This window comes from Burkholderia sp. AU27893 (assembly GCF_002223205.1).
In the GTDB taxonomy this organism is placed as follows: domain Bacteria; phylum Pseudomonadota; class Gammaproteobacteria; order Burkholderiales; family Burkholderiaceae; genus Burkholderia.
The window spans coordinates 1-57,671 of the sequence record NZ_NKFD01000004.1 but is presented as its reverse complement, the minus strand read 5'-3'; the positions used below and the strand labels follow the sequence as shown (position 1 = coordinate 57,671).

The 57,671-nt window shown below is 67.7% G+C and carries 45 protein-coding genes, 1 rRNA gene and 1 riboswitch (1 of these 47 running past the window's edge); of the genes, 23 read left to right on the top strand and 23 right to left on the bottom strand.

Going from position 1 to position 57,671, the window contains the following annotated elements; translation table 11 throughout:
* From CFB47_RS20175 to CFB47_RS20160, 4 genes are all read left to right on the top strand, one after another.
* Positions 1-370 carry the 3' portion of a LysE family translocator gene (locus CFB47_RS20175; protein WP_089462060.1) on the top strand. The gene continues 263 nt to the left of window position 1, outside the view, so only the last 370 of its 633 coding nucleotides appear in the window; its start codon lies off the left edge, out of view; its stop codon occupies positions 368-370.
* Positions 371-382: 12 nt separating this feature from the next.
* The gene (locus CFB47_RS20170) at positions 383-916 is read left to right on the top strand and encodes a GNAT family N-acetyltransferase (RefSeq protein WP_089463487.1); all 534 of its coding nucleotides are present in this window, start codon (positions 383-385) and stop codon (positions 914-916) included.
* A gap of 111 nt (positions 917-1,027) precedes the next feature.
* Positions 1,028-1,762, top strand: coding sequence for a metallophosphoesterase (locus tag CFB47_RS20165; RefSeq protein ID WP_089458872.1), 735 nt, complete (start codon positions 1,028-1,030; stop codon positions 1,760-1,762).
* A 62-nt stretch (positions 1,763-1,824) separates the two neighbouring features.
* On the top strand, positions 1,825-2,436 hold the full coding sequence (locus CFB47_RS20160; RefSeq protein ID WP_089462059.1) for an alpha/beta fold hydrolase: 612 nt from the start codon (positions 1,825-1,827) through the stop codon (positions 2,434-2,436).
* Between the two features lie 60 nt (positions 2,437-2,496).
* Here CFB47_RS20160 and CFB47_RS20155 read toward each other — a convergent pair whose 3' ends face one another.
* Positions 2,497-3,819 carry an ATP-binding protein gene (locus tag CFB47_RS20155; RefSeq protein WP_089462058.1) on the bottom strand — a complete coding sequence of 441 codons (1,323 nt, stop codon included), beginning with the start codon at positions 3,817-3,819 and terminating at the stop codon, positions 2,497-2,499.
* Positions 3,816-4,556: a response regulator gene (locus CFB47_RS20150; protein WP_089458875.1), complete on the bottom strand. Its 741-nt coding sequence runs from the start codon at positions 4,554-4,556 to the stop codon at positions 3,816-3,818. Before CFB47_RS20150 ends, CFB47_RS20155 begins: the two co-directional genes overlap by 4 nt.
* Positions 4,557-4,783: 227 nt before the next feature.
* Between CFB47_RS20150 and CFB47_RS20140 the strand changes: the two genes are divergently transcribed.
* Positions 4,784-5,365, top strand: coding sequence for a thioredoxin family protein (locus CFB47_RS20140; protein WP_089458876.1), 582 nt, complete (start codon positions 4,784-4,786; stop codon positions 5,363-5,365).
* Positions 5,366-5,420: 55 nt separating this feature from the next.
* On the opposite strand, the gene CFB47_RS20135 is transcribed toward CFB47_RS20140, so the two are convergent.
* Complete coding sequence (locus tag CFB47_RS20135) at positions 5,421-6,059, bottom strand: FMN-binding negative transcriptional regulator (protein ID WP_089458877.1); 639 nt, start codon at positions 6,057-6,059, stop codon at positions 5,421-5,423.
* Positions 6,060-6,181: 122 nt separating this feature from the next.
* Between CFB47_RS20135 and CFB47_RS20130 the strand changes: the two genes are divergently transcribed.
* Together CFB47_RS20130 and CFB47_RS20125 are read left to right on the top strand one after the other, a co-directional pair.
* Complete coding sequence (locus CFB47_RS20130; RefSeq protein ID WP_089462057.1) at positions 6,182-7,708, top strand: PLP-dependent aminotransferase family protein; 1,527 nt, start codon at positions 6,182-6,184, stop codon at positions 7,706-7,708.
* 194 nt (positions 7,709-7,902) lie between these two features.
* Positions 7,903-10,131, top strand: coding sequence for a penicillin-binding protein 1A (locus CFB47_RS20125; RefSeq protein WP_089462056.1), 2,229 nt, complete (start codon positions 7,903-7,905; stop codon positions 10,129-10,131).
* Positions 10,132-10,177: 46 nt separating this feature from the next.
* On the opposite strand, the gene CFB47_RS20120 is transcribed toward CFB47_RS20125, so the two are convergent.
* The 4 genes from CFB47_RS20120 to CFB47_RS20105 all read right to left on the bottom strand — a co-directional run bounded on the left by CFB47_RS20120 (position 10,178) and on the right by CFB47_RS20105 (position 16,318).
* A complete protein-coding gene (locus tag CFB47_RS20120; protein ID WP_089462055.1) occupies positions 10,178-12,094 on the bottom strand; it encodes a WG repeat-containing protein in 1,917 nt (638 codons plus the stop codon).
* A 54-nt stretch (positions 12,095-12,148) separates the two neighbouring features.
* Positions 12,149-13,411, bottom strand: coding sequence for a hypothetical protein (locus CFB47_RS41770; protein ID WP_256946720.1), 1,263 nt, complete (start codon positions 13,409-13,411; stop codon positions 12,149-12,151).
* A 409-nt stretch (positions 13,412-13,820) separates the two neighbouring features.
* A complete protein-coding gene (add, locus tag CFB47_RS20110; RefSeq protein WP_089462054.1) occupies positions 13,821-14,921 on the bottom strand; it encodes an adenosine deaminase in 1,101 nt (366 codons plus the stop codon).
* A gap of 47 nt (positions 14,922-14,968) precedes the next feature.
* Positions 14,969-16,318 (bottom strand): NCS2 family permease, encoded by a 1,350-nt coding sequence (locus CFB47_RS20105; protein WP_089458882.1) that lies wholly within the window; start codon positions 16,316-16,318, stop codon positions 14,969-14,971.
* Between the two features lie 94 nt (positions 16,319-16,412).
* Between CFB47_RS20105 and CFB47_RS20100 the strand changes: the two genes are divergently transcribed.
* The gene (locus CFB47_RS20100; protein WP_089458883.1) at positions 16,413-17,324 is read left to right on the top strand and encodes a LysR family transcriptional regulator; all 912 of its coding nucleotides are present in this window, start codon (positions 16,413-16,415) and stop codon (positions 17,322-17,324) included.
* A 47-nt stretch (positions 17,325-17,371) separates the two neighbouring features.
* Here the strand turns inward: CFB47_RS20100 and CFB47_RS20095 are convergent, their stop codons facing one another.
* The 4 genes from CFB47_RS20095 to CFB47_RS20080 all read right to left on the bottom strand — a co-directional run bounded on the left by CFB47_RS20095 (position 17,372) and on the right by CFB47_RS20080 (position 22,827).
* Positions 17,372-18,424, bottom strand: coding sequence for a nucleoside hydrolase (locus CFB47_RS20095; RefSeq protein ID WP_089458884.1), 1,053 nt, complete (start codon positions 18,422-18,424; stop codon positions 17,372-17,374).
* Between the two features lie 10 nt (positions 18,425-18,434).
* The gene (locus CFB47_RS20090) at positions 18,435-19,547 is read right to left on the bottom strand and encodes a porin (RefSeq protein ID WP_089458885.1); all 1,113 of its coding nucleotides are present in this window, start codon (positions 19,545-19,547) and stop codon (positions 18,435-18,437) included.
* A gap of 160 nt (positions 19,548-19,707) precedes the next feature.
* Positions 19,708-21,009, bottom strand: a complete 1,302-nt coding sequence (locus CFB47_RS20085; RefSeq protein ID WP_089463486.1) for a hypothetical protein — start codon at positions 21,007-21,009, stop codon at positions 19,708-19,710.
* Between the two features lie 399 nt (positions 21,010-21,408).
* Entirely contained in the window at positions 21,409-22,827 is a 1,419-nt protein-coding gene (locus CFB47_RS20080) for an MFS transporter (RefSeq protein WP_089462053.1), read from the bottom strand.
* 452 nt (positions 22,828-23,279) lie between these two features.
* Here CFB47_RS20080 and CFB47_RS20070 point away from each other — a divergent pair, with 452 nt between their 5' ends.
* Entirely contained in the window at positions 23,280-25,727 is a 2,448-nt protein-coding gene (locus CFB47_RS20070; RefSeq protein ID WP_089462051.1) for a DUF3772 domain-containing protein, read from the top strand.
* Between the two features lie 105 nt (positions 25,728-25,832).
* Here CFB47_RS20070 and CFB47_RS20065 read toward each other — a convergent pair whose 3' ends face one another.
* Positions 25,833-27,344 (bottom strand): aldehyde dehydrogenase family protein, encoded by a 1,512-nt coding sequence (locus CFB47_RS20065; protein ID WP_089462050.1) that lies wholly within the window; start codon positions 27,342-27,344, stop codon positions 25,833-25,835.
* 619 nt (positions 27,345-27,963) lie between these two features.
* Between CFB47_RS20065 and CFB47_RS20060 the strand changes: the two genes are divergently transcribed.
* The 3 genes from CFB47_RS20060 to CFB47_RS20050 all read left to right on the top strand — a co-directional run bounded on the left by CFB47_RS20060 (position 27,964) and on the right by CFB47_RS20050 (position 31,759).
* The gene (locus CFB47_RS20060; RefSeq protein ID WP_089458890.1) at positions 27,964-29,544 is read left to right on the top strand and encodes an amino acid permease; all 1,581 of its coding nucleotides are present in this window, start codon (positions 27,964-27,966) and stop codon (positions 29,542-29,544) included.
* Positions 29,545-29,699: 155 nt separating this feature from the next.
* Complete coding sequence (locus tag CFB47_RS20055) at positions 29,700-30,968, top strand: FAD-binding oxidoreductase (protein ID WP_089462049.1); 1,269 nt, start codon at positions 29,700-29,702, stop codon at positions 30,966-30,968.
* Between the two features lie 116 nt (positions 30,969-31,084).
* Positions 31,085-31,759, top strand: coding sequence for a TetR family transcriptional regulator (locus CFB47_RS20050; protein ID WP_011353990.1), 675 nt, complete (start codon positions 31,085-31,087; stop codon positions 31,757-31,759).
* A gap of 72 nt (positions 31,760-31,831) precedes the next feature.
* Here CFB47_RS20050 and CFB47_RS20045 read toward each other — a convergent pair whose 3' ends face one another.
* On the bottom strand, positions 31,832-33,625 hold the full coding sequence (locus CFB47_RS20045) for a phospholipase D-like domain-containing protein (protein WP_089462048.1): 1,794 nt from the start codon (positions 33,623-33,625) through the stop codon (positions 31,832-31,834).
* A 104-nt stretch (positions 33,626-33,729) separates the two neighbouring features.
* Entirely contained in the window at positions 33,730-34,488 is a 759-nt protein-coding gene (locus CFB47_RS20040; RefSeq protein WP_069252505.1) for a DeoR/GlpR family DNA-binding transcription regulator, read from the bottom strand.
* Positions 34,489-34,696: 208 nt separating this feature from the next.
* Between CFB47_RS20040 and CFB47_RS20035 the strand changes: the two genes are divergently transcribed.
* From CFB47_RS20035 to nadE, 3 genes are all read left to right on the top strand, one after another.
* Positions 34,697-34,882: a hypothetical protein gene (locus tag CFB47_RS20035; RefSeq protein WP_006480515.1), complete on the top strand. Its 186-nt coding sequence runs from the start codon at positions 34,697-34,699 to the stop codon at positions 34,880-34,882.
* A gap of 202 nt (positions 34,883-35,084) precedes the next feature.
* Positions 35,085-35,954 carry a DMT family transporter gene (locus CFB47_RS20030; RefSeq protein ID WP_089441619.1) on the top strand — a complete coding sequence of 290 codons (870 nt, stop codon included), beginning with the start codon at positions 35,085-35,087 and terminating at the stop codon, positions 35,952-35,954.
* Between the two features lie 243 nt (positions 35,955-36,197).
* Positions 36,198-37,046: an ammonia-dependent NAD(+) synthetase gene (gene nadE / locus CFB47_RS20025; protein ID WP_089458893.1), complete on the top strand. Its 849-nt coding sequence runs from the start codon at positions 36,198-36,200 to the stop codon at positions 37,044-37,046.
* 67 nt (positions 37,047-37,113) lie between these two features.
* On the opposite strand, the gene CFB47_RS20020 is transcribed toward nadE, so the two are convergent.
* The 3 genes from CFB47_RS20020 to CFB47_RS20010 form a co-directional block, all read right to left on the bottom strand.
* Positions 37,114-38,790, bottom strand: coding sequence for a S10 family peptidase (locus tag CFB47_RS20020; RefSeq protein WP_089462047.1), 1,677 nt, complete (start codon positions 38,788-38,790; stop codon positions 37,114-37,116).
* Positions 38,791-38,865: 75 nt separating this feature from the next.
* Complete coding sequence (locus CFB47_RS20015) at positions 38,866-40,473, bottom strand: protease pro-enzyme activation domain-containing protein (RefSeq protein ID WP_089462046.1); 1,608 nt, start codon at positions 40,471-40,473, stop codon at positions 38,866-38,868.
* A 247-nt stretch (positions 40,474-40,720) separates the two neighbouring features.
* Positions 40,721-41,347, bottom strand: a complete 627-nt coding sequence (locus CFB47_RS20010) for a LysE family translocator (RefSeq protein WP_089441614.1) — start codon at positions 41,345-41,347, stop codon at positions 40,721-40,723.
* Positions 41,348-41,481: 134 nt separating this feature from the next.
* Here CFB47_RS20010 and CFB47_RS20005 point away from each other — a divergent pair, with 134 nt between their 5' ends.
* A complete protein-coding gene (locus CFB47_RS20005) occupies positions 41,482-41,946 on the top strand; it encodes an Lrp/AsnC family transcriptional regulator (protein ID WP_046549763.1) in 465 nt (154 codons plus the stop codon).
* Positions 41,947-42,081: 135 nt separating this feature from the next.
* Here the strand turns inward: CFB47_RS20005 and CFB47_RS20000 are convergent, their stop codons facing one another.
* On the bottom strand, positions 42,082-42,993 hold the full coding sequence (locus CFB47_RS20000) for a LysR family transcriptional regulator (RefSeq protein ID WP_043181461.1): 912 nt from the start codon (positions 42,991-42,993) through the stop codon (positions 42,082-42,084).
* Between the two features lie 140 nt (positions 42,994-43,133).
* Here CFB47_RS20000 and speB point away from each other — a divergent pair, with 140 nt between their 5' ends.
* The 3 genes from speB (at position 43,134) to CFB47_RS19985 (ending at position 47,145) form a co-directional block, all read left to right on the top strand.
* Entirely contained in the window at positions 43,134-44,090 is a 957-nt protein-coding gene (gene speB / locus CFB47_RS19995; RefSeq protein WP_089462045.1) for an agmatinase, read from the top strand.
* Between the two features lie 54 nt (positions 44,091-44,144).
* Positions 44,145-45,470, top strand: coding sequence for an MFS transporter (locus CFB47_RS19990; protein ID WP_089441613.1), 1,326 nt, complete (start codon positions 44,145-44,147; stop codon positions 45,468-45,470).
* 172 nt (positions 45,471-45,642) lie between these two features.
* On the top strand, positions 45,643-47,145 hold the full coding sequence (locus CFB47_RS19985) for a cytosine permease (RefSeq protein ID WP_089462044.1): 1,503 nt from the start codon (positions 45,643-45,645) through the stop codon (positions 47,143-47,145).
* 106 nt (positions 47,146-47,251) lie between these two features.
* Here the strand turns inward: CFB47_RS19985 and metE are convergent, their stop codons facing one another.
* Positions 47,252-49,546 carry a 5-methyltetrahydropteroyltriglutamate--homocysteine S-methyltransferase gene (gene metE / locus CFB47_RS19980; RefSeq protein ID WP_089462043.1) on the bottom strand — a complete coding sequence of 765 codons (2,295 nt, stop codon included), beginning with the start codon at positions 49,544-49,546 and terminating at the stop codon, positions 47,252-47,254.
* Between the two features lie 128 nt (positions 49,547-49,674).
* Between metE and CFB47_RS19975 the strand changes: the two genes are divergently transcribed.
* Positions 49,675-50,583, top strand: coding sequence for a LysR family transcriptional regulator (locus CFB47_RS19975; RefSeq protein WP_089433228.1), 909 nt, complete (start codon positions 49,675-49,677; stop codon positions 50,581-50,583).
* A 22-nt stretch (positions 50,584-50,605) separates the two neighbouring features.
* Here the strand turns inward: CFB47_RS19975 and CFB47_RS19970 are convergent, their stop codons facing one another.
* Both CFB47_RS19970 and CFB47_RS19965 read right to left on the bottom strand, forming a co-directional pair.
* The gene (locus CFB47_RS19970) at positions 50,606-51,328 is read right to left on the bottom strand and encodes a CbtA family protein (RefSeq protein WP_089458900.1); all 723 of its coding nucleotides are present in this window, start codon (positions 51,326-51,328) and stop codon (positions 50,606-50,608) included.
* A 13-nt stretch (positions 51,329-51,341) separates the two neighbouring features.
* Positions 51,342-51,551: a CbtB-domain containing protein gene (locus tag CFB47_RS19965; RefSeq protein WP_006488502.1), complete on the bottom strand. Its 210-nt coding sequence runs from the start codon at positions 51,549-51,551 to the stop codon at positions 51,342-51,344.
* Between the two features lie 32 nt (positions 51,552-51,583).
* A riboswitch (cobalamin riboswitch) is annotated at positions 51,584-51,726 on the bottom strand.
* A gap of 45 nt (positions 51,727-51,771) precedes the next feature.
* Between CFB47_RS19965 and CFB47_RS19960 the strand changes: the two genes are divergently transcribed.
* The 3 genes from CFB47_RS19960 (at position 51,772) to CFB47_RS19950 (ending at position 55,199) form a co-directional block, all read left to right on the top strand.
* Positions 51,772-52,359, top strand: coding sequence for a histidine phosphatase family protein (locus CFB47_RS19960; RefSeq protein ID WP_089462042.1), 588 nt, complete (start codon positions 51,772-51,774; stop codon positions 52,357-52,359).
* Between the two features lie 185 nt (positions 52,360-52,544).
* A complete protein-coding gene (locus tag CFB47_RS19955; RefSeq protein ID WP_089441607.1) occupies positions 52,545-54,137 on the top strand; it encodes an inorganic phosphate transporter in 1,593 nt (530 codons plus the stop codon).
* 318 nt (positions 54,138-54,455) lie between these two features.
* Positions 54,456-55,199, top strand: coding sequence for a 2OG-Fe(II) oxygenase (locus tag CFB47_RS19950; protein ID WP_089463485.1), 744 nt, complete (start codon positions 54,456-54,458; stop codon positions 55,197-55,199).
* A 274-nt stretch (positions 55,200-55,473) separates the two neighbouring features.
* Here CFB47_RS19950 and CFB47_RS19945 read toward each other — a convergent pair whose 3' ends face one another.
* Both CFB47_RS19945 and rrf read right to left on the bottom strand, forming a co-directional pair.
* Positions 55,474-56,898, bottom strand: a complete 1,425-nt coding sequence (locus CFB47_RS19945; protein WP_089458902.1) for a DHA2 family efflux MFS transporter permease subunit — start codon at positions 56,896-56,898, stop codon at positions 55,474-55,476.
* A 656-nt stretch (positions 56,899-57,554) separates the two neighbouring features.
* Positions 57,555-57,667, bottom strand: a 5S ribosomal RNA gene (gene rrf / locus CFB47_RS19940).
* Positions 57,668-57,671 lie beyond the last annotated feature (4 nt).

The following is a 57,671-nucleotide window of genomic DNA, read 5'->3' as shown; positions in this document are numbered from 1 at the left end:
CCGGCTGCTGATGTCGAAGGGGTCGCTCGACGTCGCCGCCGCGCACGGTGGCGACACTTCCGGGCGCAACGCGTCGATCTTCGCGAAGAGTTTCCTCACGGCGGTGACCAACCCGAAGGGCTATCTGTTCTTCTCCGCCTTCCTGCCGCAGTTCCTGGATCCGTCCGCGCCGCTCGCGCCGCAATACGTCGCGCTCGCGGTCACGTTCGCGCTGCTCGACGGGGTCGTGATGTTCGGCTACGCGCTGCTCGGCGCACGCGCGGTGCGGTTGCTGAAGCGCGCGGGGGCGCTGTGGCTCGAACGCACGTGCGGCGCGATGCTGCTCGCGCTCGCCGGGTCGCTGGCGCTGTATCGGCGTCATTCAGCATAGGCGCGGATGCGGATGCGAGTCGCTGCGCCGCCCCGCTCCGGCTTTCCCGGCCTGTCGCTCCGCCAGATCGAACGCGCCGACCTCGGCGCGTGGCACGCATACCTGACGAACCCCGACGTCTACCGCCATACGAGCTGGAACCTGCGCTCGCCCGACGATCTGCTGCCGCTGTTCGACGCCATCGATTCGACGGACCCCGATTCGATCCGGCGTCTCGCCGTGATCGACGACGCATCGGGCGCGCTCGCCGGGACGATCGGCCTGCATACCGTCTCGACCACGAACCGCTCGGCGGAAATCGCTTACGATCTCGCGCCGTCGCACTGGGGGCGCGGGATCGCGAGCGCGCTGTGTACGTCCGTCACCGAGTGGGCATTCGCCGAGGGCTTCATGCGCATGCAGGCCGTCGTGCTGACCAGCAACGCAGGCTCCGCGCGCGTGCTGCAGAAATGCGGCTACCGCTACGAAGGGCTGTTGCGCGCGTACAAGATGGTGCGCGGCACGCCGGGCGATTTCGCGATGTACGCGCGCCTCGCGACCGACTGACACACCAATCGCGGCGTCACGTCAAACCGATCACCGCGTCGCATGCGCGCGCCATTGGACGGCCTGCGCCGAATTGGCGACAATCGCCGTTCCCTTCCTCGCCGATCCGCCATGAAAATCGCCGCGCTGTCCGACATCCACGGCAACCTCGCCGCACTCGACGCAGTGCTCGACGACATCCGCCGCCGCGGCGCCGACGTCATCGTCAATCTCGGCGACATCCTGTCCGGCGCGCTCCATCCGCCCGAAACGGCCGACCGCCTGATCGCGCTCGACCTGCCGACCATCAAGGGCAATCACGAACGGCAACTGCTCACCGGCGATCGCGAGTCGATGCGGCTGTCGGATCGCTGGGCGCACGACACGCTGCGCGCCGATCATCTGGAATGGATCGCCGCGCTGCCCGAACGCATGACGCTCGGCGACGATGTGCTGATGGTGCACGGCACGCCCGACAGCGACCTCGTCTATTTCCTCGAAACGGTCACGCCCGACGGCTGCCGCGCGGCCACGCCCGATGAAATCGCGCAGCGCGCGGGCGACGAACCGGCATCGCTGATCCTGTGCGGCCACACGCATATCCCGCGGACGGCGAAGCTCGACGACGGCCGGCTGATCGTCAACCCGGGCAGCGTCGGGCTGCAGGCCTACACGGACGACCTGCCGCATCCGCACCGCATCGAGACAGGCTCGCCGCATGCGCGCTACGCGATGGTGTCGCGCACGGCCGCCGGCTGGAACGTCGAATTCCATGCGGTCGAATACGACTGGCACACGGCGGCCGCCACCGCGGCAACGCGCGGACGCGACGACTGGACCGTCGCGCTGCGCACCGGCCGGTGCTGATGCGCCCGGCTCACGTCGCGCGCCCTTCCGCTTCACTTCACTCACCGGGAAACCGCACCGCCATGCCCGTTCCGTCGCAACTGCTCTTCCTGCCCGGCGCATCGGGCAGCACCGCTTTCTGGCAACCGCTCGCCGGCCTTCTCACGCATCCGGCCGAGCGCCGCATCGTCGGCTACCCGGGCTTCGGCGACACGCCGCCCGATCCGGCCGTCGACGATTTCGACAGCCTCGTGCGTCATGTGCTGGAAACGATCGACCGGCCGACCGCCGTGATCGCGCAGTCGATGGGCGGCGTGATCGCGATGCGCGCGGCGCTCGACAAGCCCGCACTGATCACGCACCTCGTGCTGACGGTCACGTCCGGCGGCCTCGACATGGCCGGGCTCGGCGCGCAGGACTGGCGCACCGGTTTCGCGGAAGCGAACCCGCAGCTTCCCGACTGGTTCCTGACGTTCCGTGCCGACCTGTCGCAGGAGATCGGGCGCATCGCACAGCCGACGCTGCTGCTGTGGGGCGACGACGATCCGATCAGCCCCGTCGCGGCCGGCCGGCGCCTGCTCGAACGGTTGCCCGACGCGCAACTGCATGTCGTGCCGGGCGGCCGGCACGATCTCGCGGCCGTGCATGCAACGACGCTCGCGCCGCTCGTCGATGCGCATCTGCAGCGCGGGTGACGTCGCGCGCGTCGGCTTCAGCACCAACCTGAACCCGCGGCGCTCACACGCCGCACGCTGTCACCCCGCATTCCTCAACGTCAGCCGCGCCTCGAGCCCGCCACCGTCCGCCCGGTTGCTGAGCGTGAGCGTGCCGCCCATCGCCAGCGCGAGCTGCCGCGCGATCGCTAGGCCGAGCCCCGTGCCGCCCGTCTCGCGGTTGCGCGACGTCTCCACGCGCCGGAACGGCTCGAACACCGCGTCGAGCTGATCGTCCGGAATGCCGGGCCCGCGGTCGAGCACGGCGATCACCGCGCCGCCGTCCGGCGCGGCGTGCACGTCGATCTCGGCCGCGCCCGCGAACTTCAGCGCGTTGTCGACGAGGTTGCCGACGATGCGGCGCAGCGCCTTCGGCCGCGTGACGAGCGCGAGCGGTGCGCGGCTGTGCAGCGCGACATCCTGCCCCGCATCCGTGTAGTCGCACACGATACTGTCGAGCAGCGCATCGAGATCGATACGGCGCGCGGCCTCCTCGTTGCCGTGCAGCGTCCGCGCGTACGCGACGCCCTCCTTCACCAGATGCTCCATCTCGAGCAGGTCCTGGCGCAGCTTCGCGCCCTGCGCGTCGTCCTCCATCATGTCGGCGCGCAAGCGCATCCGCGTGATCGGCGTCTGCAGGTCGTGCGAGATCGACGCGAGGATCTGCATGCGCTCGGCCATGTACTGCGCGATGCGATCCTGCATCGCGTTGAACGCGCGGGCGGCGCGCGCGACTTCCGACGGCCCGCCCTCGTTCAGCCGCTCGCCCTTCAGGTCGGGGCCGAGCGCATCGGCGGCCTGCGCGAGCTGCTTGAGCGGCCGTGTCGCGAGCCGCACCGCGAGCCAGCAGCACGCGGCCAGCACCGCCAGCTGCAGCACGAGCACGACCGGCAGCCAGCCCGACAGCGGCACCGTCGACATCGGATGGATGTCGATCGTCAGCGGCGACCCGTCGGTCAGGCGCAGATGCACCTGCAGATGTTCGCGGTCACCGGGAATCGCGTTCGCGGTCAGCGGGTAGTCGCCGCCGATGCCGTCGGAAATCGAGCGCTCGACGCGCGCCGACAACCGCGCTTCCGGCGGCGTGCCGGTCTCGCCGGGGCCGAGGATGAACGCGTAGCTGCGCCGTGCGAGACGCGGCAGCCACGCGGCGCGCTCGGCGGGCGGCAGGTGGTCGAGCAACGCGACCGAGCTCGCGACCTCGCGCTCGATGTAGCCCATCATCAGGTTGGTGGTCGCCTGGTCGCGCTCGGTCACGGTGAGCCAGAACGACAGCGTCTGCGCGAGCGCGAGGCCCACGCACAGGATCAGCGCGAGCCGCGCGAACAGCGAGCGCGGCCAGTGCCACGGGGTGCGCGCGCTCATGACGTACCGTCGACGGCGGTCACGGCCGACGAGAACACATAGCCCTCGTTGCGCAGCGTCTTGATGTAGCGCGGTTCGCGCGCGCCGTCGCGCAGCCGCTGGCGCAGCCGGCTCACGAGCAGGTCGATCGACCGGTCGAACGGATCGGACTGCCGACCCTGCGTGAGATTGAGCAACTGGTCGCGCGTCAGCACGCGTTGCGGGTTGTCGAGGAACACGCGCAGCAGCCGGTATTCGGCGCCGCTCAGCGCGACCAGCGTGCCTTCCGCATCGAGCAGGTGGCGCCCGGTCGTGTCGAGCCGCCATTCTCCGAACGCGAGCATCTCAGCCGTTTCCGTCACTTGCATGCCGGGCGGCAGCATGCGCGCGCGGCGCAGCACCGAGCGGATCCGCGCGAGCAGTTCGCGCACCGCGAACGGCTTGGCCAGGTAATCGTCGGCGCCCATCTCGAGGCCGATGATGCGGTCGGTTTCCTCGCCGCGCGCGGTCAGCATCAGCACGGGCACCGTGCGGAACTTGCCGGCGCGCAGGTCGCGGCACAGCGTGAGGCCATCCTCGCCCGGCATCATCAGGTCGAGCACGATCAGGTCGGGCGCGCCGTCGTCCAGCACGTTGCGCATCTCGCGGCCGTTCGCGGCCAGCGACACGCGCATGCCGTTCTTCTCCAGGTAATCCGCGATCAGTTCGCGGATCGCGCGGTCGTCGTCGACGATCAGCACGTGGTCGATCTTGTCCATGGGTCGTGGTCGGTGTCGAGGTAGTCGGGCAGGTGATGTCCGCTTTTATACCGCACGGCGGGCATCCGTTTGTATCCCAATGTATCGCGCCGCCGCGACGACACACAACATTGCACACGCGTGGCTCGCCGGACACATCGCAGATACGTCGGCGCCGCTTAATGGGGCCTGTCGAAACCCGTCCGGCCGCCGCCACCGCGCGGCGGCCTCTCGCTCAGGAGAACGCCATGCTGCCCCGACTCAAGATCGCCGCCCTCGTCTTCGCCCTTGCCGCCACGGCCGGGCTCGCCGCCTTCGCGGGCACCCGCGACGACGCCGGCATGCCGACTTCGCAGGCCGGCATGTCCGCGCCCGATTTCACCGGCATCGACCGCTGGCACAACAGCGCGCCGCTGACGCTCGGCCAGTTGCGCGGCAAGGTCGTGCTCGTCGACTTCTGGACGTACTCGTGCATCAACTGCATTCATACGATTCCGTACGTGAAGGAGTGGGACCGGAAGTATCGCGACCAGGGGCTCGTCGTGGTCGGCGTGCATACACCCGAGTATCCGTTCGAGCGCGACGCGGGCAACGTCGCCGATGCGATCAAGCGCTTCGGCATCCAGTATCCGGTCGCGCAGGACAACCGCTACGACACGTGGCGCGCGTACGGCAACCAGTACTGGCCCGCGCTGTACCTGATCGACGCGAGCGGAAAGGTCGTCTATACGCGCTATGGCGAGGGCGAGTACGACAAGACCGACGCCGCGATTCGCGGCGCGCTCGCGCAGGCCGGTGAAGGCGCGAAGGGCGCGACCCGCACGCAGTGACGGGCCGGCGCGCGGGCGCGGCGCTTGCCCGCGCTTGCCTGCCCGTCGCGAGCGCTCACCCGCGCTTCGCGTCGGCCGCCTCGATCATCGCTTCCCCGATCGCGAGGTTGCCGTTCGCGACCAGCGCGTCGCCGGCGCCGCGGATATCGGCCTCGTCCTTGTTCTGCCCGAGCTTGCGCTTGCCGACGAGCCGCGTGATCTCGATCTGCAGCCCGACGATCGCCTGCAGCATCGCGTCGAGATAATCCGCCGGCGCGTCGCCCATCTTCCACGGCACCGGCTGCGACGCCTCGTGCGTGCGCGTCAGCCGGGCGACCACGCCACGCACGAACTTCGCGTCGTCGCGCACCGTGATGCGGCCGTGCGCATGCACGACCACGTAGTTCCACGTCGGCACCTGCCGGTGCGCGACATGCTTGCTCGGATACCAGGTCGGCGAGATATACGCGTCGCCCGCACGGAAGATCACGAGCACCTCGTCGCCGTTCGCGACGTCCTGCCAGACCGGATTCGCGCGCGAGACGTGCGCGTGCAGTTCGCCGAGCCCGCCGTCGCCGGGCAGCAGCTCGAACGGGATGTGATTCGCGTCGAGCCCGCTCTTGCCGTGCGTGATCAGGCTGCCGAACGGATGCTGCACGATCAGCTCGCGCAGCGCGTCGGGGTTGGGCTCGTTGAAATCGGCGGGGACGTACATGGCGGCTCCACGGTCATGCGGGGTGGGAATGGATCGGGCGCTGGCCCGTTATGCGCCGATTGTGGCGCCAAACTGGTTTATGCTGTAGAGCCAGTTTGAAACAATTTCAGTAGACCAGAATCATGGCAAGAACGGCCCGGAACGTCGACATCCCGTCGCTCGGCGCGCTCGATCGTGCGGCCGGCGACCTGAGCCGCCAGCTCGCGCAGGCGCTGCGCGACGCCGTGCGGCGCGGCGACGTCCGCCCGGGTGACGCGCTGCCGTCCACACGGCTGCTCGCCGCGTCGCTGCAGGTGGCGCGCGGCACCGTCGTCGATGCTTATGCGCAGCTCATCGCCGAAGGCTTTCTCGAATCGCGCGGCGGCGCGGGCACGCGGGTCGCGAGCGCGCTCGCGCTCGCCGAGCCGCCGCCCGTCAACGCGCCCGTCAACGCGCCCGAGCCGCCTGCCCGGCGCCGACCGCCGGCGCATACCGGCCTCCCCGAGCCGGCCGCCACCTTCGCGCGAATCGCCGGCGAATTCCGTCCGCTGCCGGCCATGCCGTTCGCGATCTCGGTGCCGATCGGCCTCACCGCGCCCGACGACATCTGGCGCAGGCTCGGCAACCGCCTGCGCGCACGCGGCGCCGGCGCACCGTCCGGCTATGCCGATCCGCAAGGCGCGCTGCCGCTGCGCGAAGCGATCGCCGACTACGTGCGCCGCTCGCGCTCGGTGCGCTGCCATGCCGACCAGGTCGTGATCACGAGCGGCACGCAGCAGGGGCTGCATCTCGCGAGCCAGGTGCTGCTCGGCGCGGGCGATCAGGCGTGGGTCGAGAATCCGGCCTATCGCGGCATCACCGCGCTGCTCGACAGCACCGGGCGGCGCGACGCGATGGTGCGGGTGCCGGTCGACGCCGACGGAATCGACGTCGACGCCGGCATCCGTCTCGCGCCGCATGCGCGGGTCGCGTTCGTCACGCCGTCGCACCAGTATCCGCTCGGCATGCCGCTCAACATGGCGCGGCGCAATGCGCTGCTCGCCTGGGCGCGTGCGCAACGCGCGTGGGTGGTCGAGGACGATTACGATAGCGAGCTGCGCTACGAAGGCCATCCGTTCCCGTCGCTGCAAGGGCTCGACCCCGACCTCGTGATCTATCTCGGCACGTTCAGCAAGATCCTGTTTCCATCGCTGCGGCTCGGCTACGTGATCGCGCCCGACGATCTCGTGCCCGCGTTCTGCGGCGCCCGCGTGCTGATGGATCGTCATGTGCCGACCGCCGACCAGCACGTGCTGGCCGCGTTCATCGCGGAAGGCCACCTCGACCGCCACATCCGCCGCGTGTGCGGCGTGTATGCGGAACAGCGCGCGCTGCTGATCGACACGCTCGGTGCGCGGCTGCCGCGCGAACGCGCGTGGGTGCAGCCGGGCGATCAGGGCATGCACGTCGTGTTGTGGCTCGCGGAAGGGATCGACGATCTCGACGTGGTCGAGCGCGCCGCGCAAGCCGGCGTCGCGGTGCGCGCGGTGTCGCCGATGTTCGCGCCGGGCACGGCCCGCCCGGGGCTCGTGCTCGGCTTCGGCGGGTTCGGCCGCGCGCAGATGGAAGCGGCCGCGCAGCGGCTCGCGGAGGTGGTCGCCATGGCCGCCGACGGGGCCGTGCCACGCTGACCAGACGGCTTCGGGCGCGGGCGGCGCCGGCCGCGATTCGTCGGGAGAATCGCGCCACGCCGCGCCGTAAAAGGTTGTCGGCGGGCAACAAACGTAATCGTCTGTAAATCCTGCAAGCAAACGGCCGTTTTGGCGGGCGTCGCACGCGTGCCGTTTGCTAGGATCGCGCCTCTTCCATCCGCGCTCCTGTCGCCTTGAATCGCTTCGTGCCGCTTCTCCGTCACGCGTGGCGCCGTTGCCGCGCCCGCGTCGTACCGTTCGCCACCGCCTGCGGCGCGCGCCTCCGCGCGCTGGGCGCCGGCGCGCTGCATCGCCTGCGCCATCCGACGCGTCGCGGCGTCGCGCTGACGCTCGCCGCGATCCCGGTGCTGGGCCTGCTGGTGCTGCTCGCGTTCGTCCCGTTCACGCCGAGCATCGGCGACATCCGCAAGGCGCGCATCGACCGTCCCGCGCGCGTGCTGTCCGCCGACGGCCAGCTGATCGCCGAGTTCCGGCCCGTCAACCGCGAATGGGTGCCGCTCAAGCAGATCTCGCCGCACATGGTCGACGCGCTGATCGCGACCGAAGACCACCGCTTCTACACGCATCACGGCATCGACGTGCGCCGCACGCTCGCGGCCGGGCTGCACACGTTCTCGGGCGATCGCCAGGGCGGCTCGACGATCACGCAGCAGCTCGCACGCAACCTGTATCCGGACGAAGTCGGCCGCGCGCCGACGCTCACCCGCAAGGTGAAGGAGCTGATCACGGCGTTCAAGATCGAGTCGGTGTACAGCAAGGACGAGATTCTCGAGACCTACCTGAACACCGTGCCGTTCCTGTACAACGCGTACGGCGTCGAAATGGCCGCGCGCACCTACTTCGGCAAGTCGGCCGACCAGCTCGACATCGTCGAAAGCGCGACGCTCGTCGGGATGCTGAAGGGCAACAGCTACTACAACCCGGTGCTGAACCCGGAGCGCGCGGTACAGCGGCGCAACATCGTGCTCGACCGGATGGCGCAGATGCACATGCTGACGCCGCAGCAGCTCGCGAAACTGCAGCGCCAGCCGCTGCGCGTCGACTTCGAGCCGCAGTCGGGGCAGCCCGGCCTCGCCCCGCACTTCGCGGTGCAGTTGCGCAAATGGCTGATCGCGTGGGCCGATCGCAACAACTACGATCTGTACTCCGACGGCCTCGTCGTGCGCACGACGCTCGACGCGCGGCTGCAGGACATGGCGACGCAGGCGCTGACGCGGCAGACCGAACGGCTGCAGGCGATCGCCGATAGCGCGTGGCGCGGCCCGTCCGGCTGCGGGCTGCGCAACGACCTGTTCCGCGGCTTCATCCGCCAGACGCCCGACTATCGGCAGGCGCGCGACACGGGGCTGACCGATGTCGTGGCGCTGAAGCGGCTCGGCGCCAATCGCGATTTCATGCGCGCGCTGTGCGAGCGCAAGACGCAGGTGCAGGCCGGCTTCGTCGCGATCGATCCGCGCAACGGCGCGATCCGTGCGTGGGTCGGCAGCCCGGATTTCGGCAGCGAGCCGTTCGATCACGTGTCGCAGGCACGGCGCCAGCCCGGCTCGACGTTCAAGCCGTTCGTCTATGGCGCCGCGTTCGCGGACGGCATGCGGCCGGGCGATACGTTCGTCGACCGCCCCGTGGCGATCCCGATCGACGGACGCGCGGTCTGGCGCCCGACCGATGCCGAGCCGCCGACCGACGAGCCGATGACGCTGCGCGATGCGCTCGCGCTGTCGCGCAACCGCATCACCGCGCAGGTGATGCAGCACGAAGGCGCCACGAAGGTCGCGCAGCTCGCCCGCGCGATGGGCGTGCGCGAGAGCCCGCTCGACGCGGTGCCGTCGCTCGCGCTCGGCACGAGCCCCGTCACGCTGAAGGAGATGGTGTCCGCGTACGGCACGATTGCGAACCGCGGCGTATACGTCGCGCCGCAGATGATCACGCGCATCGAGGATCGCGACGGCAAGGTGCTCGCCGTCTTCGGCAGCGCGCCGCCCGAACGTGCGTTGCCGGAGCCCGCCGCGCAGACGCTGGTCGACGTAATGCGCGATGTCGTCGATCGCGGCACCGGCGCCGACATTCGTTCACGGTATGGCATTCGCGTGGACGTCGCCGGCAAGACGGGCACGACGCAGGACAACGCGGACGGCTGGTTCATCCTGATGCATCCGCAGCTCGTGGCCGGCGCGTGGGTCGGCTTCGACGATGGCAGCGTGACGCTGCGCAGCGACTACTGGGGCGCGGGCGCGCACAGCGCGCTGCCGATCGTCGGCAGTTTCTACGATGCGGCGCTGCGCGCGAAGGCGATCGATCCGCACGCGCAGTTCTCGCCGGATTTCCGGCCGCGCAGCGCGCCGGCGCCGCGCCGGCGCACGCCGCATCCGGGCCTGTTCGACTGGTTGAAGTTCTTCCGCTGATTGGGTTGCCGGTGCGCCACGCCGGCCTCCACGACAACGGCTCGGCCTATCGAAGCGTCGTCGTCGCTTGCCCGTCCGCGTAGAGCCATACGGGCACGCCGTCGTCGCGCAATGCGGCGACCGGCTCGCCCAGGCTCCAGCGCTGCGCGACCGCGACACGGCGGACGAACCACGGCATCAGCATCGCGTGTCCGTCGGCGGCGTCGCGATCGTCGTCGAACAGCGCATCGTCACCGATGCGCGTGTAACGCGCCGGATGCAGCACGGTGCCGTCCGCGCGAAGCACCGTCGCCCGCACGTCGTCACCGCCCTCATCCTCCACCCAGGCCAGCCAGCCGTGATCGGCGCCCCAGAACAGGCCGGCCACGTCGTCGTAGTGCCCCTGCACGAGCGTCGCGCCCGTCTCGAGATCGCAGATCGCGAGTTGCACCGGCTCGCCCGGCAGGACACCGATCGCGTATCGCGTGAACAGCTCGCCCGGCACGGTTTCGTCATCGGGCAACCACGGCAGCGCCCCCATGTTGACGAAGTCGAACGGCGTCAGCACGCGGCCCTGTCCGTCGACGATCGCGCAACGCCCGTCGTCGCGCCGCACGATATGGCGGATCGCGCCGAGCTCGGTCAGCATGTCCGTCCGTTCGTCGTCGGTCAGCCTGGCGACTTCCGCATAATGCGGCTCGACGACGACGCGGCCTTTCGCATCGACGACGCCGACGTGACCGTTGCGCCGCGCGACGAAGGCGCCGCATTCGGACGACCATTCGAGCGCGTCCCACTCGGGCTGCGCGCGCCATTGCCCGTCGCGCCCGATCAGCCCCCACCGTTCGCCTTCGGATACCGCCGCGACGGCGCCGTTCTCGAATTCATGCGCATCGTCGAAACGCGGCGGAATCGCCCACGCACCGCGCGTGTCGACGAAGCCCCAGCGGCCGTCCAGGCTCGCGGAGGCGACCCCGCCCGTGAAATCGCCGAAGTCGTCGAGCGACGGTTCGAGCACCCACGTGCCGTCCGTGCGCACGAGTCCGAACTGCTCACCGACGCGCACGCAGGCGACGTCGCCGCTGAAATCCCACACGGCGTCGAACGACGGTTCGCGCACGATCCGCATCTCGTCGCCATCGCGGTCGACATCGCCGTCGGCGAACAGCAGGCCGACCTTCCGGTCGCGCGCGGCCCACAGCAGCCGGTCGTCACGCGCGCCGCTCGCCCACAGGTTCGTCCACTCGGGCGGCACGATCACGTGCCACGCATCGTCGGTTTCACGTCGCACACCCCACAGCCCGTTGCGCGCACGAAAGCTGAACATGCCGTAGCCGAGCCGGTCGCCGTGCACTTCGCCGGCGTCGAACAGCTCGGCAAACGTCACGCCGCGCGGCGGCTGCTGACGAACGAAATAGTGATGCAACAGGCCGCCGAACCCGAAGCCCCACGCCCAGTCGCGCCAGTCGGGCGGCGACTCGATCTCGAGCGCATCGCGCACGCCGCGCACGTCGCGGAAATCCATGCAGTTCGCGACCTGCCACCACAGCCGCGTGCAGGTATCGCGTTCCTGGTCGATGTAGTCGTTCGGATCGCCGCCGTCGAGCCACGACAACTCGTCGAGATTCGCGGAAAACCGGGGTGCGCCGTGCGCGTCGCCGAGCGCATCGATCGATTCGCCGAGATGCCGCACGACCGCATCGAACTGGCGCGCGAGCGCCGGATCGTCGCCGGGCAGCGGATACGCGACGACGAACGACGCGAGCCGGCTCAGTCGCGCAAGCGCGGTGCGCGCATCGCTGGTGAGATTCGGCGTGCCGGCATCGCCGAATATGCGCTGATCGGTGATCGCGTCGCCCGCGCCGCCGTCGGCGAGCAGCACGCGCCACAGCAGCGGAAAGTGATTGTTGGATTCCGCGAGCGCGATCGTTCGCGCGTCGTCGCCGTCACCGGCCTGGAGATACAGCCATGATCGATTGCCCATTAAAAGGGTCGCCCTCGTTCTTGTTGTCGTCGTATTGCGTCGGTTCGCCCGCCATCAGCGTGCGGTGGATGCCTTCAGCAGCCGCAGGATCTCCGGCGTATCGGCCGCATCCGCCAGCACTTTCGCGGACGGCTTCACGCCGGCGTCGAGCAGGCGCTGCACACCGTCGACGCGGCGCGCAGTCACCTCGCCGTCGAGCAGCGCATCGTCATGCAGCACGTCCGGGTTCGCCTCCTTCGCGAGCAGCACGAAGACCGAAGCCGCCACGGGCGGATTCAATGCGTCCGGCAATGCGACGTCGGCGAGCCGGTACGGGTTGTTGTCATGGAGCTGCCAGCGCAGCACGCCGCGCGCCTGCAATTTGCCGAGCGCGGCGAGTGCATCCGGTTCCGGCAGTTTCACGATTTCGGCGACGAGGTCGCTCGCCTGCTCTTCGCGGCCATCGCGCAGCGTGTCGGGCGGCGGCAGGTTCGGCACCAGCGCGTCGAGCACGAGTGCCTGCCGGCGCGCGCGATCGGGCGACGCCTGCGCGCCTGCGTCGGGCCGGTTCTGCCGCAGCAACTGGCCGGCCACGCGCCAGCGATCGTCGCGGCCGAGTTCGTCACGCGGCACCTGATGCGCGCGCAACAGCATGCCGAGCCGGCGCCACATCGCATCGATTTCCTTGTCGTCGTTCGACATCAGGCCGACGCCAACGATCTCGTCGAGCGTCTGGCCGCACACGAACGCGCGCTGCCGCACCGGATCGAGTTCGGCGAAATACGTGTGCGCGGGTTCCGGCAGCGCATCGAAGTCGGCCTGGCTCATGTCGGGCGGACGGTGGCCCGGGCACGGGCCCGCGCCGGCAATCTCCCGCCCCGCCACCGCCTTCACGGGCTCCGGCGGCGAATCGCCGCTGCGCGCGACCGGATACAGTTCCATGCCGTTGACCTGAAAGCCCTGCATCGCCAGCATCACGACGCCAGTCGTCGAATGCTTCGTCTCGAAGTTCGTGCCGGCAATCGACGTGACCTGATACGGCGCGCCGATCGGCAGCTTGATCAGTTCGCCGCCCGGCACGTCGAGCACGCAGGTGCCCGGCGGCGCCTTGTCGGGACCGTCGGTTTCCAGCTCGGCCTCGTGCGTCGGCGCCGTTTCGACACTCCACTGGCCGGCGTCGCGCACCCGCAGCACGATCTCGCCGCCCACTTTCTCGACGCGCAGCGTCGCGGGTTTGCCGGCCGCCGGCGCGTAATCGCCGAGCAACGCATCACATGCAGTGCCGGCCCGCGCGGATAGCGACGCGAGCAACAGCAGACAGAACAAGGGGGTACGCACGGCTGAAGCCTCTCTCTTCGAATTGTTTTGGGAATATCCGGCGCGACAGCGCACGGCGGCTGCGACACGACCAATCGCTACCGGACGCCAATATAGCGAACGCGGGCGACGCGTGCCAGCCGGCGTGTGCCCATCACGGCGATGTGCAGGGAAATGAAAAGATGTGAAGTGGCGTGTGCCGGCTCAGGCAACCCGGACGAAGCGGACTTGCCGAGCGCCGCACACCATCGTCGTCATCGCTCAACGAGGGGGAGCCCGCATGACCCACGGCGCAGTCGCGATCGCGATCCTGCGGTAACACTACGCGGAATTGCTCGACGCCGGCGGCCTGCAGGGCGTCGCGAGGCTGTTCCGGCACCACGAGTCGCCGGCCGGTTGAAGCACCGGCCGGCGTATGACGCCGCCGCGCTCAGCCAGCCGCGAGCGTGGCAGCCAGCACGTCGAACTCCGACGCCCACGCAGCACGCCACGCAGCCTTCGTCGCGTCGTCCACCCATGCGCCGTCGATCCCGTTCAGCATGAACTGCTTCAGCTCGGCCACGGTGAAGCCGAAATGGCTGAACATCAGCTCCCATGCCTCCGACGGATTGACCTTGTGCAGCGTCGGATCGTCGGTGTTCGGATGGATCTTCAGCCCGAGGCCCGGCATCTTGCGCATCGGGTGCCGTTCCGCCCATTGCTCCGGCGGCAGCGTGCGCAGGTAGTACGAATTCGTCGGCACGACGGTGAACACGATCCCGCGTTCCGCATAGCGCGCGCACAGCTCCGGGTTGTCGACGATCGTGTAACCGTGATCGACGCGATCGACCTGCAACAGATCGACGGCCGTCTCGACGTTGCGCCACGGCATCCCGAACTCGCCCGCATGCGCGGTCGTGCGAAAGCCCGCCGCGCGTGCATTGCGGTAGGCCTTCCAGAACAACTCCGGCGGCCGGTCGTTCTCGCGATAGTCGATCCCGAGCCCCGCGACTTCGTCCGCGCGGTTTGCCTTCATCCATTCGACGAGCGCCACCGCTTCGTCCGGATCCTGCTCGCGGTCGATGCTCGGGATCAGGCGCGCGCCGATCCCGAAGTCGCGTGCGGCGTCGCGAATCCCCGTCACGATCGCGGCCTGCGCATCCGCATACGCGATACCCGACACGCGCACCGTACCGGTCGGATTCCAGAAGAATTCCGCATGCCGGACGTGGTGCGCGGCCGCATCCTCCAGATACTCGTACGCGATCCGCCGCAGGTCGTCGGGCTGCGTGAGCAGATACCGGTCGAGCGCGCGCAGCACGTGCAGCACGCCGACCGGCTTCTCGCCGCGCGCATAGAACGCGTCGATCTCCGCGCGCTCGATCGGCGCGCCGCTGCGCGCCGCGAGCGCGACGAACGTGTCGTGCCGCACCGCGCCGAGCAGGTGGCAATGCAGCTCGACCTTCGGCAGCGCGTGGAAGAAGGCCCGATGGGCCGGCGTGATCTCGATGCCCGTGCGCGCGGCCGGGACGTTACCTGGTGTTCCCTTCATTGCAGTCTCTTTTTGGGGTAGTGCCGATGCGTCGTGAATGCCGTCTCTCAGTGCGGCTTCACGACGGTCCAGAAGTAGTAGCCGAGCGGAAGCGCGAGCACGACGAGCCCCCACGACACGTCGCGCCAGCGGCCGGCCAGCAGCTTGACGAGCACGTAGCACAGCAGCCCACCCGCGATGCCGGTGCCGAAGCTGTTCGACATCAGCGTGAGCAGCACCATCGACATCACGGGCAACGCATCGGTGAAGTCGTCGAAATGCGTATGGCGGATCGTCGCGAACATCGACAGCCCGATCAGGATCAGCGCCGGCGCGGTCGCCTCTTTCGGGATCGCGAGCGCGACCGGCACGAACAGCAGCATCGCGGCGAACAGCACGGCCGCCGCAAGCGACGACAGCCCGCTGCGGCCGCCGGCCTCGACGCCCGCCGCCGATTCGATCAGCGCGGTCAGCGCGGGAATGCCGAACACGGGCCCGAGCGTCGCCGCAAGCGAATCGACGAGAAACGGCCGGTTGATGTTCGGCAGGTTGCCCTGTTCGTCGAGCAGGTTCGCCTTCGCGCCGACCGCGAGCGCGGTGCCGAGCGTCGAGAAGAATTCCGCCGCGAAGAACGCGAACAGGTACGGTGCGGCCGCGAGGCTCAACGCGCTGCCGATGTCGAGCTTGAACGCGATCGGCGCGATGCTGTGCGGCAGCGACACGAACGACGCGGGCAGATGCGTGACGCCGAGCGGCACGCCGGCCGCGGCTGCCACGAGGATCGCGATCAGGATCGCGCCGGGCACCTTGCGCGCCTGCAGCACGATCGCGACCGCGAGGCCGATCAGCGCAACGAGCGCGCCCGGCCGCGAGAAATCGCCAAGCGCGAACGCGTTGGTCTTCGCGTTCGCGACGACCATCCCCGCGTTGCGCAGCCCGAGCATCGTCACGAACAGCCCGATCGATGCGCCGAGCCCGAGCTTGATCTGCACCGGAATCAGCCGCACCACGACGCCGCGCGCGCCGAGGATCGTCAGCAGGAAGAACAGCACGCCCGACACGCAGGCGATGCCGAGGCCCGTCTGCCAGCCGACGTGCTCGGTCGTCGCGAGCGTCACGCCGATGATCACCGAGCCGCCGATGCCGGGGCCGACGAGGAACGGCAGGTTCGCGTAGAGCCCCATCAGCGTGGTGAACAGTACGAACACGATGATCGTCGCGGTCGTCGCCGCGCCGCGCTCCATGCCGCCCGTCGCGAGCAGCGACGGGATCACGACGAGCAGGTACGCGGCCGCGAGAAACGACGTGACGCCCGCGATCGTCTCCGTGCGCACGCTCGTACCGCGCGCGGCGAGCGCGAAGCGGCGTTCGAGCCAGTGGGCCGGCGCGCGCGCCGGCATCGTGTCAGTCGCTGACATGGTGGTTCTCCTGTGATTCCGAATATTGTCCTGTGTCGATTCACGCAGCGCGGTCTTATACTGCCGCGTACCGCATCCCGACCGTTATTGCCCGATGTCGTCCGACCGCTCGTCGCTGCTGCCCGCGCTTACGCTGCGGCAGGTCCAGCACTTCGTCGTGCTCGCCCACGCACGCAGCTTCACGCAGGCCGCGCAGGCGCTGTCGCTCACGCAGCCCGCGCTCACCGCGTCGATCCGCCAGATCGAGTTCCTGCTCGGCGGGCGCCTGTTCGCGCGCTCCGCGCACCGGCTTACGTTGACGTCCGCGGGCGAAGCCGTGCTGCCGCTCGCCGAACGCCTGCTCAACCAGGCGCGCGGCACCTTCGACGACATGACGCGGCTCATCGGCGAACGCATCCAGACCGTGCGCATCGCGTTTATCCCGTCGGTCGCGGGCCGCCTGCTGCCCGCGCTCAATGCACTGCGCGACGCGCATCCGACGCTGCGCTTCACCCTCACCGACCTGCCGAACAGCGCGCTCGTCGAAGCCGTGCGCGACAGCGTCGCGGATCTCGGCATCGGCGTGCGCGAACCGGACAGCGACGACGGCACGCTGCGCTACCAGCAGCTCTTCGAGGACGAGATCGTGATCGTCGTGCGGCGTGACGATCCGCTTGCCCGCGCGAAGAGCGTCACGTGGGCCAGGCTCGTCGATCGCGAGCTCGCGGTGTTCGTGCGCGGCAGCGTCAGCGAATCGCTGCATCGCACCGGCGGCGCCGAGAAGCTGCGTCTGAACGTCACGTACCGGATGGAATACACCGAGCCGCTCTACGCGCTTGCGCGCAACGGCCTCGCGACCGCCGTGCTGCCGAGCCTCTACACGATGCATCTGCACGATCCCGAACTCGTCGCGCTGCGCGTCGACAAGCCGCGCGTCACGCGCGCGATCTCGCTGATCTCGCTCACCGGCGACGATCGCGGCCCGCACGTGCGGGCGTGCCGCGAATGGATTGCGCAGCACATCTGATTGCGTCCACGTTCACCGTTCATGGTTCGCCGCGTGACTGCCCGCGTTCAGGGCAGCTTCGCGATGCGCTCGACGAGCGCCGCGTAGAAGCGGTCCGCATCGACCTCGTTGATCCACGTCGCGTTCGCCGTGCGGCCGCTGCGCCCGTTCCAGTCGACGACGGTTTCGCCGAGCGTCCACTGCCCGGTCGTCTCGACCATCACGTTCACCTTGCGCCCGCCGAACAGCGTCGGATCGACGAGATAGCCGACCGCGGTCGGGTCGTACATCGGCGCGTCTTCGACGCCGCGCCGCTTCTTGTTGTACGCGAGTTCGGCGTCCATGATGTCCGCGACGATCGCGCCGCAGCGGTTGCCGAGCGCGCGGAACGGTGCGACACGCGCCGGCGTGATCGGCGCTTTCACCGCGACGTCGCGCGGCAGCACGACGATCGGCACGCCGCTGCCGAATACGACTTCAGCCGCCTGCGGATCGACGTAGATATTGAATTCGGCGGCCGGCGTGATGTTGCCGCGCTCGAAGAACGCGCCGCCCATCAGCACGATTTCGCGCAGCGCGCTGCGAATCTGCGGCGCTTCGACCAGCGCGGTCGCGAGGTTCGTCAGCGGGCCGAGCGCGCACAGCGTCACGCTGCCCGGCGCCGCGCGGCTCAGCGTATCGACGAGATACGCCACCGCGTGACCGGCGGCAAGCGGGGCGCGCGGCTCGTGCAACTCGACGCCTTCGAGCCCGGTCTTGCCGTGCACGTTCGCGGCCGTCACGAGATCGCGCACGAGCGGACGCGGGCAGCCTGCGTAGACGGGCAGCGTCTTCGTGCGGCCGGCCCAGTCGCGGATGATCCGCGCATTGCGTTCGGTCAGGTCGAGCGGCACGTTGCCGGCGACGGCGGTCAGCGCGCGCACGTCGAGCCTGTCCTGCGCGCCCAGCGCGAACAGGAGCGCGATCGCGTCGTCCTGCCCCGGGTCGGTATCGATGATCACCGTGCGGCGCGCGGCGTCGCCGCCGGCCGCGAACGCGCCCGTTTCGGGCAGCAGCGCGGTGCCGGCCAGCGCGGCGGACAGTTTCAGGAAGGTGCGGCGGGAGGCGATCGGATGGGTCATGGTCGGGCGCTCAGAAAACATGCCGGACGCCGAGCGTCGCCATCATCTGGCGCGTGCCGGTCGAGCGTGCGTACGCGAAGATCTGCGCATGGTCCGCGTCGCCGGCCGCCTGCTGCGCGATCACCGTCAGCGCGACGTCGGTGCGTTTCGACAGGAAGTAATCGGCCTGCAGGTTCACCTGGTGCCATTTCGGCCGCTTGTCGATCACGTCGTACTTGCCGTTCGTGAACGCATACGCGGCGCCGAGGAAGAGCTGCGGCGTCATCGTGTAGACGACGTTCACGCCGAGGTTCTGCAGGTGCAGGTGCGAATTGTCGAGGTAATCGTAGCGCACGTCGGTAAACATCGCCGCGAACTGCGCGCGGCCGATCGTGTAGAAGCCGCCCGTGCCCGCGATCCGCTGCCGGCTCGCGTACGCCGCCGGCGACATCGCGCTCTTGCTGAAGATCAGCAGCGGCGACGCATAGTCGTTCGCGATCGCGCCGTCCTGGTTCGTCGCGCTGTACGGATGGTTGTACTGCGCGTAGACCACGCTCCAGCGCAGCGGGCCCTGCTCGTAGCCGAGCCCGAAGCTGTATGCGCTGTTGTTCGCGAAGCCGGTCGCGTTGCTGAAGCCGTACAGCGCGGTGAGTTTCAGGCCGTAGTAGACGGGGCTCACGTACTTCACCGAGTTCTGCACGCGGATGTCGTTGTAGCCGTTGTCGTTGTCGCCGATGTTCACGCCGTTGCTCGCGATGATCACCGGCCCGATGTAGTCGTGGATCGCGTCGTACTGGCGGCCGAACGTCAACGCGCCGTAGGTGCGGTCGGCGAGGCCGACGTAGGCCATCCGCCCGAACTCGCGGCCGTTCTGCGCAGCCGTGCCGGTCATCACGTTGAAGCCGTTCTCCAGCTGGAAGACCGCGGACAGCCCCTGCCCGAGATCCTCCTTGCCCTTCAGCCCCCAGCGCGGGTTCTGGTTCGTGCCGGACAACGCCTGCCAGGCGTTCTTGCCGCCCTGGTTGGTCGCGAACCCGACACCGGCCGAAATGAGACCGTACAGCGTGATGCTGCTTTGCGCACAGGCATGCGTCGCGAAGGCGCCGAGCATCGCGAGCGGAGCGAGCTTGTAGAGAGTTTTCATCGGGTCGTGTGATCGGTGGTGGTCCAGGCGCGGCAGGGTTCCGCGAAACTGGCCTCGACTATACGAACCCGGATCGGATAATAAAAGTTTGCTTTTATTATGGTTCAATAAAACGGATTTATTCTCATCCGGATCGCTCCCGTGCCCGCCTCGCCGGCCGTCAATCCGCCGTGTCGCCGCCCTTCGGCAGCTGCGACCACGCCTTGCGCCCCGGCAACGGCGACCATGCCGGCCGCGTCTTGCGTGCGCTGTCGATCACGACCAGGTAGCGGCCCGCGATCGGCGTGATGTCGCGATCGCGGCGCAGCACCCACAGCGACTTGCCGGCCTCGACGCGCGCCTGGTAGTCGTCGTCGAGCAGGCCGTGCCGGTCGAAGAACGTGTTCAGCGACGCGGGAATGCGCACGCACCCTTTCGAGTGCCGGATGCCCAGCAGCGCTTCGAGGCGATCGGGGTCGGTCGCATGCATCTGGAACCGCATCGGCGACACGCCGCCCTTGCCCCACCCGCGCTCACCGTCCACCCAGCCGAAGTCGTAGATGCGCATGTCGCGGTGCCCATAGCCGCGAATGCCGTTCTCGTTCGTCGTGCCTTCCGCGCGGAAATCCATGTTGTCCGGCGAGTGATGGAACACGCCGAGCGGCGTCAGGAAATGGTCGTACGTGCCCGGCAGCCCGGTGCCGACCGGCGATGCGCCGATCATCATCCACGCGTTGGCCGGCGTCGCGCGGAAGTAGATGAACAGCGCCTGAACGTTCGGTGCGCGGTCGACCATCGCGATGTATTCGCCGGCCAGGTTGCCGAGGTCAGCGTCGTCGAGCGCTTTCTGGAGACGCTCGCCGTACGCGCGTTGCTCGCTTGCCGGTACGTTCAGGCGCCGCGTGACTTCCTGTGTGAAGCGCTTGCGCATGTCGATCGCGCGCGCCGTCGCATCTTTTGCCTCTTCGGCGGACAGGGGCGGATGCTGGCGCGGCGGTGTCGGTGCGGGTGGCTCGGCCTCGCTGGCAGGCGTGGCGGAAGCGGCGGATGCAGGTGCGGCGGTGGATGCGGCGGATGCGCCCGAAGCACCCGACGCCGGGCTGGCAGGCTCCACGGGATGCGCGTGTGATGCGGCAGACGCGGGCTTGGCCGCCGACGCACCCGACGATGCATGCGCCGCCGAAGCGGGATGCGCCCGAGAAGCTGCCGATGCGGGTGACTCGACTGATGAGGACGACGTAGCGACGGGCGCCGATGCGTCGGACGCCGCAAAGGCTGGCCGCTCGACGAGCATGGAGATCGGCAGTGCCGCGGCGATCCCAATACACGCAGCGGCGACACGGGCAAGGCAACGCGGCTTCGCAAATCGCCGCGTGAAGCTGAAAGGCATCATACGTTCGAAGCCATCGGCCGATCCGGCCGCCGCATGCTGCTGTTGCGGGCGGCGCATCTTCCGCGCGAGCCATCGACACGTCCGGCGCATCATGTGCGCCCGGCGCCGACGCCTCTTCGCGTCGAAGCCGTTCGCTGTTGCAACGCGGTCGGTCCGATGGCGGCTAATGAGTCGTCAGGCCCTTCATTCTACGCGTCCATGCAAGAATCGGCAGGGGCGAGCGTCGCGGTTTTGCGCTTCGTCACGCTTTGTTTCAACTTTGTTTCAACTCGTTTCCGCTTGCTTTTTCGTTACGTGGCAGCCTGATTCGCTGTGCGTTAGCGATCGATACAGGAAGCGGAGTGCTTCGTGAAGGCACGACTGGATCTACAAATCGATTCGGACACCAAATCACTCGCCACACGCAGTACGCACCCTACGCGCGATGCAATCTACATCGCATCGCACGCACGCCGCACGAACCGTGCGACATGCGTGCGCAACCACCATTTACTTCGAAATAGTTTCGAGCGCGATGCCCTTCGTGCGCGGCCCCATGAATCCGATCGCGGCCATCACGATCACCATCGCGCCCGCGATGAACGCGAACACGCCGAACGTGCCGAATCCCTTCAGCACCGCCGCGATCACGAACGACGAGAAGATCGCCGAGAAGCGGCTCCACGAATAGACGAAGCCGACGGCCCGCGCGCGGATCGACGTCGGGAACAGCTCGGCCTGATACGCGTGGAAGCTGTACGACATGATGTTGCTCGCGAGCGTGAGGCCGATGCCGAGCACGATCAGGAATGCGCCCACCGTCGTCTGACTGAACAGCAGCCCGCAGACGACGATCGCCGCCGCCATCGCGACGATCACCGACTTGCGCTCGAAGCGGTCGGCGATCACGAGGCCGATCAGCGGGCCGATCGGCGCGGCAAGCGCGATCACGCTCGAATACATCAGGCTCGACGTGATCGTGATGCCCTGCTTGATCAGCAGCGTCGGCACCCAGTTCGCGAAACCGTAGAACCCGACCGTCTGGAACACGTTGAAGATCGTCATCATGATCGTGCGGCTGCGATACGGCTGCACCCACATGTCGCGGAAGCTGCCGCGCGGCGGCACGGGCTCGGCAGGCGCGGGCGGCGGCAGCGGGCGGCCGTACTCGGCTTCGACCTTGGCCTCGAGCGCCCGCATGATGCGATCGGCTTCTTCGACCCGGCCCTGCTGCGCGAGCCAGCGCGGGCTTTCCGGCAGTTCGCGGCGAATCCACCACACGAAGAGCGCGCCGTGTGCACCGATCAGCACGACCCAGCGCCAGCCGTCGAGGCCGAACGGGGCGTGCGGCACGAGCAGGTACGCGAGGAACGCGACCACCGGCACCGCGACGAACCCGACCGCCTGCTCGCACGCGAATGCGCGGCCGCGGATCTGCTTCGGGACGAGCTCGGAGATGTACGTGCCGATCGTCACCATCTCGACGCCGAGGCCGAGACCGACGACGAAGCGCCAGAAGTTCAGCCCGGCGGCGGTGTCCTGGAACGCCATCACGACGTTGGCGGCCGTGTACCACAGCAGCGACCAGGTGAAGATCGCGCGGCGGCCGAAACGGTCAGCGAGGAAGCCGCACGCGATCGTGCCGATGAAAAGCCCGGAGAACAGTGCGGCGATGAAGCTCGCGACGCCCGTGGTGCCGAACAGGCCGTGCGTCGTTGCCGACAGGATGCCGCTTTTCACGAGGCCGGGGGCGACGTAGCCGCTATAGAGCAGGTCGTAGAGCTCGAAGAAGAAGCCGAGGCTCAGCAGGACGACGAGTTTCCAGACGGTGCGGGTGGGCGGCAGGCGGTCGAGTCGAGCCGAGATGGAGCCGGGGTCGACGGGTGAGGATTGGGCAGGTGCCTGCGAAAGGCTGTCCGTTGAGGCCATCGTGGGCGCGTCTCCTGATCGTGTCGTGTTGTTGTCCGGCGGCCAGCGAGCCGCCGTCGGGCGAATCGGTGCATTGTACCGGCGCGTCCGTCCGGCGCGCGCACACCACGGCCCCGATATCAAGAACGCGACGACGGGCGGCCACGCGCCGGCCAGGAGCCGCTTCGGACACCCCACTTTTGCACCAGATAATGTGTAACTTGCGTAACCGTCTGTCGGGTACTGAAAACGCGCCAGAACCGCAATCGGTCGTCATGCCGGAGCGGCGCCGGCCCCACCGTCCGGGCCTGGTATGCCGTTTCGCCCGGGCACACCCCAGCGAAATCGCCACAACCGCGGTACGCAATCGGTACAACCACGCGTTCCACACCCCGGTAACATGCTACCGGGCCAACCACCGGCTTCCGGGCGCCTTTCGGCGACCGGCATTGTCGGCAAATCGTAAGCATTCCATGTCCATACAACGACTATCCATCTACGCTCGCCGGATCGCCCTGATCGCCCTGCTGCAGTTCGCGGCGATCGCGACCGCGTCGGCGTTTCCGGCGGCCGCCTCGGCCCCGAACGCGAGCGGCGTCGGCGCGCCCGTCCCGGCCATCTCGCTGAACGACGCCATCGCGCAGCTCAAGCAGATGCAGGCCGAACTCGACCGCATCAAGCAGCAGACCTCGAACGCGTCCAACAGCAAGGAGCTGGACGGGCTCAGCGACTCGACGCAGGAGTTGAGCACCGATGTCGAGAAGCTGCAGAGCGATCTCGTGCCGCAGCGTGCGCAGATCCAGGGGCAGCTCGACGTGCTCGGCCCCCCGCCTGCCGAGGGTGCCGCGCCGGAAACGCCGGCCGTCGCGAAGCAGCGGGCCACGCTGAACGCGCGCAAGACACAGATCGACGCGGCGCTGAAGCAGGCCGCCGACCAGAAGGCCAGCCTCACGAACCTGAACGAGCAGTTCGCGAAGCTGCATCGCGGCCTGCTGAAGAACCAGCTCGCGTTCCGTTCGGGCGGCATTTTCAGCGCGCAGTTCTGGCTGCCGCTGTTCCATCTTTCGCCGGACGACGCCCAGCGGCTCGGGGATTTCGACGAAGAAATGCTCGACATGTTGCGCTCGTCGTGGGTGCCCGGGCAAAAGGCGATCACGGTGCTGCTGCTGGTTGCCGCATTCGCGGCATGGATCGGCGGCCGCCGGCTGATCGAGCGCGGGCTCGCGTGGTTCTGCGTGAACCGCCTGCCGGCCACCCGTTTGCGCCGCAGCGCGCTGGCGTTGTCGACCGCGCTGGCGACGCTGCTGGCAACCGCGATCGCCGTCCAGATCTTTTACCTCGCCGTCGCGCGCCATTACGACCTCACGCCGGCGCTGAACGATCTGTGGGACCAGTTCGCGAAACTCGCCGCGACCTGTGCCCTGATCGCCGGGCTCGGCCGCGCGCTGCTCTGCACGAAGCATCCTTCGTGGCGCCTGCCCGCGCTCGCCGATCCCGTCGCGCTCGCGATGAAGCCGTTCCCCGGCATCCTGGCCGCGCTGCTGCTGGTGTCCGGCACGCTCGAGTCGATCAACCGGATCGTCGACACCAGCCTGTCGGTCACGCTGTTCGGCCGCGGGATCGTGTCGCTCGTCGTCGCGGTGACGGTCGGTGCATCGTTGCTGCGCTCGAACCGCGCGCGCAGCGCGCTCGCGGCCGCCGGCGAAGCGCCCGAGCAGCGCTCGACGCTCGCCGGGCTGATCCATGCGGCCGTCACGCTCGCCATCATCGCGACCCTGATCGCACTCCTGATCGGCTACATCACGGTCGCGCGCTTCATTACCTACGAGCTCGTGTGGTTCGAGATCGTGCTGGGCGCCACCTACATCCTGATCCAGCTGACGCGCGACGCGAGCGAAAGCCTGTTCTCGTCGAGCCTGACGACGGGCCAGCAGATCAAGCACCTGTTCGCGCTCGAGGATCGCCACCTCGACCAGGCCCGCACGGTCCTGTCCGGCTTCGGCACGAGCCTGCTGATGCTGATCGCGGCCATCGCGCTGCTGACGGGCGGCTTCGGCACGACACCGGGCGACCTGATGGACAGCGCGGTCGCGATGATCGGCAGCCAGCGGCTGCAGAGCCTGAACATCATGCCCGACCGGATCATGAACGCCGTGATCGGGTTCGCGATCGGCTTCTACCTGCTGCGCTCGCTGCGCCGCTGGCTCGACAGCGAGTTCATGCCCGCGCTCGGCATGGATACCGGGATGCGCGTGTCGCTGATCACGCTGTTCACCAACGTCGGCTACGTGCTGCTCGTGCTGATGACGCTCGGGCTGCTCGGCGTCCGGTGGAACAACCTCGCGTGGATCGTCAGTGCGTTGTCGGTGGGTATCGGTTTCGGCCTGCAGGAGATCGTGAAGAACTTCGTGTCGGGGCTGATCCTGCTGACCGAGCGCCCGGTGAAGGTGGGCGACATGATCAGCATCGCGGGCGTCGAAGGCGACATCCGCCGCATCAACGTACGCGCGACCGAGATCCAGCTCAGCGACCGCTCGACCGTGATCGTGCCGAACTCGCAACTGATCTCGCAGAACCTGCGCAACGTGACGATGGGCAACAGCACGCAGGGCGTCGCGACGCTGGTGCTGACGTTCCCGCTGAACACCGATCCCGAGCAGGTGCGCGACCTGCTGCTCGAAGCCTATCGCTCGCACGCGGCGATTCTCGAGAAGCCGGCGCCGTCGGTCACGTTCAGTCAGCTCACGCCGGACGGCATCACGCTGAGCGTGACGGGCTACGTGTCGAGCCCGCGGATCGCCGGCTCGACCAAGAGCGACCTGCTGTTCGAGATCCTGAAGCAGTTGCGCGCGGCGGGCATCACGCTGTCGAGCCCGCAGATGCTGGTCGTGCAGAACATGCCGGCGGCGGGAGACGCATGACGCGGCTCGCACGCTTGCCGTCGCGCAGATGAACGAAGGGCCGGCACCGCAACGCGGCAGCCGGCCCTTTCTACTCCTACGCAGCGCCCTCCCGGGCGCCCCGCATCACACGTCGAACTTCACGCCCTGCGCCAGCGGCAGCTGACGGCTGTAGTTGATCGTGTTCGTCGCGCGGCGCATGTAGGCCTTCCACGCATCCGAACCCGACTCACGGCCGCCGCCCGTTTCCTTCTCGCCGCCGAACGCGCCGCCGATTTCCGCGCCGCTCGTGCCGATGTTCACGTTGACGATCCCGCAGTCGCTGCCCGCTGCCGACATGAACTGCTCGGCCTCGCGCATGTCGTTCGTGAAGATCGCCGACGACAGGCCTTGCGGCACCGCGTTGTGCAGTTCGATCGCGTCGTCGAAGTTGTCGTAGACCATCACGTACAGGATCGGTGCGAACGTTTCGCGCTCGACCACCGCCGATTGCTTCGGCATCCGCACGATGGCCGGACGCACGTAGTACGCATCCGCGTGACCGACGTCGACGCGCTCGCCGCCCTTCACTTCACCGCCCTGCTCGCGTGCATCGCCCAGCGCCTTCTGCATCGCATCGAACGACGCGCGATCGACCAGCGGGCCGACCAGCGTGCCTTCTTCAAGCGGGTTGCCGACCTTCACCGACGCGTAGGCCTTCTCGATGCGCGGCAGCAGCTGGTCGACCAGGCTGCGATGCACGATCAGGCGGCGCAGCGTCGTGCAGCGCTGGCCGGCCGTGCCGACCGCCGCGAACGTGACCGCGCGCACCACGAGATCCAGATCGGCGCTCGGCGCGACGATCATCCCGTTGTTGCCGCCGAGCTCGAGGATGCCGCGCGCGAGACGCTGGCTCAGCACCTTCGCGACTTCCTGGCCCATCCGCACGCTGCCCGTCGCGCTGACCACCGGCACCTTCTTCGATGCCGTCAGCACCTCGCCGACATCGCGCATGCCGAGCACCAGCTGGCTCAGCTCCGCCGGCGCGACGCCCGGGTGGGTCTTCTCGAATTCGCGGATCGCCTTCTGCAGCAGCACGTGGCATGCGATCGCGGTCAGCGGCGTCTTCTCGGACGGCTTCCACACGACCGAATCGCCGCACACGAATGCGAGCGCCGCGTTCCATGCCCACACCGCGACCGGGAAGTTGAACGCCGAGATCACGCCGCACACGCCGATCGGGTGCCACGTTTCCATCATCCGGTGGCCCGGGCGCTCGGACGCGATCGTGAGGCCGTAAAGCTGGCGCGACAGACCGACCGCGAAATCGCAGATGTCGATCATTTCCTGCACTTCGCCGAGGCCTTCCGACGTGATCTTGCCGGCTTCGAGCGTGACGAGGCGGCCGAGCTCGGCCTTGTGCTCGCGCAGCACGTTGCCGAACACGCGCACGAGCTCGCCGCGCACCGGCGCCGGCACCGTGCGCCACTTGAGGAACGCGTCGTGCGCGGCGTCGATCTTGCGCTCGGCGTCGGCGGGCGAGTCGACGGCCAGCGTCGCGAGCGTCGCGCCGTCGAGCGGCGAACGCGCGGTCAGCGCATTGCCTTTCCACTGCGCGAGATCGATATCGAGCGCGGCGAGAATGTCGTTGAATTGCATCACTTCCTCTTCAGGGACAGATTGATCGGTGCGGCGGCAATGCCGCCCGCGTGATTCGATTGGAGCGCGTTCGCGCGCCCTGTGCAAGCGGATGCGCCGCGCGGCAGGCCGGTGCGCCGTTGGGCGCATCGCACCGCGCCGCCGCCGGAAACCCGCCGGACGGCGCGCCCTCGCCTCGCAGGGCACGATCCATGAAACACATTGTCGGTGGCCACAAGTCGGGCCGCTATTGATATTAACTCACGACTTCATTCCGAAAACGCAACACCCGGGCGAGATGACACCGTGCGTTTCTTCGCTGATATCAGACTTACCCAAGGCCGGTGACCGGGCATTGGCGATGCCGTGACGGCGCACAAGTTGATGACAAAGCCGCATCACCCTGTTCTGAAATATCGTTTGCCGCCCGAGCACGGCGCACACACAATCGTGGCGACGTCGAGGTGCAACGCACCCGGCGCGCCGCCGGCCGCCATCACGGCTGCCGGACGACAGACGAAGGCGACACGCATCACGGCCCGCTCACCCGGCCCGTTTCAGCACCGCATCACCGCTGCCCGGCAACGCGTCGCGCTTCGTCACCGAAAAACAATCCCGGAGACAGCGCCCAGCGCCCGCCATGCATTCAGATGCCCGCCCCGATTCGCCCCGCCCCTCCGGCTCGCCGCCCGCGAAGCCGTCCCTCCACCGTGCGCTGCAGGCACGCCATCTGCGGATGATCGCGATCGGCGGCTCGATCGGCACGGGCCTGTTCGTCGCGTCCGGCGCGTCGATCTCGCAGGCCGGCCCCGGCGGCGCCATGCTCGCGTACATGGTGATCGGCCTGATGGTCTATTTCCTGATGACGAGCCTCGGCGAGATGGCCGCGTTCATGCCGGTATCGGGCTCGTTCGCGACCTACGGCGCGAAGTTCGTCGACGAAGGCTTCGGCTTCGCGCTCGGCTGGAACTACTGGTACAGCTGGGCCGTGACATTGGCCGTGGAGCTGGTCGCCGGGCAGCTCGTGATGAACTACTGGTTCCCGCATGTGCCGGGCGTCTGGTGGAGCGCGCTGTTCCTCACGCTGATCTTCGCGCTCAACGCGCTGTCGGTGCGCGGCTTCGGCGAAGCCGAATACTGGTTCGCGCTGATCAAGGTGCTGACGGTGCTCGCGTTCGTCGGCGTCGGCCTGCTGATGATCTTCGGGATCATGCAGGGCGGCCCGAGCGCCGGCTGGGGCAACTTCACGATCGGCGACGCGCCGTTCGCCGGCGGCTGGGCGACGATGCTCGGCGTCGCGATGATCGCGGGCTTCTCGTTCCAGGGCACCGAAATGATCGGTGTCGCGGCCGGTGAATCGGAAAACCCGCGCACGACGATCCCGCGCGCGGTGAGCCAGATCTTCTGGCGCATCCTGCTGTTCTACGTGCTGGCGATCTTCGTGATCGGCGTGCTGATTCCCTACACCGATCCGAACCTGCTGAAGAGCGACGTGACCGACATCGGCGTGAGCCCGTTCACGCTCGTGTTCCGCCACGCGGGCCTCGCGTTCGCGGCCGGCGTGATGAACGCGGTGATCCTGACGGCCGTGCTGTCGGCCGGCAACTCGGGCATGTATGCATCGACGCGGATGCTCTACAACCTCGCGGTCGAAGGCCGTGCGCCGAAGATCTTCGCGAAGCTGTCGCGCGGCGGCGTGCCGCGCAACGCGCTGTATGCGACGACGGCCGTCGGCGCGTTGTGTTTCCTCACGTCGCTGTACGGCGACAAGACCGTGTACCTGTGGCTGCTGAACACGTCGGGCATGGCCGGCTTCATCACCTGGCTCGGCATCGCGGTCAGCCACTACCGCTTCCGCAAGGGCTTCCTGAAACAGGGCTACCGGCTCGACCAGTTGCCGTACCGGTCGAAGTGGTTCCCGTTCGGCCCGTTGTTCGCGTTCGCGCTGTGCGCGGTGATCGCGCTCGGCCAGGATTACCAGGCGTTCCTCTCCGACAAGATCGACTGGGTCGGCGTCGCCGCGACCTACATCGGCCTGCCGTTCTTCCTCGCGATCTGGCTCGGCTACGCAATCGTGCGCAAATGCCGTCTCGTGCGCTACGAAGACATGGAGATCGCACCGTGGATCGAACTCAACGCGACGCCCGAGCCCGCCCCCCAAGCTGAAACCGGCTACGCGGGCTACGTCGCCCGTCCGGCCAACCCGACGCCGGGCACCTGATCACGCGGATCGGCCCAATCGACCCGGATCGCACCGGCCGCCATGCGAGTGCGGCAGCCGGTGCCCAGACAACCCCCATTCGACGCGGCGCGCACGTTCAGGCAAGATCGACGCGCGCCGCCTGTTTTTCCGCCGTCAAGAGTCAACGAAATCGCATGCAGAACTTCTACGAAGCCACCGTTACCCGCCGGCCCTACCCGCAACTGACCGGCACGATCGACACGCAGGTCTGCATCGTCGGCGGCGGCCTCGCCGGCCTGTGCACGGCGCTCGGCCTCGTCGAGCGCGGCGTGCATGACGTCGTCGTGCTCGACAGCGAACGCGTCGGCTTCGGCGCATCGGGCCGCAACGGCGGCTTCGTCTTCGGCGGCTACAGCCTCGACAACGCCGACCTGCTGCGCACGCTCGGCCGCGACGAAGGGCGCCGGCTGTACCGGCTCACCGTCGACGCGGTCGACCTGATCCGCGCGCGGATCGCGCGCTACGGCATCGACTGCGACATCGTCGACCAGGGTGTGATGCTCGCGAACTGGTTCGACGATCCGTCCCGGCTCGACGGCGTACGCACGCTGATGAAGGACGAGCTCGGCGTCGACTGGGAACCCGTTTCGACGGACGCGCTGCGCAAGCGGCTGAAGACGCAGCGCTACTACGGCGGCCTGTTCGAACCGAACGCCTTCCACTTCCATCCGCTCAAGTACGTGCTCGGCGTCGCGGCGGCCGCATCGCGCGGCGGCGCGCGGGTGTACGAACGCTCGGCCGCGCTCGGCATCGCGCGCGAAGGCGCCGGTTACGTCGTGCGCACGGCGCAGGGCACGGTGCGCGCGAAGGACGTCGTGTTCGCCGGCGGCGGCTACGCGCGCGGCGTGTCGCCGCGTATCGAGCGCGCGGTGCTGCCGATCGCGACCTACGTGATCGCGACCGAACCGCTCGGCGCGCGCCTGCCGGACGCGATCGACGCACCGTACGCGATCTACGACACGCGTTTCGCGTTCGACTATTACCGTCCGCTGAAGGACACCCGCATCCTGTGGGGCGGCCGGATCTCCGTGCTCGACCGCGGCCCCGACGCGATTGCGCGCCTGCTGCGGCGCGACCTGCTGCGCGTGTATCCGCAACTGGAAGGCGTGAAGGTCGACTACGCGTGGGGCGGGCTGATGAGCTACGCGCGGCACAAGATGCCGCAGATCGGCCGCGACGCGGACGGCGTGTGGCACGCGATCGCGTTCGGCGGCCACGGGATGGCGCCGACCACGGTGGCCGGCGAGGTGCTCGCGGCCACGCTGGCCGAAGGCCGGCCTGTGCCGGAAGGCTTCAACGCGTTCGGGCTCACGCGCACGTTCGGGCTGGCGGGCCTCGCTGCCGCCCAGCTCACGTATACGGCATACCAGGCCCGCGACGCGCTCGCGTCCTGCCGCCGCTGAGCGGCGGCCACGGCGGCCGAAACCGCCCTGCCGATTAGAGCGGAAGGTCGGCCGGGCGGGAATTTCCCACATGCTAGAATGGCTTTTCCAAGCCGCCGAAGCCACAATAAGTCCACATGAAAGCAGGAAGCAAGGCCGCCACGTCCGACACCCGCGCGCTTCCGTCCGATGCGCGGCGCAAATACGATCCCGAGCAAACCAAGCGCAACATCCTCGACGTCGCCACGCAGGAGTTCTCCGCGATGGGCCTCGCCGGCGCGCGCGTCGATGCCATCGCCGAGCGCACGAACACGACGAAGCGCATGCTCTATTACTACTTCGAAAGCAAGGAAGGCTTGTACGAGGCCGTGCTGGAGAAGGTGTACGGCGACATCCGCGCGCTCGAGCAGGAGCTGCACGTCGGCGACATGGAGCCGCGCGAGGGCATGCGCCGCCTCGTCGAATTCACGTTCGACTATCACGACAAGCATCGCGACTTCGTCCGCCTCGTGTCGATCGAGAACATCCACGGCGCGAAGTATCTCGAGCAGCTCAAGTCGTTCAAGAACCGCAACGTCAGCATCATCAAGACGCTCGAGGAACTGGTCGAGCGCGGCGCGGCGAGCGGCGCGTTCCGCAAGGACATCGACGCATTCGACCTGCACCTGCTGATCAGCTCGTTCTGCTTCCACCGCGTGTCGAACCGCTACACGTTCGGCGCCGCATTCGGCCGCGATCCGTCGGCGCCGCGCCTGCGCGCGCGGCACCGCGACACGATCGCCGACGCCGTGCTGCGCTACGTCGCCGCATAAGCGGCGGCGGCCGGTTTCCCTGCCAGACTCGAGCCGGGCGCGCGACATCCGCGCCCGGCGCTCCTTCGTGAGTCAGTCCGTCGGCGCGGTCGACGCCAGTGCGATTCGCGCCTTCTCTTCCGGGCTTCCCGCCACGTAATACTTCTTCGCCCAGCTCGAATCGGGTGCAAGCGCGAGCCGCGCATGCGTGCCCGTGCCGCCGTCCGTGCCGTGCTGCTTCGCATTGATCGCCAGTGCCCGCGCGCGGTAGTGCTCGTACAGCCGCAGGAATTCCGCGAGATAGATCGCCGCGATGCGCTGGTCGCGGATCTCGAGCAGGTTCTCGTCGTTGTACTGCTCGGAATTGCGGCTCATGTTCGCCGAGCCCGTATAGACGACCGGATTCGCACCTTCCGCATCGATCACGATGAACTTGTGATGGATCACGACAGGCGGAAAGGCCGGCGCCGGCTCCCCCGGAAACAACCGCAATTCCGGCTCGAAACCCTGCGGCACGGTAGCCGGCGAGAAATACTGCGCATCGATCACGTCGTGGTTGTCGCGGCTGCGGTGGTACAGCTCGAGGTTCGCGAGCGTCGCGGCATCGAGCGCCTGGCCGCCCTGCTGCCCGGCATCGGCCTTCGTCGCGCTGCCCACGTTGATCTTGTTCACCAGCCCGAACATCATCAGCCCGCGGTCGCCGGCCGCGAAACACGCGTCGCGCAGCGCCGCGTCGGTCGGCATGAACAGGCAGAAGCACACCGAATGCTTCGCGGCCGCGATCGCGGCGACGATCGTGTCGATCTCGGTGCGCTGCCCCGCCGGCTCCGGCGAAAACGCGAGCCGCACCTGCGCGCTGCCGATCGTCATCGGTGCCGACCAGCCCGGCGACAGCTTCGCCGTCTCCGCGATCGACGGATTCCCGGCCAGCGCATGCGCGCGATCGTTGTACAGCGCGGCAAGCGCGGGCGAGTCGAACGCGTGCAGCACGTTCGCCTGCTCCGTGAGCCCTTCGGTCGTGAAGTTCGCAGAACCGGTCAGCACGCGCGAGGGCGCGGCATTCGACGACGCATCGGTCACGATGAACTTGTCGTGCATGATGTGCGTCTTGTCGCGCGGCGCGAGCGTCGCGAGACCCTGCAGCGCATCGACGGCCGGCTGGTTCGGCGACGGCAGCGGCGGCTTGCCCTTGCGCGCCGTCGTGTGCGCGTCGTAGACGATCGCGAGCGACGCTTCGCCGTGCTGGCGTCCGAACGCTTCGAACGCGGGCAGCGCCCACAGCGTGTCGGTCAGGTGATAGACGGCCGACGCGGCGCGCGACGCGGGGTCGAGCATCTCCGCGAACACCTGCTCCATGTCGTTCGCGAGCCACGTGCGCAGCTTCAGCGCCTGCGCCGCGCTCGGCGCCGCATTCGGCGCGAGGCCCAGCGCCGCCACCTGCCTCGCGAAGGCCTGCGAGCTGACCGCCGCGCGGTTGAACCACGTGCCGATGCCGTCCTCGATATGCGCGGGCAGCACGACGTCGCACACGCCGGCTTGCGCGTCGAGCACCTGCAGGTTCGCCGGCGTGCCGACGACCGGATACACGTCGTAGCGGAACGCCGCGCCGCGATCCTGCGGATCGATGCGTGCATCCCACCACATGAATTTCTGGATCGGCGCCTGGTCGGTCGGCGCATCGCCCTGCGTTTGTGCGGCGGGGCCATCGAACGTCAGGCGGTTCGGTAGCCAGCTGTCCGGCGCGCGCGTCTTGCCGTCGGCCGACCAGAAGCCCGGCGTGCGCCGGATCGCGAAGCCGAGGAAATCGGATCGCGACGCCGCATCGGGCCAGTCGAAGGCCAGCAGGACCAGAGTGGGGGAAAGATAGCTGCGCACGCTGACGGTCATTCGTTGCTCCCTGGCCTTGCGGCCGGTCGAGTGAATGGGTCAGTCTTGACGGTGCATCTTCCCTGCGGATGACGGTTCGATGAACCTTGTATGTCGGACGCGCGTCAGTCGCACACGAGCAGCTCGATCCCGCGCGCGGTCAGCGCACGGCGCACGGCCTTGTCGGGTGCGCGCTCGGTCACGAGATAACGGGCGGCGCCGGTGCCGTTGATCCGCACCGGCGTCACGCGGCCGAATTTCGAATGGTCGGCGACGATCATCGCGGTGCCGGCCGCCGCGATCATCCGGCTGCGCACCTCGGCCGCGAGCCGCGAGTAGTCGGTGCATTCGCCGTCGGGCGTGATGCCGCCGGCGCCGACGAACGCGAAATCGACGTGGTACTGCGCCAGCTGCTGGATCGTGTCGAGCCCGAAGGTGGCGTCCTCGTCGTCGGACAGCTCGCCGCCGAGCAGCGTCACGCGGTTGCCGTTGCGCCGCGCGAGCACGAACGCGGTGCGCCAGTCGTTCGTGTAGATCGACAGCCGGTGACGGTCGGCGAGCGCGAGCGCAACCGCATGCGGCGTGCTGCCCGAATCGATCAGCACCGACGCATCGTCGGGCACGAACTCGGCCGCGCGCCGCCCGATCGTGCGCTTCGCCTCCGCGTTCGCGGCTTCGCGCTCGGACAGGCTCGGCTCGCGGCGATCCGCGGCCAGCGCGCCGCCGTGCGTCATCACGAGCAGGCCGCGTGCGGCCAGTGCGTTCAGGTCGCGCCGCACGGTCTCGCGCGACACGTCGAGCGAGCGGACGAGTTCCGCGACCGACAATGCGCCCGACCGTCCGAGTTCCGACAGGATGAATTGATGACGTTGTTCCGCCAGCATCGCGTGTGCGCCCGAGGCGACTGGTTATGGGTAAGCCAGCCATTGTATTACGGCCGTTTGACCGGCATTTGACTGCGGCGGGAAACCCGCCGGGCCGCGTTTCCCGAAAGCGAAATTCTGTATTGCCTGACGCGCGCGAATCGGCGCGGCGCCGGTTGCTACACTTTGCGCTTCGCCGAACGACAGACCAAGCAAAGGGGCTCGCGCCATGTATCGCAAAGGCAGTGTGATCGAAATCCAGTTTCCGCCCGAACGTCTCAACGACGCGGCCGGCGATCCGTACTGGATCGACCTGACGCTCGACGAGGCCCGCCGGCTCTACGAACAGCTCGCCGCGCGCTTCGCGACCGATGCACGCGCCAACCAGCCGCTCGACACGTTCTCGATCGACTGATCTCCGCGGCTTCACGCTCACTCCGCATTCCGGGGCGGCGCCCGCCGCCTTCCGCCCGGCACCGCCCGCCCAACCCGCATCGACAGCCGGCCGCCTGCGCGGCACGCGGCATGAGTGCAGGATTCGACAAGACGCCCGCGTCGCTTCCCCCGATACTGGCCGACTTCACGATTCTGTCCGGCCGCGTCGCGGCCCGCCACGCATGCTGACCTCGCTCGTCGCCGCCGCCTTCGTCGCCCTCTGGTCCACCGGCTTCATCGTTGCGCGGGCAATCAAGCCGTACGCCGATCCGAACCTGTTCCTGCTCGCGCGCTTCGCGGGCACGGCCGCGCTGTTCGGCGCGGTGGCGCTCGTTTCCCGCGCGCCGTGGCCGGCCCGGCGCGAATGGCCGCGCCATCTGATCGCGGGCGCGCTGCTGCAGGGCGTCTATCTCGGCGCGAGCTACTGGGCCGTCGCGCAAGGGCTGAACGCCGGCGTCATGGCGCTGCTCGGCGCACTGCAGCCGCTCGCCACCGCCGTGCTCGCCGTCCCGCTGTTCAACGAGCGCCTGCCCGCGCGCGGCTGGTTCGGCATGGCGCTCGGCCTCGCCGGCGTCGCGCTCGTGCTGGCGCCGAAGGTCACGGGCGGCGTCGCGCCGCCGCCGGGCGCCGCGCCGGCGTGGCTCGTCGTCGCCGTCTCGGTGCTCGCGGTCGGGTCGATCACCGCCGGCTCGCTGTACCAGAAAGGCAAGCTCGCGCAGAGCGACCTGCGCACGGCGGTTGCCATCCAGAACTTCGGGGCAGCCGTCGTCGCGGCCATCTTCGTCGCGCTGCTGCACGAGACGCGCTGGATCGGCGCGCCGGCGCTGTGGGTGTCGCTCGTGTGGGGCGTCGTGTTCCTGTCCGGCGGCGCGGTCACGATGCTGATGTGGATGCTGCGGCGCGGCAACGCCGCACGCGCGACGTCGCTGCTGTTCCTCGCGCCGCCGCTGGCCGCGCTGCAGGGCTACTGGCTGTTCGGCGAGACGCTCGCGGCGATCCAGCTCGCCGGCTTCGCGCTCGCGCTGGTAGGCGTCGTGCTCGCGCGGCGCTGACGCGGCCGACCGTGTGGAGGCGCCATGCAGCCGCGCCCACATCAGCCGCCACACGCATCGAACACCGGCCGCGCGAACGCCCGTCACGCGGCATCGTTGCACCCGCCCGGCCCACCGTGCACCACGGCGATGCGGCCCGTCTCGCCGAAGCAACGCGAAATCGCCGGATCGCACGCCCGGCGCGGCACCGCGGCGCGATTGCGCTTATGATGGGCGCCTTGATTTCGTTCCGGAACTCCTTTCATGACATCCGCCGATTACGCCAGCCGCCAACGCGCGATCATTGCCGAACTGAACGTCGCCCCGCACTTCGACGCCGAGGCCGAAATCGACCGCCGCGTCGAGTTCCTCGCGCAATACCTTCGTTCGACCGGCCTGCGGACCTACGTGCTCGGCATCAGCGGCGGCGTCGATTCGTCGACGGCCGGCCGGCTCGCCCAGCTGTCGGTCGAAAAGCTGCGCGCCGGCGGCTACGATGCCCGCTTCATCGCGATGCGTTTGCCGAACGGCGTGCAGAACGACGAAGCCGATGCGCAGCGCGCGCTCGCGTTCGTCCGTGCGGACGAGGAACTGACCGTCAACGTGAAGCCGGCCGCCGACGCGATGCTCGCCGCGCTGGTCGCGTCCGGCCATGCGTTCGAGACGCCGGCGCAGCAGGACTTCGTGCACGGCAACGTCAAGGCGCGCGAGCGCATGATCGCGCAGTACGCGGTGGCCGGCGCGCGGCACGGCATCGTGATCGGCACCGATCACGCGGCCGAGTCGCTGATGGGTTTCTTCACGAAGTTCGGTGACGGCGGCGCGGACATCCTGCCGCTCGCGGGGCTGAACAAGCGTCGCGTGCGCGCGGTGGCCCGTGCGCTCGGCGGCGACGAACTGATCGTGATGAAGGTGCCGACGGCCGACCTCGAGGAACTGCGCCCGCTGCGCCCCGACGAGCACGCGTACGGCGTCACCTACGACGAGATCGACGACTTCCTCGAAGGCAAGCCCGTCGCCGACCACGTGTACGAAACGGTGCTGCGCTTCTACGACGCGTCGCGCCACAAGCGCGCACTGCCGTACACGATGTTCGACTGGCCGGCCGCGTAAGCCGCCCAGCAAAAAAACGCCGCGCGCACCGTCACGGCTGCGCGCGGCGTCCTGCCGACGGGCACCGTTACGCGTGCCCGCCCGTCTTCGTCGCCTGCAGTGCACGAATCCGCATCCGCGCGCCCGTATCGCTGACCGTCGCGTCGTACATCGCCGCGAGATCGCGCTTGAGCGCGGTACGCGAGCCGCCGTCGAGATACACCATGTGCCCCGACGGATAGAAACGCGCGGACAGGTTCTGTCGCACCTTCTGATCCTCGAGCGGCATTTGCTGCAGGTCGATCACGGTCTGGTAGAACGGCGTGACGAAATCGTAGAGGCCGTTCGCCGACAACACCTTCAGGTCGACGTTCAACGCCATCACCGCCGCGAGATCGCCGGCCGTGTAGAGAATCACGTTCCCCTGCGCATCGATGCCCTGCTGCGCGCCGGTCGGGTCGATGTGGTGGAAATCCCAGTTCTGGAACGCCTGGTCGTTCAGGTCGGTGAACGCGGAACTCGACGTGAACTTCAACTGCTCGTTCAGGTAGCTGTTCCACATCGCCGTATAGACGCCCGTCACGGCCGTCATCGTCGGATCGTTGCCGCCGGAGTTCGGGTCGATCTTGCCGGCGATGCCCGACGAGATCCCGGTCACGCGGCCGTCGTACGAACCGAGTGCCAGCCCCTGTGCCTGCAGCAACGTCGTCAGGAACAGCGAATTGCCGCGCGCGTTGTAACCCGCAATGTCGAGCCCCCAGGTCTGCAGCGTTGCCGTGTCGATGCCCGTGTATTGCGACAGCTTCGTCACGGCGGCCGGGTCGGCATGCGGCACGTTGCGCAATGCGGTCAGGTAGTCGGTGCGCGCGAACTGCGCGACTTCCTCGACGAACGCGCCGAGATCGGTCGGCGCCGGCGTGACGCCGAGTTTCTTGTGATACCACGCATCGGCCGCCGCGGTCGGCAGCGCGCCGACCGGGTTGCCGGCCTGCCGGTAGTCGAGGATCGACGACTGCAGCGTGATGCCGTTCAGGTCGACGCCGTCCTCGTGCAGCTTGTACGCGAGCACGCAGCTGCGCGCGGTGCCGTACGATTCGCCGAACAGGTACTTCGGCGAATTCCAGCGGTTGTTCTTCGTCAGGTAGCGCTTGATGAACTGCTTCAGCGAATCCGCATCCTGGTCGACGCCCCAGAAGTTGCGGTTCTTGTTCGGCGCAACCGCTGCCGAATAGCCGGTGCCGACCGGGTTGATGAACACCAGGTCGCTGTGGTCGATCATGCTGTCCGGGTTGTCTTCCATCTGGTACGGCGCGGGCGGCGTGAAGCCCGGCATCGACGTCTTGATGCGCTTCGGCGCGAACGAGCCCAGCAGCACGAACACCGACGACGAGCCCGGCCCGCCGTTATAGAAGAACGTCACGGGCCGCGTTTCTTCCTTCGCGCCGTCGGCCGTGAACGCGACGTAGAAGAGCTTCGCGGCCGGCTGCGAACTGCTCGGGTCGACCGTCACGAGGTGGCCGGCCGTCGCCGTGTACGCGATGCGCTTCCCGTCGATCAGGATCGTGTGATGCGTGATCGCGGCCGCCTCGGTCGTGTCGGTCACCGAGTCGTCGGGGCCATTGCCGTACGCGACCGGATCGAAGAACGGCTGGTCGCGCCCGTGGCTCAGCGCGACCGGGTTGACGGTCGGCGGCACGCCATGCGAGTTGTGGTCGCCGTGATGCAGCGGATACACGCCGCCGGAAGATGCGGAATCGATGCCCATCGTGCTGCTCCTGGAGGTGAGAAAAAGGCGCGGACCGGACGCCCGCGCCATACGGAAAGACGTCTCCCGCGGCCGTCAGCTCGACGGCTTGCGCGTCAGGATCGCGGCGAGCTGCGCGCCGTTCGGGCTGCCGAGGCCCGTACACGCATCCCAGCCCTGCGCGGCCGCGTACGTACCGTTCGATCCCTGCGTGATGTCGCGCAGCGCACCCGGATTCTTGTAAAGCACCGGATTGATCCAGCCGGCAGTCGCACCGCCCGCCGCCGCACTCGCCGCCGCATTGATCCGTGCAATCAGCGCGGCCCACAGCGGCGCGACCGCGCTCGTGCCGCCCATCACCGTGGCCGTGCCGGCGATCGACACTTCGTAGCCGGTCTGCGGCGACGCGTCGCCGGCCACGTCCGGCACGCCGCGTTTCGCGAGCGGTGCGCTGCTGCCGTCGGCTCGCGTGACGGTGAGCCCCTGCTGCCACGCCGGCAGGTCGAAAAGCGTGCTGACGCCGCCCCCGCCCGCGCCGCCGCCGGCCGCCTCGTCGTTCCACGTGACCTCGCTGCGGATGCCCTGCCCGGGCAACGCGTCGAGCTGCGTGCCGCCGCAGCCGAGCACGTACGGGCTCGAGGCGGGGAAGTCGACATGATCGGCGCCGTCCTGCAGCCCGTCGCCCGAGCCGCTGTCGCCCGATGCCGCGCACACCGTGATGCCCTGCGCGGCGGCCGCCTGCAGCACGCGGTTGAACGCCTGCGCGGACTGCGCCTGCCAGATCGCTTCCGGGCCGCCCCAGCTGATCGAGATCACCGACGGCTTGTTGGTCGTGTCGCTGACGGCCGCGTTGACGGCCTGGATGAAGCCCGCGTCGCTGTTCGGCGCGAAGTACACGGCGATCTTCGCGGCCGGCGCGATCGCGCCGGCGATCTCGATGTCGAGCGCGACTTCGCCGTCCGGGCCGCTCGGGTCGCCGGTCGGCGTGTTGCGGCCGGTGCCGACGTTCACGTCGACGAGCGTCGGCGGCGTCGTGATGCCGAGCCCGCGGAAATACTGCTGGATGTCGGCCGCGCGGTAGCCGCCGCCGAGCTCGATGATCGCGATGCATTGCCCGGCGCCGTCGCCGGCCGGAAAGCCGTACAGCGAGGCCAGCTGGATCGGGGTGAACGTGACGCTCGATGCGCCGCCGCGCGCGGGCTTGAACGGCGGCCGCAGCCGGAAGTGCGGCCGCGCCTGCGGACGGCTGTCGAGGCCGAGCACGGCCGTGACGGCATCGCCGAGATCGTCGGGCAGCGCGATCGGGCCGGAGCGGCCGCGATACTGGCCGATCGACCGATGCTCGAAGCGCTCGAGCTTGACGTTGAACGCGGCCTCGAACTGCTGGATCGTGCCGGACAGCACGACCACGCTTTCAACGGGATCGACGCGATCGACCGTCAGCTGATGACGACGCGCGAAGTCCTCGGCCTTGCGAATATCGTCGGGATTGGCGGAAAAGCGTTGCGCGAAGGTGGCGCGCGACACCGGTTTCGCTTGCGCGTCGCCGGTGGCGAGCTGGTGAAGCAGCGTATCGAGTTGCCCTTCTTCCTGCCGCCGCAACATGATCGTGACGTGGATGCGTTCTGCCGGATCGCACGGGCCGAGGCACTTGGACTCGGCGACGATTCGGGGTTCACGGTCGGCGTGAAGATGCCTTGCCATGTTCAGACCCTCCTTGGTACCGCGTTGCACGGAACAGCCAGGAAATCGGACAGGGCCGGCGGGAGACGGTTCCGTTCGGTCGGTCGGTTCGCGCAGCGCGAAGTAACAGGGAGTTTAGAACAGTCAGACGATTTGCGCGCACGCCGTTCTGCGACGGGGCGCACGCGCGGGCCGGCATTGCGCGCGGCCTGCATCGTGTGCGGCGCCGCGCCGCGCGACCTGCGCCGGCGCGCCGCCGCACCGGCACTCAGTCCATCGACAGGCGCAGCGCGAAGCCGATCAGCGCGGCGGAAAACGTCCAGCGCTGCACCGTCTGCGCGAGCGGATGCGCGCGCATCCACGCGGCGATCCGCGACGCGCCGAACACGCACGCGAGGTCGAAGCACACGCCGGCCGCCACCAGCAGCGCGCCCAGCTCGAACATCTGCAGCACGACCGGCCCGGCCTCGGGGCGCACGAACTGCGGCAGCAGCACCGAGCAGAACAGCAGCGCCTTCGGGTTCAGCAGGTTGGTGAGCAGGCCCTTCACGAACGACTGGCGCAGCGCGTCCGCCGAGGCCGCCGCATCGCCGTCGCCGAGCGCGAACACGGGGGAGCGGAACACCTGGATCGCGACATAGGCGAGATAGAGCGCGCCGCCGTAGCGGATCACTTCGTACAGCCACGGCGCGCTGCGGATCAGCGCCGCGACGCCGCAGGCGGACAGCGTCACGTGCGCGGTGCGCGCGAGCGACAGGCCGGCCGCCGCCGCCATCCCCGGCCGCACGCCGCGGCCGATGCTGGTCTGCAGCACGAGTGCCATGTCCGGCCCCGGCACCGCGTAAATGGCCGCCAGCGCGGCGAGATAAATCAACAGCAAATGCGTGGAAATCATGGTCTGCCCCTGTCCTCTTACGACGATATGTTGCCGCCAGAGTGCGAGGGATTATTGGCCATCTTTGGTTCAGGATTGGCGATCCGTAGGGGAATCCGCCACAATCATGCAATCCATAAAAGGATTCCGCCAACATGACCGAACTCGACAAAACCGACCGCGCCATCCTTGCCGCGGTGCAGCGCGACGGCCGCCTGCCGATCGCGCGCCTGGCCGATTCCGTGGGCCTTTCCGAGACGCCCTGCGCGCGGCGCCTGAAGCGCCTCGAAAACGACGGCTACATCGAGCGCTACCGCGCGCAGTTGTCACGCCAGGCGCTCGGTTTCGGCGTCGTCGCATTCGTGCTCGTGCGGTTCGCGACGCACGATCGCAAGACCGCCGATCGCTTCGAGCGGGAAGTCCTTGGCATCGAGCGGATTCTGGCGTGCCACAACGTGGCGGGCACGGCCGACTATCTGCTGCAGGTCGTGGCGCGCGATCTCGACGACTACGGCACGTTCCTGCGCGAATCGCTGCGGATGCTGCCGGGTGTGACGTCGATCGAATCGGCGCTGTCGCTGCGCGAGGTCAAGCACGACGCGGGGCTGCCGGTGCCGTGATGCCGGCGGGCGACGGCACCCGCAAGCCGATCCTGTCGCCCGCTTCGTCACGTCGACGCCGATCGATGTGGACCGCGTCGGGCCGAGTCGGGCCGCGCCGCCGCAACACTCGTCCACATTGTTGAGACCGGCAGCCTATGCGATGTCGGGCGGCTGGTGCGCGCGTTCGAGATCCTCGAGAAACGCTTCCACGAGCGGATTGCCGCGCCCGTTGCGCGCGACGACCATGTGGAACGTCACGTCGTAGCGCAGTTGCTCCGGATTGAGCGGCGTGAGCAGCCCTTGCGCGACGTAAGGCGCCGCGAAGTGCTGCGGCAGGTAGCCGAGGTGATGGCCGGACAGGATCAGCAGCGCGACGGCCTCCATGTTGTCGGCGGTCGCGGTCACGCGGTCGGGCGTCGTCGACATCTGCGCTTCGGGCAGCGGATACGAGCGCCACGCCCATTCGAAGCCCGCGACGTCGGCCGGCGTCAGCGCGCCGGCGCCGTCGAACAGCGGATGGCCGCGCCCGCAGTACGCAACCTGGCGCTCGATGAACAGCGGCGTGTAGTGCAGCGACGGCACCCGGTGCCAGAAGTAGCCGACCGCGATCTGGATCTCGTCGCTCAGCAGCTTCTCCTCGAGATCCCCCGGCGCGCGCACGGAAATCGAGAAACGCACGGCCTCGTCGCGGGTGCGGAACGCGGCGATCGCCTCGGCGATCCGCGCGTTCTGGCTCACCGGCGTATGGCCGATCAGGCCGATGTGCAGCGTGCCGACCAGCTGGCGGTCCATGTGCCGCGCGGCCATCCCGAATTCGTCGAGCGCGGCGAGCAGCTTGCGGCTCATCGCGTGAAACCGCTCGCCCTTCGGCGTGAGCCGGAAGCCGCTACGGCCGCGCTCGCAGAGCCGGTAGCCGAGCCGCGTCTCGAGCGACGAAAGCTGCGCGCTGATCGTCGACTGCCCGACGTTCAGCACCGCCTGCGCGGCCGAGACGCCGCCCGCGTCCGTGACCGCGAGAAACACGCGGATCAACCGCAGATCGAGGGTCGACAGATTCCCCAGCACATTCATCCCCTTCCATACATCGATGAAAATCGATGTTTACGTCGATATCTTCGCATTCTTCTTTCCGGGCCGAGCGCGTAAAACTGTGCGTCAAGCCGCGTCGCATGATACGGCAACCCCACATCGGAAGAGACAGCCCCATGAACGACCACACCCATTTCCAGCCGCTCGGCGGCAATGAAATGCCGCGCTGCGGCGGCATCGCGACGATGATGCGCCTGCCGCACGTGGCGAGCGCCGAAGGCCTCGACGCCTGTTTCGTCGGCGTGCCGTTCGATCTCGGCACCTCCAACCGCACCGGCGCGCGTTTCGGCCCGCGCCAGATCCGTACCGAATCCGTGCTGCTGCGCCCGTACAACATGGCCACGCGCGCCGCACCGTTCGATTCGCTGCAGATCGCCGACATCGGCGACGTCGCGATCAATCCGTACAACCTGCACGATTCCATCGCGCGCATCGAAGCGGCGTACGACGCGATCCTCGAGCACGACTGCAAGCCGATCACGCTCGGCGGCGACCATACGATCGCGCTGCCGATCCTCCGCGCGATTCACCGCAAGCACGGCAAGGTTGCATTGATCCACGTCGATGCACACGCCGACGTGAACGATACGATGATGGGCGAAAAGATCGCGCACGGCACGCCGTTCCGCCGCGCGGTCGAGGAAGGCCTGCTGCACGGCAACAAGGTCACGCAGATCGGCCTGCGCGGCACGGGTTACGCCGCCGAGGATTTCGACTGGTGCCGCGAGCAGGGCTTCCGCGTCGTCCAGGCCGAGGAATGCTGGAACAAGTCGCTCGCGCCGCTGATGGAGGAAGTGCGCGCACGCGTCGGCGATACCCCCGTCTACATCACTTTCGACATCGACGGCATCGACCCGGCCTACGCACCGGGCACCGGCACGCCGGAAATCGCGGGCCTCACGGTGCCGCAGGCGCTCGAGATCATCCGCGGCGCGAAGGGGTTGAACATCGTCGGCTGCGATCTCGTCGAAGTCGCGCCGCCGTACGACCCGTTCGGCACCACGGCGCTGCTCGGCGCGAACCTCGCGTACGAGCTGCTGTGCGTGCTGCCGGGCGTCGCCTATCGCGACTGATCCCCGCGCCGACACCTATTCCAAATCAGAGCATTCAGAGGAGCACAAATCAAGATGGGGACTTCCGTCAAGCAACCCAAGCGGGCGGCGCTCGCGTCGTTCGTCGGCACCACGATCGAGTGGTACGACTTCTATAGCTACGCGACCGCCGCCGCCATCGTGTTCGGGCCGCTGTTCTTCCCCGGCGAAAACCGTTTCATCAGCCTGCTCGCGTCGTTCGGGTCGTTCGCGGTCGGCTTCTTCGCACGGCCGCTCGGCGGCGTGATGTTCGGCTACCTCGGCGACCGCTTCGGCCGCAAGCGCTCGCTGCTCGCGACGCTGATGCTGATGGCCGTGTCGACCGTCGCGATCGGCCTGCTGCCGACGCATGCGCAAGCCGGGGTGATCGCCCCGATCCTGCTCGTGCTGATGCGCGTGCTGCAAGGCATCGCGGTTGGCGGCGAATGGGGCGGCGCGGTGCTGCTCGCCGGCGAGCATGCGCCGGAAGGCAAGCGCACGTTCTTCGCGTCGTTCGCGCAGCTCGGCAGCGCGAGCGGCCTGATCCTGTCGATGCTCGCGTTCGGCGCGATCAGCACGCTGTCGAAGGAAGACATGATGAGCTGGGGCTGGCGCGTGCCGTTCCTGGCAAGCTCCGTACTGCTGATCGTCGGCTTCGTGATCCGCGCGAGCGTGTCCGAGTCTCCCGAGTTCGAGGAAGTCAAGAAGAGCGGCAACATCGCGCAAAAGCCGCTGCGCGAAGCGCTCAAGTACTGGCCGCTGCTGCTGCTCGCGATCGGTGCGAACGTGTACGGCATCGCCGGCGTGTATTTCAGCAACATCTTCATGATCAGCTACGCGACGCAGTTCCTGTCGCTCGACCGGTCGATGGTGCTGCATTGCATGACGATCGTCGCCGTGCTGCAGTTCGTCGTGCAGCTCGCGGCCGCGTTCCTCGCGCAGCGCTTCGGCACCACGCGCGTGCTGCTGATCACCGGCGCTTGGGCCGCGATCGTCCCATTCGTCATGCTGCCGCTCGTGCACATGGGCACGCCGCTGTCGATCACGGTCGGCGTCGGCCTCGCGACGCTCGCGGAATCGGGCTACTACTCGGTGGTCGCGGGCTTCGTCAGCGGCATCTTCGTCGCACGCATCCGCTACACGGCGATCTCGATCGCGTACCAGGTGTGCGGCGCGCTCGCCGGCGGCCTCACGCCGCTCGTCGCGACCATCATCGCGCAGAACACCGCGCCGCAATGGTGGCCGCTCGCGCTCCAGTACACGAGCGCCGCGATCCTGTCGTCGCTGTGCGTGTGGCTGATCTCGCGCCGCGTGAGCATCGACGATGCGGGTGCGACAAACCAGAAGGAAACGCCGCTGCCGCGCGGCGCACGCACCGCGTAACCGCTCGCAACGGGCAGGCGCCTCGCCTGCCCGTTTTTCGTTGCACGCCTCGGCGGTGCGTCGCACCGCCTCCCGGTTCCACGCTATTCATCGCTTGCCACGCAGACGTCGCGGCAGGCTGGCGCACGCGGTCGCTCTGCCGAACCGCGCACGACCAAGGAGACAAGTCGTCATGACCCGCCCCGACACGCTCGATTTCGGTCGCACCGAATCGGCCGGCCTTGCGATCGAGCACCACTCGATCGACTACATTCCCGAACACGAGCGCCACGCGAAGCTCGCCAGCCAGGGCCCGTTCTGGTTCCTCGGCAACTTCCATTTCTTCACGATCTCGATCGGCTTCGTCGGGCCCGGCATGGGCCTGTCCGCCGGCTGGACGACGCTCGCGGGCGCGCTCGGGATCATGTTCGGCACGATCTTCATGGCGTTTCACGGCTCGCAGGGGCCCGAGATGGGGCTGCCGCAGATGATCCAGTCGCGCGCGCAGTTCGGCTATCGCGGCGTGATCGTCGCGCTGCTCGCGACGTTGTTCGTGTTCGTCGGCTTCAATGTCGTCAACGTGTCGTTGATGGTCGACGGCGTGCACAACGTATTCGGCATCGATGGCGGCTTCGTCGCCATCGCCGCCGTGACGACGGGTGCGCTGCTCGCCATCTACGGCCATGACCTGATGCATCGGACTTTCACATGGGCGCTGATCGCGACGCTGCCGCTCTATGCGCTCGTGACACTCGCGCTCGCGTTCGGCCATTCGACGCCGGCACCCACTACCGTTGCACCGGTTGCCGCTCCGGGCTTCAGCTGGATCGCGTTCGCAACGCAATTCGCGATCGCCGCGAGCTACAACATTTCATATGCTCCGTATGTGTCGGACTATTCGCGTTATCTGCCGAAAAACACGAGCCGCGCGAAGCTGATCGCCGTGATCTTCGCCGGCGCGTCGCTGTCGGGCACCTGGATGATCGGCCTCGGCGCGTGGCTCGCGCAGAAGCTGCATGCGGCCGATGCGCTGGTCGCGATGAACGACGTCGGCACGTCGCTCGTGCCGGGCCTCGGCAAGCTGATCGCGATCGTCTCGCTGGTCGGCTTCCTGCCGATCATCGCGCTCAACGCGTACAGCGCGATGCTGACCGTACTGACCGCCGCCGATTCGATCGTGCCGATCCGGCCGACGCGCCGCGCGCGCGTCGCATCGATCATCGCGATCAGCACGTTCGTGCTGGCCTGCGTATTCGCGATCCGCGGCAACGGCATCGCGCTGCTGCAGACGTTCCTCACGCTGATGCTCTACTTCCTCGTGCCGTGGACCGCCGTGAATCTCGTCGACTATTTCTTCGTGCGCCGCGGTCACTATGCGATCGCGCACTTCTTCATGCCGAACGGGCTCTACGGCGCGTGGCAACCGCGCGGCATCGTCGCCTACCTCGTCGGCTTCGCGGCGATGGTGCCGTTCTTCTATATCTTCGACGCCGAGGCGAACCGCGAGATTTTCGTCGGACCGTTCGCTCGCCTGCTCGGCGGTGTGGATATCGCGTGGCTCGTCGGCCTGGTGGTAGCGGGCGCTGCGTACTGGCTGCTGTCGCGGTCGCTCGACCTCGCACGCGAACGCCGCATCATTGCCGAGACGCCCTCTCCTGAAACGCTCGCCGGGCCCCTCGAACACGAGCGCGCATGATCACGCAGTGCCCGTGACACCGGGCCAGCCCGTCACGACATACGTCACGCCGCCGGCCGCGCCGCCCGATCATCGAGCGCGGCGGCCGGCACGCAACCTGCGCGCGTTATTGCACCGCGTTGCGCAGCGTCTTCGCGGCGGCGACCATGTTCGTCAGCGCCGGAATCACTTCCGCCCACTGGCGCGTCTTCAGGCCGCAGTCCGGGTTCACCCACAGGCGTTCCGCCGGAATCCGCTCGGCCGCCTTCTTCATCAGGCCGACGATGTGCGCCTGCGTCGGGATGTTCGGCGAATGAATGTCGTACACGCCCGGCCCGATTTCGTTCGGATACTTGAAGGTGTCGAACGCGTCGAGCAGCTCCATGTCCGATCGCGACGTCTCGATCGTGATCACGTCCGCATCCATGTCGGCGATCGACGCGATGATGTCGTTGAACTCCGAATAGCACATGTGCGTGTGGATCTGCGTATCGTCCTGCACGCCGTTCGCGGCGATGCGGAACGATTCGACCGCCCACTTCAGGTACTCGCCCCACTGCGCGCGGCGCAGCGGCAGCCCTTCGCGCAGTGCGGCCTCGTCGATCTGGATCACGCGCACGCCGGCCTTCTCGAGATCGAGCACTTCTTCACGGATCGCCAGCGCAAGCTGGTAGCACGACACCGAGCGCGGCTGGTCGTCGCGCACGAACGACCAGTTCAGGATCGTCACCGGGCCGGTCAGCATGCCCTTCATCGGCTTGTTCGTCAGCGACTGCGCGTACGTGATCCATTCGACCGTCATCGCCTTCGGGCGGCTGATGTCGCCGAACAGGATCGGCGGCTTCACGCAGCGCGAACCGTACGACTGCACCCAGCCGAACTGGCTGAACGCGTAGCCGTCGAGCTGCTCGCCGAAGTACTCGACCATGTCGTTGCGCTCGGCTTCGCCGTGCACGAGCACGTCGAGTTCGAGCGATTCCTGTTCGCGCACGCTGCGTTCGATCTCGGCCTGCATCGCCGCGCGATAACCGGCTTCATCCAGCGCGCCGGCCTTGAACTGGCTGCGGGCCTGACGGATTTCGCTGGTCTGCGGGAACGAGCCGATCGTCGTCGTCGGGAACGCCGGCAGGTTCAGGCGTGCCGACTGCTTCGGCGCGCGCTGCGTGTAGGGGCTCGCGCGGTTGCCGAGCTGCGCGTCGATCCGGGCGATCGCGGCCTTCACCGCCGGGTTGTTCACGCGCGGCGACTGGCGGCGCGAATGAATCGCGGCGGCGTTCGCGGCCAGCGCGTCGGCCACCTTGTCGCGGCCTTCGTTCAGTGCGGTCGCGAGGACCTTCAGCTCGTCGAGCTTCTGCAGCGCGAACGCGAGCCACGAACGGATTTCCGCATCGAGCTTCTCCTCGCTCGCGAGATCGACCGGCACGTGCAGCAGCGAGCACGACGGTGCGAGCCATAGGCGATCGCCCAGTTGCTTCGCGAGCGGCTCGAGCCAGTCGAGCGTCGCGTTCAGGTCGGTCTTCCAGATGTTGCGGCCGTTGATCGCGCCCACCGACAGCACGCGCCCGGCCGGCAGGTCACGCACCAGCGCGTCGACGTCATCGCGTGCGTTGATCGCATCGATATGCAGGCCGTCGACCGACAGCGAGCTCGCGAGCGCCAGATTGCCCTGCAGTTGGCCGAAATACGTCGCGAGCAGCACCTTGATGCGGCGCGTTTCGAGCGCGGCGTATGCGGTCCTGAACGCTTGTTGCCATTCGTCGTCGAGTTCGGTGACGAGGATTGGCTCGTCGATCTGCACCCATTCGACGCCCTGCGCGGTCAGCGTGTCGAGCAGCGCGCCGTACACGGGCAACAGCTTCGGCAGCAGTGCGAGGCGGTCGGAATCATCCTTCGCCTTGCCGAGCCACAGATACGTGACGGGGCCGAGGATCACCGGCTTCGCAGCCACGCCCTGCGCCTGCGCTTCCGCCAGTTGCTGGAGCAGGCGCGACGGGTCGAGCGAGAAGTTCGTGTCCGCGTGAAATTCCGGCACGATGTAGTGGTAGTTCGTATCGAACCACTTCGTCATTTCACCGGCCGCGACGCCGCCGCAGCACGCGGCATGCGCGTCCGCCGACTGCGCCGAACGGCCGCGCGCGACACGGAAATAGTTGTCGAGCACGTCGCCGTGAAAACCCTGCACGCGCTTCGGCAGGTTGCCGAGCGTGAAGCTCATGTCGAGCACCTGATCGTAGAACGCGAAGTCGCCGATCGGCACCAGGTCCAGACCGCGCTGGTCGTTCCAGTGACGCTGGCGCAACTCGGCGCCCAGCGCCTTCAGCTCGTCGCGCGACGATTCGCCTTTCCAGTAGCGTTCGAGACCGAACTTGAGTTCGCGCTTCGCGCCGATGCGCGGAAAACCGAGGTTGTGTGTCGTGACCATGAGCTGCCGTCCAGAAGAGAAATTGAATGTCCGGGAGCCATGATAGGGATTTCAAACCATGAAATAAAATGGCATTATTTCATTCATTCATTAAAGTTATTCATGCATTCGTTGCGCGAGCGATATCCATGCTGGAACGATTCCATCTCGTCGTCATTCGTGAGGTCGAGCGCCAGGGCTCGCTGACCGCGGCCGCCCATGCGCTGCACCTCACGCAATCGGCGCTCAGCCATACCGTCCGGAAAATCGAGCAGCAGCTCGGCACGCCGATCTGGGATCGGGAGGGTCGCGGCCTGCGGCTCACGCAGGGCGGGCAGTATCTGCTGAAGCTGGCGCACCGGTTGCTGCCGCAGTTCGAGCTGGCCGAGGAGCGGATGAAGCAGTACGCGAAGGGCGAGCGCGGCACGCTGCGCATCGGGATGGAGTGCCACCCGTGCTACCAGTGGCTGCTGAAGGTCGTGTCGCCCTACCTGTCGCGCTGGCCCGACGTCGACGTGGACGTGAAGCAGCGCTTCCAGTTCGGCGGCATCGGCGCGCTGTTCGGCTATGACATCGACGTGCTCGTGACGCCCGATCCGCTGAACAAGCCGGGCCTGCGCTTCGACCCTGTGTTCGATTACGAGCAGGTGCTGGTGGTCGCCGATTCACACCGGTTCGCGAACGCCGACTACGTGACGCCCGAGCAGCTGACCGACGAGATCCTGATCACCTACCCGGTCGAAACCGACCGGCTCGACATCTACAACCAGTTCCTGACGCCAGCCGGCATCGTGCCGAGGCGACACAAGTCGATCGAGACGACCGACATCATGCTGCAGATGGTGGCGAGCGGGCGCGGCGTGGCCGCGCTGCCGAGATGGCTTGCCGACGAATACGCGGACCGGATGCCGGTCGTGCCGGTCAAGCTGGGCAAGAAAGGGATCGCGAAGCAGATCTTCCTCGGCATCCGCGAAGCAGATGCATCGATCGACTATCTGGCCGCGTTCGTCGCGCTCGCGCGCGAATCGACGTGGAGCGCGCCGCGCATGCTGCGCTAGGCGCGCTTCGTTGCGCAGTGCGTCAGGCGGCGCGCATGCCGATGCGTTCGCCGCGCTCGACCCACGCGCCGAACAGCAGGCCGATCGTCGTCCACATGATCACCTGCATGCCGATGGCCGCCACGCGGAACTTCCACAGCAAGGCCGCCGGGAACTCGGCCGGCAACTCGCTGACCGACGGCAACCCGATCTGCACGGCCGCGATGATCGCGACGAACACGAGCCCGGCGACGATCGACGCGTTCCACTGCCCGAGCTTCGCCAGCAGATGGCGGCGCACGCTGACCGAGAACACCATCGTCGCGACCGAGATCGCGATCATCAGGAAGAACAACCCCGTGCGATAGCCGATCGTGTCGGGGTCGCCGACCGACGGCGGATTGGCCGGGTACTTGAGGTTCGGCACGATCACGAGCGAGACGAACGACGCCAGCGCGAGCCACGCAGCCAGCGGCCGAGCCGGGAGACGGCTGCCTCGGCCATACGCATACGCAAAGACGAGCGAGAACAGCCCGCCGAATGCCGCGCCGTAGGTCACGACGCCCGTCAGCAGACCGAGGCCGGCTTGCGTGTGGCGGCTGACCAGTTCGGGTTCCGGTGCTTCGCCTCGGGCGGCTTCGGTTTTTTCCTCGAAGGAGATTGCCTGATCGACTTGCGGTTCGCCGACGATTTTCGCGAAACCGAACGTGAGGAGGCCTGCGGCGATGCCTGCGAGCATCCCGCGCATGAGCAGCTTTCCGACCATCGTGAACTCCGAGTCAGTGGCAGGGGAAGCCGAGCAGATGGCGGCCGTCGTGGACGAACTCGTGGACATACATGCCCGGCACCAGCGACGTCGCGCCTTGTTCCGCACCGACGAAATACAGCGCGAGCAACAGGATCAGGCCGACGAACACGGCCCACGGCAACAGTTCGCGGACGGGGATGGGTGCCGGCACGACAGCCGGCTTCAGCACTGCTTCGCTCATGGATGCACCTCAGGGGAATCGCGCCCCGACAAATGTTGGATGGGTACGAAGGCAGGTCTGGCTTCCGGGATCATGGATCACCGGTTACAGTGGCGCGACCGCGCCGGAATTGCACCGGCTTCCGCGTTTCGTATCGGGCGAATTGTACGCGCGAACGTTCGCGTATTGAAGCGGCGACCGGCGATCGCATTCACTCGTCCCGGATCATCCGAACAACGACATGAACATGCCTGCCTCGCTGCGCCTGATCGCGCACGCCTCGACCCGGGCAATGCGCACCGGTACGTTTCCCGACGACGACCCGCTCGACGCGCACGGGCTCGCCGACGCCGCGGCGCTGCACGACCGGTGGGCACGCGTGACCGGCGCGCGCGTGCTGTGCAGCCCGGCCCGCTGTGCGGTGCAGACCGCCGATGCGCTCGGCCTGCGTGCCGACATCGACGACGCGCTGCGCGACATCGATTACCGAAACTGGCGCGGCAAGCGGCTGCACGACCTCGCACGCGACCTGCCTGACGAAGTGGCCGCGTGGATCGGCGATCCCTCCGCGTCGCCGCATGGCGGCGAATCGTTCGATGCAGCGATGCGCCGCGTCGGCACATGGTTGAACGCGCTGCAACACGGCCGCGACATCGTCGCCATCACGCATGCGCCGATCGTTCGCGCGGCCGTCGCGCATGCGCTGCGCATGGATCCCGGCGCGGCAATCCGCATCGACGTCGCACCACTGTCGTGCACGACTTTCGCTGCGTCGCCGCACGGATGGACGTTGATCGCCGCCGACGACCGGCGCGACACTGCGACGTAGCCGCCTGCCGTGTCGCGTTCGCCATATCGGGCACGACCCGAGCCGACGGGTCGCGTCGTATCGCAATTGTCTGGCGATGTTCACCTTACGTCGCTGCAAGACACGCCGTTCGTTGTCCCTGCTGTCATCAAACTGACTGCTAGCCGAAGCTAGGATCGGTCGCGGTTCCCTTACGAGATACCGTCATGAATCAGCCTGCTTCGTCTGCCCCGAACAATTCGGGTTCCGTCGAGCGCACCAGGCAGCTCGGCTACGCCGTCTTCCTGCTGGTGCTCGCGATCGGTGCGATCTATATCGCCACGCACCTGATCGACGATCTGTCGCCGATGCGCGAAGGATCGCTGTTCCCGTACCTGATGCTCGGCGCCGCGCTGCTGATCGCACTCGGCTTCGAATTCGTCAACGGTTTCCACGACACCGCGAACGCGGTGGCCACCGTGATCTATACGCACTCGCTGACACCGAACGTCGCGGTGATCTGGTCCGGCCTGTGGAACTTCCTCGGCGTGATGATCTCGAGCGGCGCCGTCGCGTTCGGCATCCTGCAACTGCTGCCGGTCGAGCTGATCCTGCAGGTCGGCAGCGGTGCGGGCTTCGCGATGGTGTTCGCGCTGCTGATCGCCGCGATCGTCTGGAACCTCGCGACCTGGTATTTCGGGTTGCCGTCGTCGAGCTCGCATACGCTGATCGGGTCGATCATCGGCGTCGGGCTGATGAACCAGCTGATGCACGGGCCGTCCGGCACGAGCGGCGTCGACTGGGGCCAGGCGCTCGGCGTCGGCAAGTCGCTGCTGCTCTCGCCGCTCGTCGGCTTCCTGTGCGCGGCGCTGCTGCTGCTCGTGCTGAAAACCCTCGTGCGGATTCCTGAGCTGTACAAGGAGCCGCCGAAGGACCAGCCGCCGCCGTTCTGGATTCGTTGCCTGCTGATCCTGACCTGCACGGGCGTGTCGTTCGCGCACGGCTCGAACGACGGCCAGAAAGGGATGGGGCTCATCATGCTGATCCTGATCGGCACGGTGCCGACCGCCTATGCGCTGAACAAGGCCGTCACGCCGGCCGAGACGCAGACCTTCGTGGCGGTCGCGAACCAGGCCGCCGCGACGTTCGGGAAGTACACGAACGGCGTTGCACCGTCCGCGAACCCGCGTGCCGACGTCGAGCTTTACGTGCAGCATCGCGAACTGACGCCGGCCGTGATCCCCGCCGTACAGCAGTTGTCCGCGTCGCTCGCCACCGCCGTCGGTGCATCGGGCTCGATGGCGGCCGTGCCGCAACGCGACGTCGACAACGTGCGCAACACGATGTATCTGGTCTCCGAAGCCATCCGCCTGATCGAGAAGTCCGGCCGGCCCGCGTTCGCCGCCGACGACAAGCTCGCGATCGACAACTATCGCAAGCAGCTCGACCACGCGACCAAGTTCATTCCGACGTGGGTGAAGGTGGCGGTCGCGATCGCACTGGGCCTCGGCACGATGGTGGGCTGGAAGCGGATCGTCGTGACCGTCGGCGAGAAAATCGGCAAGCAGCATCTGACGTACGGACAGGGCGCATCGGCCGAACTCGTCGCGATGCTCACGATCGGCGCGGCCGACGTGTACGGATTGCCGGTGTCGACGACGCACGTGTTGTCGTCGGGCGTCGCAGGCACGATGGCGGCGAACGGATCGGGCTTGCAGTGGGGCACGGTGCGCAGCCTCGTGCTGGCGTGGGTGCTGACGCTGCCGGCGTCGATCGTGCTTGCGGGCGGGCTCTACTGGCTGTTCCGGTCGGTGGCGTAAGCGGTGATGCAGCGGGTGGCCGGGAGGAGCCGGCTACCTGCTGGAGATGATTCGACCCTCGTCCCTCGCTGTTCCGTCTCTCCGCCTCCCCGTCTCTCCAATCCGACTCGTCGAGGCATTCGGTGCGTCCATGCCGTCGCGAACGCTCACCCTCTTCCTTTCCCGAATTGAAGCGCAAGATCTGGAGCGCGCCGGCGCATCGATATCCGTAGACTGGGCTCATCAACATTTACCGTGGACTCGACCGTGCGGACGACGTGCCCGAAGCATTCCGCACGACTGCATGGCGCCACATCGCTGACGAACCGAGGTATGCCCGTGAACATTGCCGACCTGCAACCTGCCGTCGAATCACTGGAAATTGCGCAACGCGTCGACGCGGTCGACTGGACGACTGTCGATGCCGATCTCGATCGCTATGGATGCGCGCGCGTGCCGGGCCTGCTCTCGGGCAGCGAATGCGCGACGCTCGCATCGCTCTATCCACACGACGCGCTCTATCGCTCGCGCGTCGTGATGGCGCGGCACGGCTTCGGTCGCGGTGAATACAAGTATTTCGCGTATCCGCTCCCCGCGGTCGTCGCCGAGCTGCGTGCGACGCTCTACCCGCATCTCGCGCCCATCGGGAATCGCTGGAACAAGGCACTCGGAATCGACGTCCGCTATCCGGCAGACCACGCGACCTTCCTCGATCGCTGCCACGCAGCAGGACAGACGCGACCGACGCCGCTGATCCTGCAATACGACGCCGACGACTACAACTGCCTCCATCAGGACCTGTATGGCGAGCACGTCTTTCCGCTCCAGGTCGCGATCCTGCTGTCGGCGCCCGGCCGCGATTTCACGGGTGGGGAGTTCGTGCTGACGGAACAGCGACCACGCATGCAGTCGCGCGCGGAAGTGGTGCCGCTGACACAAGGCGACGCCGTCATCTTCGCCGTGCACGGCAGGCCCGTGCAGGGAACGCGCGGCGTCTATCGCGTCAACCTGCGCCACGGCGTCAGCCGGATTCGGAGCGGCCATCGCCACACGGTCGGCATCATCTTCCATGACGCGCAGTGACGGCTGACGGAACGTGCACGACGCTGCCGCGCCATCTGCCACGCAGGCGAATTCTCGCGGGACATGCTGCGCATCCGACGGGCCAATTGCGCGTGATCGATCAGGGTTCTTCGCGAACGGGTATCACCAGACGATCCGTTCAGGCAGCCACCACGACAGATGACCGTTTCGTTTCTCGTCAGACGGTCGCTGCGCGCTGGGCCCCTGTCTGGAGTGAGCGACAAAGCGCCCAGACGCTCACCTCGCGCGGCACGCAGTCGACAGAAAACCCGGCCTACCCGCGCGCCACATTCGCCCGCAATCGATCACCCGCATCGGAGGCGAGCCGTGCGTATCCCGGCAACGTCAGCAACGCGAGCACGCCCGCTGCGACGAACGCCCAGCGGAAGTCGTCGAGCACGTAGTGCATGCCGGCCGCATCGCCCCGCACCAACGCCGCGAGTCGAAGCGACAACGCACCGAACGCAATGCCCATCCCGATCGTCATCTGCTGAGCAGCGCTCCACAGCGTGCTGGCCGCGCTTGTCTGCTGGGCCGGGATATCCGCATAGGCCAGCGTCGCGAGCGTCGTGAACTGCATCGACCGCGTCAGTCCGTAGACGAATACGACGAACAGCGTGATCGCCAGTGGCGTCGATGCAGTCAGCCAGCCGCATGCGATCGTGAAGAGGCCGACTATCGTCACGTCGACGAGTGCGACGCGCCGAAAGCCGTAGCGGTCGAGAATCCACGACGTTCCCGCCTTCATCCCGAGATTGCCGAGCGCACTCGCGAGCAGCAGCAGGCCGGACTGGAACGGCGACAGCCCGAAACCGATCTGGAACAGCAGCGGCAGCAGGTACGGCACGGCATTGATGGCCATCCTCGTGATCGACCCGGTCATCACGGTCACCGAGAACGTCGGCACTTTCAATGTCGTGAAGTCGAGCAGCGGATGCGCGCAACGTTGCGCATGCCACCAGGCGGCGATGCCGAACAACACGCTCGCGCCCACCAGAACGGCTGCGCGCGTAAAGTGGACGTCCTGCTGGCCGGCCGCTTCGGTGCCGATCAGCAGACAGGTCAGCGCGCCCCCGGCAAGCACGAAACCGCCCCAGTCGAGCGGTCGCTGCTCGTCGGCCCGCGTGTTCCGGACGATCAGCCAGGTGCAGACCAGTGCGGCAATGCCGAACGGGACGTTCAGCAGGAAGATCCACCGCCATGATGCATAGGTCGTGATGAAGCCGCCGATCGGCGGCCCGACGACAGGAGCGACGATGCCTGGCCACGTGATCGTCGCGATCGCGCGCATCAGCTTCGCCTTCTCGGTGCTGCGAACAACGATCATGCGCCCGACCGGCACCATCATCGCCCCGCCGACACCTTGCAGCAGGCGCGCAGCGGTGAAGGTCACGACACCTTCGGACAACCCGCACAGCACCGACGCACCGGTAAAGACGACGATTGCACTGGCGAACACCGTGCGCGAGCCATAGCGGTCCGCAATCCAGCCGCTGATCGGGATGAACACTGCCAGCGCCAGCATGTAGGCCGTCATCCCGAGGCTCAGCGCGTTCGGCCCGACACCAAACGAGCGCGCCATTTGCGGTAGCGCAGTCGCGATCACGGTCGTGTCGAGGTACTCCATGAAGAACGTTGCGGCGACGAGATACGGCAAGAAGTCGGTCGTCCGACCACTTTGGGCAGGGCTGTCAGTCATGAACGGTGCGGGAGACGGAATACGGCGGACCCCGACCGCCAACGGATGCCTGGAAGCACCGGGAATCGGGACGAATGGTGATATTACCCCGAAGGGCTTGCGCCCTGCTCTGTAGGGCATGTCGCGCGAATGGACTTTATGCGCATAGATTTTTACGATGACTTAGCACTGTGTGCGTTGCGTGCGTCGATGATCATGTTGGCGCAACGTGTCGAATGATCTGTGGATGGTCTGGAGGGCTTTCGTCCAGACTTATCAATTTCCGGTAATTTTCGACGAACATCGCTCATCGTCGGCCATTGTTGGGCCATTTATGGATGGTTCGACGTTAGATGAGCACTCACTGCGTGTCGGTTGATGTAGCGAGCGCACCGGGAGATGTCGGTGGCACCGAGCTGTAGATCGCTTAAGACTAACCGAGGCGCCGGAGAGAAATTGCAGCTTTGATCGGAGATAGCAGCAATAGGCTAAGGGATCGCGGATGATAATGGCCGATTGGCGTGCCGGGAGCGGCGAGTTCTCGGAAACGGCAGGTGTCTGAATCGACGTATTCGGCGCCTGGATATGGCCAGGCCGTCCACTCCGCGCCCCCATGCATTTCTGCCGCGCCAATGCAAAAACCCCCGCCTTTCGGGCGGGGGTTTCTGGCTTAGGGAGCCTGACGATTACCTACTTTCACACGGGAATCCGCACTATCATCGGCGTAGAGTCGTTTCACGGTCCTGTTCGGGATGGGAAGGGGTGGGACCGACTCGCTATGGTCATCAGGCAAA

Bases quoted from the DNA above. Each gene is read 5' to 3' on its own strand.
- CFB47_RS20170 (WP_089463487.1), top strand. From the start codon at position 383: ATGCGAGTCGCTGCGCCGCCCCGCTCCGGCTTTCCCGGCCTGTCGCTC.
- CFB47_RS20165 (WP_089458872.1), top strand. From the start codon at position 1,028: ATGAAAATCGCCGCGCTGTCCGACATCCACGGCAACCTCGCCGCACTC.
- CFB47_RS20160 (WP_089462059.1), top strand. From the start codon at position 1,825: ATGCCCGTTCCGTCGCAACTGCTCTTCCTGCCCGGCGCATCGGGCAGC.
- CFB47_RS20155 (WP_089462058.1), bottom strand. From the start codon at position 3,819: ATGAGCGCGCGCACCCCGTGGCACTGGCCGCGCTCGCTGTTCGCGCGG.
- CFB47_RS20150 (WP_089458875.1), bottom strand. From the start codon at position 4,556: ATGGACAAGATCGACCACGTGCTGATCGTCGACGACGACCGCGCGATC.
- CFB47_RS20140 (WP_089458876.1), top strand. From the start codon at position 4,784: ATGCTGCCCCGACTCAAGATCGCCGCCCTCGTCTTCGCCCTTGCCGCC.
- CFB47_RS20135 (WP_089458877.1), bottom strand. From the start codon at position 6,059: ATGTACGTCCCCGCCGATTTCAACGAGCCCAACCCCGACGCGCTGCGC.
- CFB47_RS20130 (WP_089462057.1), top strand. From the start codon at position 6,182: ATGGCAAGAACGGCCCGGAACGTCGACATCCCGTCGCTCGGCGCGCTC.
- CFB47_RS20120 (WP_089462055.1), bottom strand. From the start codon at position 12,094: ATGGGCAATCGATCATGGCTGTATCTCCAGGCCGGTGACGGCGACGAC.
- add (WP_089462054.1), bottom strand. From the start codon at position 14,921: ATGAAGGGAACACCAGGTAACGTCCCGGCCGCGCGCACGGGCATCGAG.
- CFB47_RS20105 (WP_089458882.1), bottom strand. From the start codon at position 16,318: ATGTCAGCGACTGACACGATGCCGGCGCGCGCGCCGGCCCACTGGCTC.
- CFB47_RS20100 (WP_089458883.1), top strand. From the start codon at position 16,413: ATGTCGTCCGACCGCTCGTCGCTGCTGCCCGCGCTTACGCTGCGGCAG.
- CFB47_RS20095 (WP_089458884.1), bottom strand. From the start codon at position 18,424: ATGACCCATCCGATCGCCTCCCGCCGCACCTTCCTGAAACTGTCCGCC.
- CFB47_RS20090 (WP_089458885.1), bottom strand. From the start codon at position 19,547: ATGAAAACTCTCTACAAGCTCGCTCCGCTCGCGATGCTCGGCGCCTTC.
- CFB47_RS20085 (WP_089463486.1), bottom strand. From the start codon at position 21,009: ATGCGCCGGACGTGTCGATGGCTCGCGCGGAAGATGCGCCGCCCGCAA.
- CFB47_RS20080 (WP_089462053.1), bottom strand. From the start codon at position 22,827: ATGGCCTCAACGGACAGCCTTTCGCAGGCACCTGCCCAATCCTCACCC.
- CFB47_RS20070 (WP_089462051.1), top strand. From the start codon at position 23,280: ATGTCCATACAACGACTATCCATCTACGCTCGCCGGATCGCCCTGATC.
- CFB47_RS20065 (WP_089462050.1), bottom strand. From the start codon at position 27,344: ATGCAATTCAACGACATTCTCGCCGCGCTCGATATCGATCTCGCGCAG.
- CFB47_RS20060 (WP_089458890.1), top strand. From the start codon at position 27,964: ATGCATTCAGATGCCCGCCCCGATTCGCCCCGCCCCTCCGGCTCGCCG.
- CFB47_RS20055 (WP_089462049.1), top strand. From the start codon at position 29,700: ATGCAGAACTTCTACGAAGCCACCGTTACCCGCCGGCCCTACCCGCAA.
- CFB47_RS20050 (WP_011353990.1), top strand. From the start codon at position 31,085: ATGAAAGCAGGAAGCAAGGCCGCCACGTCCGACACCCGCGCGCTTCCG.
- CFB47_RS20045 (WP_089462048.1), bottom strand. From the start codon at position 33,625: ATGACCGTCAGCGTGCGCAGCTATCTTTCCCCCACTCTGGTCCTGCTG.
- CFB47_RS20040 (WP_069252505.1), bottom strand. From the start codon at position 34,488: ATGCTGGCGGAACAACGTCATCAATTCATCCTGTCGGAACTCGGACGG.
- CFB47_RS20035 (WP_006480515.1), top strand. From the start codon at position 34,697: ATGTATCGCAAAGGCAGTGTGATCGAAATCCAGTTTCCGCCCGAACGT.
- CFB47_RS20030 (WP_089441619.1), top strand. From the start codon at position 35,085: ATGCTGACCTCGCTCGTCGCCGCCGCCTTCGTCGCCCTCTGGTCCACC.
- nadE (WP_089458893.1), top strand. From the start codon at position 36,198: ATGACATCCGCCGATTACGCCAGCCGCCAACGCGCGATCATTGCCGAA.
- CFB47_RS20020 (WP_089462047.1), bottom strand. From the start codon at position 38,790: ATGGGCATCGATTCCGCATCTTCCGGCGGCGTGTATCCGCTGCATCAC.
- CFB47_RS20015 (WP_089462046.1), bottom strand. From the start codon at position 40,473: ATGGCAAGGCATCTTCACGCCGACCGTGAACCCCGAATCGTCGCCGAG.
- CFB47_RS20010 (WP_089441614.1), bottom strand. From the start codon at position 41,347: ATGATTTCCACGCATTTGCTGTTGATTTATCTCGCCGCGCTGGCGGCC.
- CFB47_RS20005 (WP_046549763.1), top strand. From the start codon at position 41,482: ATGACCGAACTCGACAAAACCGACCGCGCCATCCTTGCCGCGGTGCAG.
- speB (WP_089462045.1), top strand. From the start codon at position 43,134: ATGAACGACCACACCCATTTCCAGCCGCTCGGCGGCAATGAAATGCCG.
- CFB47_RS19990 (WP_089441613.1), top strand. From the start codon at position 44,145: ATGGGGACTTCCGTCAAGCAACCCAAGCGGGCGGCGCTCGCGTCGTTC.
- CFB47_RS19985 (WP_089462044.1), top strand. From the start codon at position 45,643: ATGACCCGCCCCGACACGCTCGATTTCGGTCGCACCGAATCGGCCGGC.
- metE (WP_089462043.1), bottom strand. From the start codon at position 49,546: ATGGTCACGACACACAACCTCGGTTTTCCGCGCATCGGCGCGAAGCGC.
- CFB47_RS19975 (WP_089433228.1), top strand. From the start codon at position 49,675: ATGCTGGAACGATTCCATCTCGTCGTCATTCGTGAGGTCGAGCGCCAG.
- CFB47_RS19970 (WP_089458900.1), bottom strand. From the start codon at position 51,328: ATGGTCGGAAAGCTGCTCATGCGCGGGATGCTCGCAGGCATCGCCGCA.
- CFB47_RS19965 (WP_006488502.1), bottom strand. From the start codon at position 51,551: ATGAGCGAAGCAGTGCTGAAGCCGGCTGTCGTGCCGGCACCCATCCCC.
- CFB47_RS19960 (WP_089462042.1), top strand. From the start codon at position 51,772: ATGAACATGCCTGCCTCGCTGCGCCTGATCGCGCACGCCTCGACCCGG.
- CFB47_RS19955 (WP_089441607.1), top strand. From the start codon at position 52,545: ATGAATCAGCCTGCTTCGTCTGCCCCGAACAATTCGGGTTCCGTCGAG.
- CFB47_RS19945 (WP_089458902.1), bottom strand. From the start codon at position 56,898: ATGACTGACAGCCCTGCCCAAAGTGGTCGGACGACCGACTTCTTGCCG.